Source organism: Chitinimonas arctica, assembly GCF_007431345.1.
GTDB classification, from domain to species: domain Bacteria; phylum Pseudomonadota; class Gammaproteobacteria; order Burkholderiales; family Chitinimonadaceae; genus Chitinimonas; species Chitinimonas arctica.
On the sequence record NZ_CP041730.1, the window covers coordinates 1715173 to 1772843 of the forward strand.

At 59.4% G+C, this 57671-nt stretch carries 47 protein-coding genes and 3 pseudogenes (1 of these 50 running past the window's edge); 16 read left to right on the forward strand and 34 right to left on the reverse strand.

Annotated features, from left to right (window positions below; genetic code table 11):
* Together ftsE and ftsX are read left to right on the forward strand one after the other, a co-directional pair.
* Positions 1 to 218, forward strand: partial view of a cell division ATP-binding protein FtsE gene (ftsE, locus tag FNU76_RS07675; protein ID WP_144277647.1) — the 3' end only. 433 nt of this gene lie to the left of the window's left edge; only the last 218 of its 651 coding nucleotides appear in the window; the start codon falls outside the window, past its left edge; the stop codon is at positions 216 to 218.
* A gap of 15 nt (positions 219 to 233) precedes the next feature.
* A complete protein-coding gene (gene ftsX / locus FNU76_RS07680; RefSeq protein ID WP_144277648.1) occupies positions 234 to 1139 on the forward strand; it encodes a permease-like cell division protein FtsX in 906 nt (301 codons plus the stop codon).
* Between the two features lie 5 nt (positions 1140 to 1144).
* On the opposite strand, the gene FNU76_RS07685 is transcribed toward ftsX, so the two are convergent.
* The 3 genes from FNU76_RS07685 to FNU76_RS07695 all read right to left on the reverse strand — a co-directional run bounded on the left by FNU76_RS07685 (position 1145) and on the right by FNU76_RS07695 (position 2659).
* Positions 1145 to 1627, reverse strand: a complete 483-nt coding sequence (locus tag FNU76_RS07685) for a nuclear transport factor 2 family protein (protein ID WP_144277649.1) — start codon at positions 1625 to 1627, stop codon at positions 1145 to 1147.
* 121 nt (positions 1628 to 1748) lie between these two features.
* Entirely contained in the window at positions 1749 to 2198 is a 450-nt protein-coding gene (locus FNU76_RS07690) for a GNAT family N-acetyltransferase (RefSeq protein ID WP_144277650.1), read from the reverse strand.
* Between the two features lie 2 nt (positions 2199 to 2200).
* Positions 2201 to 2659, reverse strand: coding sequence for a rhodanese-like domain-containing protein (locus FNU76_RS07695; protein ID WP_144277651.1), 459 nt, complete (start codon positions 2657 to 2659; stop codon positions 2201 to 2203).
* A gap of 92 nt (positions 2660 to 2751) precedes the next feature.
* Here FNU76_RS07695 and pdxR point away from each other — a divergent pair, with 92 nt between their 5' ends.
* Both pdxR and FNU76_RS07705 read left to right on the forward strand, forming a co-directional pair.
* Entirely contained in the window at positions 2752 to 4200 is a 1449-nt protein-coding gene (gene pdxR / locus FNU76_RS07700; protein ID WP_144277652.1) for a MocR-like pyridoxine biosynthesis transcription factor PdxR, read from the forward strand.
* 74 nt (positions 4201 to 4274) lie between these two features.
* Positions 4275 to 5174 (forward strand): LysR family transcriptional regulator, encoded by a 900-nt coding sequence (locus tag FNU76_RS07705; protein WP_144277653.1) that lies wholly within the window; start codon positions 4275 to 4277, stop codon positions 5172 to 5174.
* A 16-nt stretch (positions 5175 to 5190) separates the two neighbouring features.
* On the opposite strand, the gene FNU76_RS07710 is transcribed toward FNU76_RS07705, so the two are convergent.
* From FNU76_RS07710 to FNU76_RS07720, 3 genes are all read right to left on the reverse strand, one after another.
* Positions 5191 to 7194 (reverse strand): 2Fe-2S iron-sulfur cluster-binding protein, encoded by a 2004-nt coding sequence (locus tag FNU76_RS07710; protein ID WP_223879263.1) that lies wholly within the window; start codon positions 7192 to 7194, stop codon positions 5191 to 5193.
* Between the two features lie 94 nt (positions 7195 to 7288).
* Positions 7289 to 7915, reverse strand: coding sequence for a glutathione S-transferase family protein (locus FNU76_RS07715; RefSeq protein WP_144277654.1), 627 nt, complete (start codon positions 7913 to 7915; stop codon positions 7289 to 7291).
* A gap of 65 nt (positions 7916 to 7980) precedes the next feature.
* Positions 7981 to 8529, reverse strand: a complete 549-nt coding sequence (locus FNU76_RS07720; RefSeq protein WP_144277655.1) for a carboxymuconolactone decarboxylase family protein — start codon at positions 8527 to 8529, stop codon at positions 7981 to 7983.
* A gap of 246 nt (positions 8530 to 8775) precedes the next feature.
* On the opposite strand from FNU76_RS07720, the gene FNU76_RS07725 reads away from it, so the two are divergent.
* The 7 genes and pseudogenes from FNU76_RS07725 to FNU76_RS07755 all read left to right on the forward strand — a co-directional run bounded on the left by FNU76_RS07725 (position 8776) and on the right by FNU76_RS07755 (position 20255).
* Entirely contained in the window at positions 8776 to 9285 is a 510-nt protein-coding gene (locus FNU76_RS07725; RefSeq protein ID WP_144277656.1) for a DinB family protein, read from the forward strand.
* A 218-nt stretch (positions 9286 to 9503) separates the two neighbouring features.
* On the forward strand, positions 9504 to 9881 hold the full coding sequence (locus FNU76_RS07730; RefSeq protein WP_144277657.1) for a hypothetical protein: 378 nt from the start codon (positions 9504 to 9506) through the stop codon (positions 9879 to 9881).
* 1 nt (position 9882) lies between these two features.
* Positions 9883 to 10277: pseudogene (locus FNU76_RS07735) on the forward strand (IS66 family transposase); the annotation flags it as partial.
* A gap of 831 nt (positions 10278 to 11108) precedes the next feature.
* Entirely contained in the window at positions 11109 to 17255 is a 6147-nt protein-coding gene (locus tag FNU76_RS24860; RefSeq protein ID WP_144277659.1) for a calcium-binding protein, read from the forward strand.
* A gap of 199 nt (positions 17256 to 17454) precedes the next feature.
* The gene (gene rpoH, locus FNU76_RS07745; protein WP_144277660.1) at positions 17455 to 18303 is read left to right on the forward strand and encodes an RNA polymerase sigma factor RpoH; all 849 of its coding nucleotides are present in this window, start codon (positions 17455 to 17457) and stop codon (positions 18301 to 18303) included.
* Positions 18304 to 18725: 422 nt separating this feature from the next.
* Positions 18726 to 19805, forward strand: a complete 1080-nt coding sequence (locus FNU76_RS07750) for an IS630 family transposase (RefSeq protein ID WP_144280546.1) — start codon at positions 18726 to 18728, stop codon at positions 19803 to 19805.
* Positions 19806 to 19847: 42 nt separating this feature from the next.
* Positions 19848 to 20255 carry a sugar 3,4-ketoisomerase gene (locus FNU76_RS07755; RefSeq protein WP_144277661.1) on the forward strand — a complete coding sequence of 136 codons (408 nt, stop codon included), beginning with the start codon at positions 19848 to 19850 and terminating at the stop codon, positions 20253 to 20255.
* Between the two features lie 50 nt (positions 20256 to 20305).
* Here FNU76_RS07755 and FNU76_RS07760 read toward each other — a convergent pair whose 3' ends face one another.
* The 23 genes and pseudogenes from FNU76_RS07760 to FNU76_RS07870 form a co-directional block, all read right to left on the reverse strand.
* Positions 20306 to 21559 (reverse strand): hypothetical protein, encoded by a 1254-nt coding sequence (locus FNU76_RS07760; protein WP_144277662.1) that lies wholly within the window; start codon positions 21557 to 21559, stop codon positions 20306 to 20308.
* 37 nt (positions 21560 to 21596) lie between these two features.
* On the reverse strand, positions 21597 to 22721 hold the full coding sequence (locus FNU76_RS07765; RefSeq protein WP_144277663.1) for a DegT/DnrJ/EryC1/StrS family aminotransferase: 1125 nt from the start codon (positions 22719 to 22721) through the stop codon (positions 21597 to 21599).
* An 83-nt stretch (positions 22722 to 22804) separates the two neighbouring features.
* Positions 22805 to 23533, reverse strand: a complete 729-nt coding sequence (locus FNU76_RS07770) for a class I SAM-dependent methyltransferase (RefSeq protein WP_144277664.1) — start codon at positions 23531 to 23533, stop codon at positions 22805 to 22807.
* A complete protein-coding gene (locus tag FNU76_RS07775; protein WP_144277665.1) occupies positions 23530 to 24909 on the reverse strand; it encodes a hypothetical protein in 1380 nt (459 codons plus the stop codon). Before FNU76_RS07775 ends, FNU76_RS07770 begins: the two co-directional genes overlap by 4 nt.
* Entirely contained in the window at positions 24902 to 25636 is a 735-nt protein-coding gene (locus tag FNU76_RS07780) for a class I SAM-dependent methyltransferase (protein ID WP_144277666.1), read from the reverse strand. The genes FNU76_RS07775 and FNU76_RS07780 overlap by 8 nt, the downstream gene beginning before the upstream one ends.
* Positions 25633 to 26559, reverse strand: a complete 927-nt coding sequence (locus tag FNU76_RS07785; protein ID WP_144277667.1) for a GNAT family N-acetyltransferase — start codon at positions 26557 to 26559, stop codon at positions 25633 to 25635. Before FNU76_RS07785 ends, FNU76_RS07780 begins: the two co-directional genes overlap by 4 nt.
* 39 nt (positions 26560 to 26598) lie before the next feature.
* A complete protein-coding gene (locus tag FNU76_RS07790) occupies positions 26599 to 27507 on the reverse strand; it encodes an ABC transporter ATP-binding protein (protein ID WP_144277668.1) in 909 nt (302 codons plus the stop codon).
* A 29-nt stretch (positions 27508 to 27536) separates the two neighbouring features.
* Positions 27537 to 28373 (reverse strand): hypothetical protein, encoded by an 837-nt coding sequence (locus tag FNU76_RS07795; protein ID WP_144277669.1) that lies wholly within the window; start codon positions 28371 to 28373, stop codon positions 27537 to 27539.
* On the reverse strand, positions 28370 to 31906 hold the full coding sequence (locus FNU76_RS07800; protein ID WP_144277670.1) for a tetratricopeptide repeat protein: 3537 nt from the start codon (positions 31904 to 31906) through the stop codon (positions 28370 to 28372). Before FNU76_RS07800 ends, FNU76_RS07795 begins: the two co-directional genes overlap by 4 nt.
* A complete protein-coding gene (locus FNU76_RS07805; RefSeq protein ID WP_179958392.1) occupies positions 31903 to 32700 on the reverse strand; it encodes an ABC transporter permease subunit in 798 nt (265 codons plus the stop codon). The genes FNU76_RS07800 and FNU76_RS07805 overlap by 4 nt, the downstream gene beginning before the upstream one ends.
* 101 nt (positions 32701 to 32801) lie before the next feature.
* Positions 32802 to 33173, reverse strand: coding sequence for a hypothetical protein (locus FNU76_RS07810; RefSeq protein WP_144277672.1), 372 nt, complete (start codon positions 33171 to 33173; stop codon positions 32802 to 32804).
* A gap of 156 nt (positions 33174 to 33329) precedes the next feature.
* Positions 33330 to 33417 (reverse strand): annotated as a pseudogene (locus tag FNU76_RS24475) (prepilin-type N-terminal cleavage/methylation domain-containing protein); the annotation flags it as partial.
* Positions 33418 to 33573: 156 nt separating this feature from the next.
* Positions 33574 to 33690 (reverse strand): annotated as a pseudogene (locus FNU76_RS25390) (prepilin-type N-terminal cleavage/methylation domain-containing protein); the annotation flags it as partial.
* Between the two features lie 99 nt (positions 33691 to 33789).
* On the reverse strand, positions 33790 to 35445 hold the full coding sequence (locus FNU76_RS07825) for an HD domain-containing phosphohydrolase (protein ID WP_308418622.1): 1656 nt from the start codon (positions 35443 to 35445) through the stop codon (positions 33790 to 33792).
* Positions 35433 to 37796 (reverse strand): GspE/PulE family protein, encoded by a 2364-nt coding sequence (locus FNU76_RS07830; protein ID WP_144277675.1) that lies wholly within the window; start codon positions 37794 to 37796, stop codon positions 35433 to 35435. The genes FNU76_RS07825 and FNU76_RS07830 overlap by 13 nt, the downstream gene beginning before the upstream one ends.
* Before the next feature lie 11 nt (positions 37797 to 37807).
* Positions 37808 to 38575, reverse strand: coding sequence for a 3',5'-cyclic-nucleotide phosphodiesterase (locus FNU76_RS07835; protein WP_144277676.1), 768 nt, complete (start codon positions 38573 to 38575; stop codon positions 37808 to 37810).
* Between the two features lie 23 nt (positions 38576 to 38598).
* On the reverse strand, positions 38599 to 40824 hold the full coding sequence (locus FNU76_RS07840; protein ID WP_144277677.1) for a CHASE2 domain-containing protein: 2226 nt from the start codon (positions 40822 to 40824) through the stop codon (positions 38599 to 38601).
* Positions 40825 to 40881: 57 nt separating this feature from the next.
* Positions 40882 to 41649, reverse strand: a complete 768-nt coding sequence (locus FNU76_RS07845; RefSeq protein ID WP_144277678.1) for an FHA domain-containing protein — start codon at positions 41647 to 41649, stop codon at positions 40882 to 40884.
* An 18-nt stretch (positions 41650 to 41667) separates the two neighbouring features.
* The gene (locus FNU76_RS07850) at positions 41668 to 42498 is read right to left on the reverse strand and encodes a Stp1/IreP family PP2C-type Ser/Thr phosphatase (protein ID WP_179958393.1); all 831 of its coding nucleotides are present in this window, start codon (positions 42496 to 42498) and stop codon (positions 41668 to 41670) included.
* Between the two features lie 10 nt (positions 42499 to 42508).
* Positions 42509 to 45031, reverse strand: a complete 2523-nt coding sequence (locus tag FNU76_RS07855; RefSeq protein ID WP_144277679.1) for a CHASE2 domain-containing serine/threonine-protein kinase — start codon at positions 45029 to 45031, stop codon at positions 42509 to 42511.
* Positions 45032 to 45209: 178 nt separating this feature from the next.
* Positions 45210 to 46061 carry a J domain-containing protein gene (locus tag FNU76_RS07860; RefSeq protein WP_144277680.1) on the reverse strand — a complete coding sequence of 284 codons (852 nt, stop codon included), beginning with the start codon at positions 46059 to 46061 and terminating at the stop codon, positions 45210 to 45212.
* Between the two features lie 33 nt (positions 46062 to 46094).
* Positions 46095 to 47804, reverse strand: a complete 1710-nt coding sequence (locus FNU76_RS07865; protein ID WP_144277681.1) for an Hsp70 family protein — start codon at positions 47802 to 47804, stop codon at positions 46095 to 46097.
* 49 nt (positions 47805 to 47853) lie between these two features.
* A complete protein-coding gene (locus FNU76_RS07870; RefSeq protein WP_144277682.1) occupies positions 47854 to 48048 on the reverse strand; it encodes a hypothetical protein in 195 nt (64 codons plus the stop codon).
* On the opposite strand from FNU76_RS07870, the gene FNU76_RS07875 reads away from it, so the two are divergent.
* The 3 genes from FNU76_RS07875 to FNU76_RS07885 are packed head-to-tail and all read left to right on the forward strand — an operon-like array spanning position 48047 to position 49758.
* Positions 48047 to 48568 (forward strand): cytochrome b, encoded by a 522-nt coding sequence (locus FNU76_RS07875; RefSeq protein WP_144277683.1) that lies wholly within the window; start codon positions 48047 to 48049, stop codon positions 48566 to 48568. The two genes, FNU76_RS07870 and FNU76_RS07875, sit on opposite strands and share 2 nt — an antisense overlap.
* A gap of 40 nt (positions 48569 to 48608) precedes the next feature.
* Positions 48609 to 49151, forward strand: coding sequence for a YceI family protein (locus FNU76_RS07880; protein WP_144277684.1), 543 nt, complete (start codon positions 48609 to 48611; stop codon positions 49149 to 49151).
* A 37-nt stretch (positions 49152 to 49188) separates the two neighbouring features.
* Positions 49189 to 49758 carry a YceI family protein gene (locus FNU76_RS07885; RefSeq protein WP_144277685.1) on the forward strand — a complete coding sequence of 190 codons (570 nt, stop codon included), beginning with the start codon at positions 49189 to 49191 and terminating at the stop codon, positions 49756 to 49758.
* Positions 49759 to 50052: 294 nt separating this feature from the next.
* On the opposite strand, the gene FNU76_RS07890 is transcribed toward FNU76_RS07885, so the two are convergent.
* Positions 50053 to 51150 carry an IS5 family transposase gene (locus FNU76_RS07890; protein ID WP_144277686.1) on the reverse strand — a complete coding sequence of 366 codons (1098 nt, stop codon included), beginning with the start codon at positions 51148 to 51150 and terminating at the stop codon, positions 50053 to 50055.
* 464 nt (positions 51151 to 51614) lie between these two features.
* On the opposite strand from FNU76_RS07890, the gene FNU76_RS07895 reads away from it, so the two are divergent.
* Together FNU76_RS07895 and FNU76_RS07900 are read left to right on the forward strand one after the other, a co-directional pair.
* Positions 51615 to 52448: a papain-like cysteine protease family protein gene (locus tag FNU76_RS07895; RefSeq protein WP_144277687.1), complete on the forward strand. Its 834-nt coding sequence runs from the start codon at positions 51615 to 51617 to the stop codon at positions 52446 to 52448.
* A gap of 267 nt (positions 52449 to 52715) precedes the next feature.
* Positions 52716 to 53711: a M48 family metallopeptidase gene (locus FNU76_RS07900; protein ID WP_144277688.1), complete on the forward strand. Its 996-nt coding sequence runs from the start codon at positions 52716 to 52718 to the stop codon at positions 53709 to 53711.
* Positions 53712 to 53763: 52 nt separating this feature from the next.
* On the opposite strand, the gene FNU76_RS07905 is transcribed toward FNU76_RS07900, so the two are convergent.
* The 4 genes from FNU76_RS07905 to FNU76_RS07920 all read right to left on the reverse strand — a co-directional run bounded on the left by FNU76_RS07905 (position 53764) and on the right by FNU76_RS07920 (position 57657).
* Positions 53764 to 54804, reverse strand: a complete 1041-nt coding sequence (locus tag FNU76_RS07905) for a sulfate/molybdate ABC transporter ATP-binding protein (protein ID WP_144277689.1) — start codon at positions 54802 to 54804, stop codon at positions 53764 to 53766.
* A 12-nt stretch (positions 54805 to 54816) separates the two neighbouring features.
* A complete protein-coding gene (gene cysW, locus FNU76_RS07910) occupies positions 54817 to 55692 on the reverse strand; it encodes a sulfate ABC transporter permease subunit CysW (RefSeq protein ID WP_144277690.1) in 876 nt (291 codons plus the stop codon).
* Between the two features lie 50 nt (positions 55693 to 55742).
* On the reverse strand, positions 55743 to 56576 hold the full coding sequence (gene cysT / locus FNU76_RS07915; RefSeq protein ID WP_144277691.1) for a sulfate ABC transporter permease subunit CysT: 834 nt from the start codon (positions 56574 to 56576) through the stop codon (positions 55743 to 55745).
* A 79-nt stretch (positions 56577 to 56655) separates the two neighbouring features.
* Positions 56656 to 57657 carry a sulfate ABC transporter substrate-binding protein gene (locus FNU76_RS07920; RefSeq protein WP_144277692.1) on the reverse strand — a complete coding sequence of 334 codons (1002 nt, stop codon included), beginning with the start codon at positions 57655 to 57657 and terminating at the stop codon, positions 56656 to 56658.
* Between the last annotated feature and the right edge of the window lie 14 nt (positions 57658 to 57671).

Sequence of the window (57671 nt, forward strand, 5' to 3'; positions counted from 1 at the left end):
GCCTCTGCATTGCCCGGGCCGTGGTGCACCGTCCCAGCATCCTGCTGGCCGACGAACCCACCGGCAACCTGGACCGGGCCTACGCGCTCGATATCATGGAATTGTTCAAGAGCTTCCACCAGGTGGGCGTCACCATCGTGATTTCGGCCCATGACGAGTCGCTGATGGCCGATTACGGCCGCCGCATCCTGCGTCTGGCCAAGGGTCAGTTCACTTAGGGATAAGGAAACAAATTGAAACATTGGTTCCGCCTGCATCGGCTCGCGCTGAGCGCGACGTTGCGTTTATTTGTCGCCAGTCCACTGGCATCCCTCCTCAATCTGCTGGTGGTGGGCATTGCCGTGGCACTGCCCTTGGGCCTGCTCACCCTGGTCGGCAATCTGGGACAATTGTCCGGTCGGCTGCATGCCGATCCACAGGCCAGCATCTTCCTGCACCCCCATGCCGGCAGCGCCGACATCAGCCGCCTGCAAGCCTTGCTGGCCAAACGCCCCGAGGTCAGCACGGTCCGCTATATCGCCAAGCATGAAGCGCTGCGCGAGCTGGAGCAGTCCAGCGGCATGGCCGACATGCTGGCCGGACTGGGTGACAACCCCCTGCCGGACGCTTTCAGCCTGACGCTCAAGAACAGCGAAGCCGCCTCGCTCGGCGCGCTGGAAAGCGTGCTCAAGGCCGACCCGGCGGTCGAACATGTGCAGCTCGATTCGGAATGGGCCCACCGCCTGGGCAGCATCATCGCCCTGGGCCGGGAAGCCACCCTGACGGTAGCCGTGCTGTTCGGCGCCGGCCTGCTGCTGGTCACCGCCAATCTGATCCGCATGCAGATCCTGACCCGCCGCGAAGAAATCGAAGTGTGCAAGCTGATCGGTGCCACCAACAGCTTTATCCACCGCCCCTTTCTCTACTTCGCCGCCCTGCAGGGGGGGTTGGGTGGCCTGGTCGGCATCGCCGTGGTGGCCTTCAGCCTCGACAGGTTGAGCGGGCCGGTCAGTCAATTGGCCAAGCTATATGGCGAGCAGTTCTCCCTGACCCTACCGCCGTTCGATGTGTTGTTACTGACGCTTGCGACCGTGATCGGCCTCAGTCTGGCCGGTGCCATGTTGTCGGTGCGCAAGCATCTGCGGGCGTTGGACGCCTGATTCGCTCAGAGTCCCAATTCATCGAGGCCCGGATGTTCATCCGGGCGGCGCCCCAACGGCCAGTGGAATAGTCGGTCTGCTTCTGCGATGGCCAGGTCGTTGATGCTGGCCAAACGCACCTGCATCAACCCTTCTGCATCGAATTCCCAATTCTCATTGCCGTAAGAGCGGAACCATTGTCCGCGATCGTCGTGCCATTCATAGGCAAAGCGCACTGCAATGCGATTACCCGCGTGCGCCCATAAAGCCTTGATCAGACGGTACTCGTGCTCGCGGCGCCACTTGGCTGCCAGGAAGGCAACGATCTCGTGCCGCCCTTTGGGAAATTCGCTGCGGTTGCGCCAGCGACTGTCGGCGGTATAGGCGAGCGCAATTTTGGCGGGGTCGCGGCTATTCCAGCCATCTTCAGCCAGGCGCACCTTTTGTTTGGCACTGTCTTCGGTGAATGGCGGCAATGGTGGACGGGCGGAGGTGCTATCGGTTTGCATGGGAGGGTTCCTGGGTGGCGTACCGGCGCTACTTTGCCAAATGCCGCCAACCCGCGGAACAGTCGCCAGACGCAAGACTTCATTCCGCAAAACGGAATGCTTATGCCCGTGATACCGCTGCTCAGATCGCCAAACGGAAGCGCGCCTTGACCAATTGGCTGGCACCCAATCGCCGATAGAATCGTATGGCATCATGATTCCAATCCGGCGTTTGCCACTGCAGGGCCGCATACCGCAACTGTCGGCCAAAGGTTTGCAGCTCCGCCATCAAACGCTCGCCGATCCGGCGGTTCCGCCATGCCGCGCGCACGTATAGGCAATCCATATGCAGATACGCGCTGCCAGCAAGCGTGGAAAACTCCCTGGTCAGCGCGGCATACCCCACCAGCTGCTCGCCCGCGCAAGCCACCCAGATCTTGACCTCGCCGCGCGCCATCGCGGCAGCCAAGCGCGCGGCATGCCCGTCGGCCACGTAGCCTAGCCTTTCAAAAGCCGCATGCTCCGCACACAGGCTGGCCAGGCCGACGGTGTCGCTTTGTACCGCCGGCCGAATGGACGTGCCATCTTCCACGCTCAGGCACAACCGCAGGATGATTCGGGCAGATCCGGCGACAGTTGTCCGGCTTCCGCGCCGCTGACCAGCGGGTGGCCGTCCCGCAGCCAGAAATCGACCCCGCCCAGCATTTCCTTCACCTTGAAGCCCAGCCGCGCCAATTTGTAGGCACCCTGCGTCGAGCCGTTGCAGCCGATACCGTCGCAGTAAGTGATATAGGTCTTGTCCCTATCCAGCCCGGCCGTGCTTTCCGCATCCATCGTGCGATGGGGAAAGCTGATGGCGCCGGGAATATGGCCCGCCAGGTAGTGGGCGTTCGCCCGCGTATCGACCACGACGATCTCGCTAACGCCAGCCTTGAGATCCTCCGCCACATCCCAGGCATCGGTGTGAAAGGCCAGTTTGGCTTGCATATAGGCGGCGCTGTCGGCCGGGAGGGGAGCGGGTATCTGCAGTACGACGGAAGCTTGTTGGGTCATTGCCAGGTCCTCGTTCGATTGGTGCAGGCAGTTTGGCTCGGATTGGCTGTATAAATAAGGCCAATTTGTCCACATAGACAAGACCAATACCCATGAGCAGTACGCAACCAGGCATGTGGCTGAACCTCTTCCAGGCCGCACAAAGCACCTCCCTACCCTTACGCGCGCAGCTGTGCACCGCCTTGCGCGAGGCGATACGCTCCGGTGCGGTCCCCTACCCGGCACGGCTGCCGGCCTCTCGTACCTTGGCTGCCGACTTGGGCATCTCGCGTGTCACCGTGGAAGCGGCCTACGGCCAACTGGAAGCGGAGGGTTATCTCACCCGGCGGGTCGGCCAGGGCAGCTTCGTGGCGGCGCGTTTCGCCCGGCCCGTCGAGGCGGAGCAGCCCTTGCGCGGTAGCCAGCTCGCCGCGCTGTCGCAGCGCGGTCACCAACTGGTGCGCGGCGGTGGCTGCCGCGATCCACGCACACCGCTGGCCTTCGCCGCAGGCAGTCCCGATCTGCGCGCCTTTCCGCATGACACTTGGCGCCAACTGTGTAACCAGCGCTTGCGCCGCGATGCCGCAACCTTGGCGGCTTATGGCGACCCACAGGGTTACGCTCCGCTGCGGGCCGCCATCGCGGCTTATCTGCAGCAGGCCCGCGATGTTCGGGCTGGTGCCGAGCAGGTGTTGGTACTGACCAGCTCCCAGCAAGCGCTGCATCTGCTCGGCTCACTGCTGCTGGATGAAGGTGATGTGGTCTGGCTGGAAGAGCCCGGCTATCGCGGCGCACGCACCGCCCTGGCCGCAGCCGGCGCCAGGCTGGTGGCGGTGCCGGTTGACGGCGAGGGCATGTGCCCCGGCGACGATCTGCCGCCACCGCGCCTGATCTACCTCACCCCTTCGCACCAGTACCCCAGCGGCTGCGCACTGAGCCTGACACGCCGCCTGGCCTTGCTGGAAATCGCCCGTAAACATGGCAGCTGGATCATCGAGGACGACTACGACAGCGAATTTCACTACGACGGCCGTCCGCTGCCAGCCATGCAGGGGCTGGACCGGCACGAGCGGGTCATCTATCTCGGCACCTTCTCCAAAGCCTTGTTCCCCTCGCTGCGCCTAGCCTATGCGGTGCTGCCGCCAGCCTTGGTGGAACCCGCCTGCACGGTGCGAACCATCTATGACGGCCATGGCAGCCAATTGATGCAGGCCGTAACGGCAGACTTTATCGCGCGCGGCCATTTTGCCGCGCACCTGCGCTATATGCGCCAGCTATACCGCAGCCGCCGCGCACTGCTGATCGAGGAACTCGATGCCAAGCTCCCTCATCTATTGCGCGTACAGCCCAGCCCTGGCGGCTTGCAGTTGCTGGTTGAATTGCCGCCAGGCAGCGAGGCGCACCTGACCCGGCAAGCGCAAGCCCTAGGCGTGGCGACACCGAGTCTGCGCTCGCTTTACCTGGCGGAACCGGGACGCGATGGTTGGTTGCTGGGGTTTGCTGCATTATCCGCCGAGGAAATCCGGCTAGGGGTGCGCCAATTGCAGGTGCTGCGTATATAAGCCCCGGGGAGCCAGGCCATGCCGTAATGACGGTGCGTTAGCTACAATCGGCCCCACGAGGTGAAGGGAAGCAAATGGATCGCATGCAACTGATGACGGTATTCGTGGCGGTTGCCGATGAAGAGAGCTTTGCCGGTGGCGGTAGGCGGCTCGGCATGTCGCCACCGGCCGTGACCCGGGCGATTTCGGCGCTGGAAGCGCGCCTGGGCGTCAAACTATTGGAACGGACCACGCGCAGCGTGCGGGTCACCGAGGTGGGACAGCGCTACCTGGATGACGCCCGCCGCATCATCGCCGCAGCCGACGAGGCCGATGCGGCGGCCGCCGGCATCAACGCCACACCGCGCGGCCACCTGGCCGTGACCGCACCCGTCCTGTTCGGCAAACTCTTCGTCATGCCCGGCATAGTCGATTATCTGCAGCAGCATACGGACGTCACCGTTGCAGCCCTATTCCTCGACCGCGTCGTGAATTTGATGGACGAAGGCATCGACGTCGCGGTACGGATCGGACCACTGCCGGACTCCGGCATGCGGGCGGTACGGGTCGGCCAGGTAAGGCGCGTGCTATGCGCCGCGCCGGCTTACCTGGACCGGCATGGCACGCCGCAAAGCCCGGAAGAACTGCGGCGGCATACCATCATCGCCGCCAATAGCACCGCGCCCAGCGTGGAATGGCGCTTTGGCCCCGACCACGCCCCGAGTGCCATCAAACTGCAACCGCGCCTCACCGTCACCAGCAACGATGGCGCCATCGAAGCGGCCCGGGCCGGCCTGGGCATCACCCGCTTGATGTCCTACCAGGCAGCCGCCCCCTGCGAATCCGGCGCCCTGCAAACCGTGCTGACGGCATTTGAAAAAGCCCCGCTGCCCATCCATGTGCTGCACCGTGAGAGCAAACACGGCTCCGCCAAGGTACGTGCCTTTATCGACCTGATGGTGGCCCGCCTGCGCGCCGATCCGCATCTGCAATAGCACCGCCTCGCGGCCCTCAGCATTTGAGCACCAACTCCTCCCCCACCCGCTGCTCGGCTGGCACCGCACAACACAGCAGCGCCTCGTCCGGCGCGGGGGCATAGGCCGGTCGGCTGGCATAGCTGACCGCACCTTGCAGCAACGGTGTGCGGCAACTGCCACAGTGTCCCCCACGGCAGCCGGATGCGGGGCCAAGACCATGCTGCTCGGCCAGATCCAATAAACTACCGCCGCCCGGCAGCCATTGGACCACGCGGTCCGATCCGGTAAAGCGCACCTGCACCGGACCGGCCGCCGGCGCGGCCAAGGGTGCAACGGCGGCCGAAACCTCATCGCCACGCCGCAAGGCAGCCGGACCAAACGACTCGGCATGGATGCGCGCATCGCCAATTCCCAGACCGCGTAGGCCGTCATACAAAGACTGCATGAATCCGGCCGGCCCACACAGGTAGAAATCGTAGTCGTCGAGAGGCAATAGCGTGCGCAACAAGGCCATATCAATATGACCGGGGTACTCGAAGTGATGCCCCGGCACACTTCCCGCCTCCGGCCGGCTGACCACCCGGACCAAGCGGACGGCATCGCCCGCTTGCCTGGCCAGCTCGGCCAATTCGCTATCGAAAGGCCGTTCCGCCACGGTGCGGCTGGCATGGATAAACCAGATCGGCCGAATATGGCGCTTACGCACGCCCTCGAACACCAGGTGCCGTAGCATCGCCAGCAGCGACGTGACACCAATGCCGCCAGCCAACATCACCAGGGGGCGCTGCTCGGTGGCATCCACCGTAAAACGGCCTTGCGGGGCGAGTGCTTCCATCAAATCGCCTTCCCGCAGCCGCCGATGCAGCCATTGCGAAACCACGCCGTCCTGCTTCACGCTGATACGGTAGACCCCATCGGACGGTGCGGCCGACAAGGTATAGCTACGAGTCAGTGGCGCGCCCTCGACACCGGCGGGCACGCGTATGGTCAGGTGCTGGCCGGCCAGATGCGGCAGGGCCGCGTGGCCATCCGCCGGTTCCAGCAGGAACGAGCTTACCGTGCTGCTTTCCGGTACGACGCGGCTGACACGAAACGGCCGCCAGCTCGCCGGCAAGGCACTGGCGGCGAGCCGTTCCTCCGTTTGCCGCCAATTGCCGGTCAGCAGGGAATTCGGTGAATAGCTATCCAGCCGCCAGCGCAAGGCCAACACCGCGCGGCGCCGCACCACCCGTTCCACACGCAAGCGCCAGATGCGTTCGGCACCTTGGAAGGCCGCCACTTCCGGCCCATCGAAAACAATCTCGGTCGTCCCGCTCAACTGCAGCAGATCGCCGCTGGCGAAATCCACGAACACCATGCCCGCTCGCGGTGTGAGCAGGAGATTACCCAGGGTATTGAAGTGCATATTGCCGGCGAAGTCGGGAATGCTCAGTACCTGGCCCTCGACACGGACAAAGCCAGGCCTGCCGCCGCGATGCGACACATCGACGCTCGGTAGCGGCTGGTCTTCGTCACCGGGAAAATAGCTGGCGACGAAGAAGGTATCCGCCGCCGCGATCAAGGCACTCGCTTCGGTATCGAGCGCATCGAGCGTTTCCACTTCGCCGGCGTAATGACTGCCCGGTTCGCGGATAAAGTCGAACGCGCGCAATTGGATATATTGCGGGCAATTACCGAACGCCTGCCCGACCGTCACGGTAAAACCCTCCGCATCGCTAGCGGCCACCAGGCCATTCATACGGTTGCGCCGGCGCGTATGCAGCTCGATGCCCAACAAGCCGAGCGGCGCACCGGCCTGGATGCTGGCGTGCACCGGATCACCTCGGCCCGGCAGGCCGCCCAAGCGCAGCGTAGTGGCATCGGGCGAGCTGATAAAGCCAGGCCGCCCCTCGATCAAGGTCGCCCAGGGCCGGCCGGCGCTATCGACACTGCCAGCCACGATAAACGGCAGCTGCGGGTAGAACTGGCGATGCTGGTCCGGCATGAAGCGCCGTATCACGCGCCGCCCCATCTCCTCCATCCGCGCGCTATTGCCCATGCGTGCATGGATAGCCCGCTCGCCTGGATGCCAAGGAGAATCCGCCGAATCAGCCACTCGCTCGTTCATCATCCGCTCCGATCCGGGTATAGGTTCAGGCCAACAGGCCGGCAGCGGTCTGTTGCATGGGGATGAAACCAGGCAAGGCTTCGATCCGCCCCAGCCAGGCGCGCACCTGCGGATAGGCGTCCAGTGCCACATTGCCCTCGGGGGCATGCGCGATATAGCTGTAGTTGGCGATATCGGCGATGCTGGGCTTGGCACCGCACAGGAAGGAGCGCTGGCCCAGTTCGGTCTCCAGCACCGTCAGCAACCTGTGCGCACGGCTTATTACTTCAGCGCTATCGAAGCTCGCCCCGAAAACCGTCACCAGCCGCGCGGCGGCCGGACCAAAAGCCAACAGGCCGGCCGCTACCGACAACCACCGTTGCACGGCAGCCTCCCCGACTGCATCGGTCGGCAGCCAATCGGCATTGCCATAGCGGCGCGCCAGGTAGACCAGGATGGCATTGGAGTCGGCCACGACCGTGCCGTTGTCGTCGATGACCGGCACTTGGCCAAAGCTGTTCAGTACCAGGAAATTCGGCTGCTTTTGCTCGCCACGGCGTAGATCGATCTCGATGATCTCAGTCGGTACCTTCAGCAACGACAGGGCGAGCCGCACGCGGTGCGCATGGCCGGATAGGGGAAAGGAATACAGTTTGATAGGCGCGGTGGACATGGATGTTACCCGGAATGGAAGGTGGAGGACGAAGGGCCCAGCCCTGCGGGACAGGCCGCTATGGATCAAGCCGGCGACCGGGCTGCAAGCCGGGGGAAATCCACCGTCGTTTGCGCCACGTTGTTGACGTAGTTGGTGAGGATATTCAGGGCGACCACCAGCACGATCTCGATCGTGTCCGCTTCGTCGAAGCCGGCAGCGCGCAGCGCGGCAAGGTCCGTATCGCTTACCCGACCGTGGTCAGCCGCGACGCGATAGGCAAAGCGCAGCGCGGCAGCCTGCCTGGCATCGCTGCTGCCATGCTCACGGGCGGCATCGATTTCCGCCTGGCTTAGCTTGGCGACATGCAGGCCCAGGTAGGTATGGGCGGATAGGCAGTATTCGCAGCCATTGAATTCGGCCACCGTCAGCGCGATGCGCTCGCGCAGTGCCGCATCGAGTTTGCCCTTGGCAAGTGCGGCGTTCAGCGACAGATAGCCCTCCAGGGCGGCGGGACTATGCCCCACCAACTTCATCAGATTGGGCACCATGCCTAGCTGTTGTTGCACGGCGGCCAGGAGGGGTTTGCTGGCGTCCAAGGATTGTTCGACGGTGGGGATGCTGATGCGGCTCATGGCGTATTCCTTCAAAGAGACTGCTCGCTTTGCACAATGCGTTGCGAGTGACGCCACTTTGCCGCACGCATGAAATAATAAGAATATCCATATTTTTCAATTTATAATTCCTTTAATAGGAATAATAAAAGTAGGGAGCATCTTCCTTCGCGTCCAAATGATGCCAAGCGCTATTTTCGAGCGCCGGAGAGCCAGCAGTCATGAGTGACTGGCAGATACAAACATTCCGTGTTACGTATCTACTTTATGAACGCCATCACACTAGACTCCCTCGCCGCCTTCCCTCATCAACTGGAAGCCCACTATGCCGCCAGTCCGGCCGCCTTCAAACATTGGGCCCCGCCCAGCTGGGATGGCGTGCCTAGCGAAGCTTTGACCGCCATCGAGCAGGTCTGCCACGTGCGCGATATCGAAATCGACGGCTACCATGTTCGCTTGCGTCGCACGCTCGCGGAAGACCATCCCACGCTTGCATCCATCGATACCGATGCCTTGGTGAAGGAACGTGACTATGGTGCTTCGGATGCCGATGCCGCATTTGAAGCCTTTCGCCAGGCTCGCGTGCAGACACTCGCGCTACTACGGGGCCTGAACGAGGAGCAATTCGACCGCACCGCCTACTTTGAAGGCTACGGCGCGTTGACCCTGCGTAGCCTGGTGCACTATTTGTGCAGCCATGATCAGCAGCACTTGGCGGGATTGCAGTGGTTGTTGGGCAAGATCGAGGCGTTGCCGATGGAAGAGCGGAAACAATAAAGGACGCGGTAGCGTCTGGACCCGGAAGGTACAGGCCTCTGGACAAACTGAAACCAATCTTGGTCCGCACTGAAACTCGGAGAGCAATTCCAAAGTCCTATCCAGGCTTACCTGCACACAATGTTGAGGCCAGTTGCTGGTACCGACGCTCGCATCAAAACTGGCTCCGTAGGTGAACATCGGATATTTCGGCTCGAAATTTTTCAGGAGAGGTCACTATGAAAGCCGGAGCAAAGGATGCCAAAGCCCCCATGGAAGGGGGCAAATGGGTCGAGACAAATGGGACGCCGACGAGTGTCTCGTTCGGCTCCGTCACCGTCCAGGTCGTTAAGCCGCCGGAGAATGTCCGGCTTGCTAACATCGAAGCGGGGCAAGCTGCCATGCAGCGAGGCAAGATCTCCTTAGTTCGCGCTGGTGTAAAAATTAGCCGAGAAAAAGATACACCGCTGTATTTCGGATGTGAGGACAAGCCTGGTTTTATGATCCGTGAACTAAATGGCAAAAAGACTCTCGGGAAATTCGTTGGCGGTCGCTTCCGGGAGGTAGAGGAAGGCACGAAGCCTACGGCCCGGAAACAAGCGGTAGCGAGAAAATGATCAGTTCGAACGAGAAGGCTTGCTGCCCAAAAATCCCCTGACCCAGTCCTTGGCTATGCGCGAGAGCGACGATGGGCTTGGACGGTTATCTGACCAATCCCGATATGCCGATCGATACCAATCACCTCGAACGTGCGCTACGTGCCATTCCGATGGGTCGTAAATCCTGGCTATTTTGTTGGACGGAAATGGGTACCCGCCACATGGGCATTCTGCGATGCCTGATTACCACCTGCCGCTTGCACCAGATCGATCCCTACGACTACTTGGTCGATGTCCTACAACGGATAGGTGCAGCATGCTGCGGCCGAGGTCGGCCAATTGACACCTAGACAATGGAAGCAGCACTTCGCTGCCGATCCATTGCAGTCTGATCTCAGTAAATTGCGGAAGTAGCAAGGACGTTGGCTGCTTACCGGTTACAGCAATCCCACACCTGTCTATGAGGACAGGTCGGAAGTGTTAAAAGTCTTTGACTTTAAACTAATTTAGCGTATAATATCGCCCTTCGTGATCGCGAAACACTGCGCCAGGCTAAGCCTAGTCCCGCACGTTCCAACGGATGTATTTGAGAAAAAACATCAGTGTGCACGTAAGAACAGCGCGTCTTTCTAGCGGTTTGGCATTAATCAATTTTGCAACGATACGCACGCCCAATGGAAATAAAAAATAACAGTAGTTTCGGATTCAGTCACAGCCCTTATTTTCGTGTAAATCAAGTCGACTCTGCGGACGCAGTGCGGACATCTTCATAATCATGGGGAAATTATTCGCACTCTTCGTCGACGTTTCAATATTAATTGCTTTTAGTATTTTTCCAAAACCCATACTATCCGCCATAGCCGCACTTTCTAACGACCTAGACTGCGCCTCCCCCAGGGCCTGGTTTTTTTATTTCTCAAGTATATATATATTATTCAGCATTAGGAATATTTTACTAGCTTTAATGACCCGTGAATTTCAATTCAAAGCCAGTGACATTTATCAAGACCTAATAACACCGCTAGTTTTTACTGCCGTATTCATTATAGTGCTTTTGCAATGCACTCTCTACCAAGGAGAAAGTGCAAATCTTGCATGCACCCCGATAAACAGCTGGGCCACGTCTCTGGGTGGGGGGAATTTACTTTTACTCAAGTTAAATGCGGCCTGCTATGCATTTTCTTGGGCCTGGTTTTTTACAACTTCAGCTGTCCTCCACTTTTTTACTAGAAACGAGATTTAACAGTGTCAAGTCAAGATCTGCAAACTTTTACGAGCTCAATATCCGAAGAAGTGGGGGCTTTTTATGGTGACGTGTTTGGAGGAAAGCTTCCAACACCTCAAAATATACTTACCACTGCGGATCAAGAGGCCATTACCCAAAATATCGACAACTTAATTGATGCCTTAGATCGCGGCGATGAATTGGCAGCGATACAAGCAGTGTCGCAAGCTACTGCCGTTACTATAGTCTCGGTCTTGGCCGGCGTGTACCTGGCCGCAGAAGCAGTACCTATCCGCGGCGTGAATTTTGTTGTTCATACCTTGAAAAACAAGCCCGGAATAGTTGCCAAAATTATTAATTACTTTGTCAGCTCCCAGCTTGATCCAATACATGTCGCAAGATGGCAAAATATCGGCACTAGAGCATCCTTTGGATTATCAGCTGGCTACTTGCTGAATCAATTCATTAACAAAACAAAAACAATGGGTTATGGCAGTCAAATTAATGACAGCGTTGGATTGCTTTTCAACAAGGCTCTTCTCCCCCGCCGCGACCCGTTCGCTCTCGACCTAGATGGAGACGGCGTAGAAACCACCGCGGCCAACGGCACCGTGCTATTTGACCACACCGGCAATGGAGTTAAATTCGGCACTGGCTGGCTCGCTTCCGATGACGGCTGGCTGGTACGCGACGTCAATAAAAACGGCAGCATCGACAATGGGCGTGAGTTATTTGGCGACGCGACCCGCTTGGCCAATGATGAAGCCGCGCGAGACAGCTTCGAAGCAGTACGTGCACTCGACAGCAACCAAAATGGCCAACTTGATGCCGGCGATACCGCTTGGCGCGAGCTGCAAATTTGGCGTGACCTGGACCAAAATGGCGTTTCAAGCAACAAAGAGCTATTTAGCCTTGAACAATTGGGTGTTACCGAAATAGCCACGACTGGTACTTACGTGAACGCCAGTGGGCGCAATGGCAATACCGTGCTGTATGCAGGCGAATATACCAAGTCCGATGGCAGCAAGGGCATTACTCAGGCACTAAATCTGGGTGCGGACTACTTTCACCAGTCCCGACCCAACAAGCTGACCGTCAGTCCAGAAACGGCAACGCTACCAGACTTGCAGGGATCCGGTGGATTACGCAGCTTGCGCGAGGCGATGACTCAATCCGCAACGCTACTGAATCTGGTCCAGCAATTCACTTCAGCCAACACCCGTTCGTCCCAGCAGGCATTATTGCCGGCCATACTGGAAGCGTGGGCCCAAACCGATGGTTCAAATGTCCATCCTGGTGAGTACGGCGAAGTTGCCAGCAGGGTAAACCCCGGCGCACCCAACGCTGCCGTCCTCAGCTATGGCACGCACAATGGTTATGACGTGTGGGCTACCACAACCGTTTCGGACTATAGCTGGATCATGCGAAAGCTCGGCGTGCTCGAGCATTTCAATGGCGTCGATGTCGCTACCGTGGCTACCAGCCAGGTTGAAACCGGAGCGCGCAGGGTCACCTCGACTGGCGGTGGTGGTAGTGGTGGTGGCGGCGCTGTGGCGGCTCGCCCCGCCATTGAGGTCCAGTTTAGGGAAGAAGACCTAAAGTCCTTGATCGAGTCATATCGGGAATTGTCCAATTCCGTCTTCGAGGCACTAACCACGCAAACACGTTTGGCCACCTGGCAAGACACCATTGTACTGACGATAAGCGAGCAAGGCATTGCATATGACTTCAGTGGACTGGAAGCTCAGCTTATGCAGCAAGCAACCCAGGCACCTAAAGAAACCTTGCTAGACCTGCTTTCGTTCACGGGAACGGCATCTTCAATACCATTGCAAACCACGGGCTGGGATTACCGGTCCGTAGTCATGCAATTAGCAGACAAATTCAATCTGTATGATTTGGTCACCAAGCAGGGACAGCCGGTGGTCGACGCCATGCCGAGCCAGTTCGATTTCGTCTTTGCCCATGAAAAAGAAAATAGGGGTGCTTGGCTACTCGCGCCCAACCTAAGGCCCAATAGCTTTTTGGTCAGCAATGGCGACTTTTTTGGCGATTCACTCATTGGCAGCACCGGCAACGACTTTCTCTTTGGCGGAGTCGCCGCAGATGAGCTGAACGGTCGCGACGGTGACGACGGGCTGTCTGGCGGCCTGAACAACGACAAGCTTGCTGGTGGTCGCGGCAATGATGTCTTGCATGGAGGCGTTGGCAATGACGAGCTCTACGGGGAGGAAGGGAACGACAAGCTTCTCGGCGAAGTGGGCGATGACACGCTTTTTGGCGGCCATGGCGACGACAACCTGATTGGCGATATCGGCAATGATTCGTTGTCTGGCGACGAAGGCAACGATATCGTGGATGGCGGTCTTGGCAACGACCAACTTTTCGGTAGTTGGGGCAACGATAAGCTATTGGGCGAAACGGGCGATGACTCGCTAGCCGGCGATGCCGGCGACGATGAACTCATTGGTGGCCTGGGCGACGACCAATTCAATGGCGGTGAGGGCAACGACACTTTGATCGGGGGCACGGGTGCCGACTATCTGCATGGCAATCTGGGCGATGATATCTATCTGTACGGACGCGGTGATGGCGCGGACATAGTTGACGACAGGAACGTACAAGTCGGCGCATCGAATATCCTGCAATTACGCGATCTCAATCGCCAGGACCTCATCAGCCTGCGCTTCGCGGCAGACGAGCAACTGGGCTCGCTGGTACTGGAATTCGGCCAAGGCGATCGGATTACCATGATCGACTTCTTCACACGTGAATCCATCTGGCGTGGTGATACCGGCCTATCTGCGATTCGATTTGCAGACGGTAGCGAAACCACCCTGCCTACGTTGTTGAAGGAGATGGGCCTCACGCTGGGCGAGTCCAGTGATCGACTCATCCAGCCGGTTTCCGGCGCGATCAAGGTCGATGGTGGATCCGGCGATGATTCCCTTAGCGGCCATGCAGGTGACGATACCCTGAAGGGCTCCGTAGGAAACGACCAAATCAACGGTGGCGATGGTGACGACACCTTGATCGGTGGTGTCGGCAATGACCATCTGCTTGGTGGCTTGGGTACCAACACCTTCCAGTACGCCCGTGGCGATGGCGCCGACAAAGTAGATAATCTACAGGGAGAATCGGCGGGCGCGAACGTCCTGCAACTGCAGGATATCAATCGTAGCGAGTTAGGTCTCCGGTACATCATGGAAGGCGAAGTGCGCTCGCTCGTGCTCGACTTCGGACAGGGCGACCAAGTTACCATCATCGACTACTTCAATCGCCTGGGTGCTTGGGCGAAAGATCGCTACACCGGCCTCTCGGCTATACGTTTCGCCAATGGCAGCGAAGCCGGTCTGCCTACTTTGCTGGCAGAGTTGGGCCTCACGCTGAGCGAAGGCAATGATCAATATATCCACACCTCTGTGTTCGGTGTCCGGATCAAGGGTGAAGGCGGCGACGATTCGATTACCGGCAACGCTGGCAACGACCAATTGGAAGGCGGTCTAGGCAACGACCAATTCAATGCCGGCGACGGTGACGACACCTTGATAGGCGGGGCCGGTAACGACCATCTGTACGGCGGCCAGGGGAACAATAGCTACATCTTCGCTCGTGGAGATGGCGCGGATCGGATCGATCACATTAGCACCCAGGGCAGCGCAGCCAATGTCCTGCATTTGCAGCAGCTCAACCGAGGTGACCTTAGCCTGCGCCTTGATGATGAAGGTGGACTAAGTTCGCTGAAACTCGACTTTGGCCAAGGCGACCAAGTCACCCTTATCGACTACTTCAATCGCCTCGGTGCCTGGGGGAAAGGCGGCTACACCGGTCTCTCGGGTGTCCGTTTTGCCGATGGCAGCGAAGCCAGTCTGCCTACGTTGCTGGCGGAATTTGGCCTCAAGCTGAGCGAAAACGGTGATCGTTATATCCACGCTCCAGGGTCCGCGGTCCGGATCAAGGGTGAGGGAGGCGACGACTCAATTACCGGCAACGCCGGCAACGACCAGCTGGAAGGCGGTCTTGGCAACGATCAGTTCAATGCCGGCGACGGCGACGACACACTGATAGGCGGGGTAGGTAACGACCAGCTGGAAGGCGGTCTTGGCAACGATCAGTTCAATGCCGGCGACGGCGACGACACACTGATAGGCGGGGTAGGTAACGACTATCTGTATGGCGGCATGGGGAACAATACCTACATCTTCGCTCGCGGAGATGGTGCGGACCGGATCGATCATATTAGTGCACAGGCGGGCGGAGCCAATATCCTGCGATTGCAGCAACTCGATCGCGCCGAGCTGAGCATGCGTATCAGCGAAGAGGGTGGGCTGAGTTCACTGGTACTCGACTTTGGCCATGGCGACCAAGTCACCCTCATCGATTATTTCAATCGACGGATACACTGGGGCAGCTATACCGGCTTTTCCGCAATCCAGTTTGCCGACGGGACCCAAGTCAGCCTGCAGACTCTGTTGCAAGACACTGGTATCCAGCTGGGTAATGCCAACAACCAATTCGCCTTACCCAGCAACCTGGCGGCACGGCTCTACGGCGAAGCAGGCGACGATAGACTCGAAGGTAGTACAGGAAACGACATACTGGTCGGCGGCACGGGCAGCGACTTCCTGAGTGGCGGCTACGGCGACGACACCTATCTGTTTGCCCGTGGCGATGGCGCCGACATCATCAACGATCGCTACGTCCAAACCGGCGCATCGAATGTCCTGCGCCTGACCGATCACAACCGAAGCGATCTACGCCTGGAAGTGGCTGCCGATGGTCAATCCTTGTTGCTGAACCTCGGCGCAGGCGACCAGATCAATGTGATCGACCTCTTTGCCCGTCAACGGATATGGGGCGGCGATACCGGTCTATCCGCCATCCAGTTCGCCGATGGCAGCCAGATCGCTTTGACTGCGCTGCTGGCCGAGGCAGGGCTGCGGCTGGGCCAAGGCAATAACAGCTTTAGCCAAACCGTGGGCGTGGCCATACGGGTCCTTGGCGAAGAAGGCGATGATTCGATTGTCGGTCATATCGGCAACGATACCTTGGAAGGTGGCATCGGCAACGACCAGATAAGCGCCAGCGAAGGCAATGACCGTATTGAAGGCGGCGCCGGCAATGACAATCTGTTCGGCGACGGTGGCAATGACACGCTGGTCGGTGGCATCGGCAGCGATTTCCTGACAGGCGGAATCGGCGACGATACCTATGTTTTCGCTCGCGGAGATGGGTCCGACATCATCAATGACCGTTATACCCAAGATGGCGCGCGAAATGTGCTGCGCCTGACCGATCTCAATCGCAGCGACTTGCGTCTGGATATCAGCGCCGATGGCCGTTCGCTATTGCTGAACTTCGGCCAGGGCGATCAAATCAATGTGATCGATTTCTTCCCGCGCCAAGTGGTGTGGAATGGCGATACCGCATTGTCATTGGTGCAATTCGCCGATGGCTCGCAAGCCAGCTTGACTACCCTGCTAAAGGAAATGGGTCTCAAGCTCGGCGCGGCCAACGATACCTTCTCCCAACCTGTCGCCGCTGGCATTCAAGTCAACGGCGAAGCCGGCAACGACACCATCAACGGCGGCAAGGGCGACGATCTGCTGACTGGCGGCTTGGACCAGGATGTATTGGTCGGCAATGGCGGTAACGACACGCTTGCTGGAGACAATGGCAACGATCAGCTCCAAGGCGGTGCGGGAAGCGATACCTATGTGTTCGCGAAGGGCGCAGGCGTGGATCGTCTGCTGGATAATGCGGGGAACGATACGGTGCAGTTCACGGATGTGAAATCCACCGACGTCACCGCCGTGCAGAAGATCGACAGCCACCTCGTCATCAAGTATGGAAATAACGACCAACTTACCGTGGAAAACTATTTCGATGCCGGCAACCCTGCGGCCTACAGGATCGAGCAGTTCCGCTTCAGCGACAACACCGACTGGAACGACAGCGCGATTCAAGCGAAGTTGGCGGCCACGCCGGCAGCCATGCAGCGTCCACCTAGCGTTTCCACCATTCGATCCGCTTCGGTCGATCAACAGCTATCCGGCCTGGTCAACGCCATGGCAGCTTTCGCGCCGATGGATGCCGTGCAGTTGGAACAGTCCATGCCCGCGCATGAGCTGCACAAGACGATATTTGCCGTAAATCGTTCGATGTAAGCCAAGTCCGCTTGGTCGATAGCAGGGGGCCTAGCTTGCTAGGCCCCCTGCGCACCTACACCCGGCCTCGCGCTTGCGCGTATGAGCCATGTCCCCATGCATTTATACCGGAACTTTCCCTACTGATTGGCACTCCTCTCATGAGAGTGCTAATATCAGCGCGCCGAGTAAGTTAACGGCGCATAGGAGCAATACCACGATGACCACGATGACCCTGCCGGTACTTTCCTCGGGCGACAGCCTGGATCGGTATATCCAGCAAATCAGTGCTATCCCGATGCTGACGCAGGAGGAAGAAACCTCGCTGGCCACGCGCCTGCATGAGCACAACGATCTGGAAGCCGCCGGAAAACTGGTGATGTCGCATCTACGGGTGGTGGCCTCCATCGCCCGAGGCTACGCCGGTTACGGCCTGCCGCAGGCCGACTTGATACAAGAAGGCAATATCGGCCTGATGAAGGCGGTAAAGCGCTTCGAGCCCGCGCGCGGCGTGCGGCTCTACTCGTTCGCGGTCCATTGGGTCCGCGCCGAGATCCACGAATACATCCTGCGCAACTGGCGACTGGTGCGTATCGCCACCACCAAGGCGCAGCGCAAACTGTTCTTCAACCTGCGCAGCATGAAGAGCAGCCTGAACGCGCTTACCCATAAGGAGGCGCAGCAGATCGCCGACGATCTGGGCGTCAAGCGCGAGGAAGTGCTGGAGATGGAAACCCGCATGACCGGCCACGATGTGGCGCTGGTGGCGGACGATGGCGATGACGAGAGCTATGCTCCGATCGACTGGCTGGCCGATAACGACAATGAGCCGGTAGCGGTGCTGGAACGGCGTGCGACCGATCGGCTGCAAGGCGAGGATCTGCATGCGGCGCTAGGGTCGCTGGATGATCGCAGCCGCCGGATTGTCGAAGCGCGCTGGCTGAGCGACGACAGCGGCGCGACCTTGCATGAGCTGGCGGATGAATTCGGCGTTTCCGCCGAGCGAATTCGGCAGATCGAGGTGAAGGCGCTGCAGAAGATGAAGACAGCGTTGGCTGTCGCGGCTTGACGGTAGTCGGTGGCAAAAAAGCGCGTCGAGCCATTCGACGCGCTTTTTTTATGGCTGAGCCTAAACGTACCAGACCAACCACGGCGGCAAGACCGACACGCGAAGGCCATACTACGCGGGCCCGGAAACCCTCCGAGGGTTAAATGCCGTTCGGCATTTTTATCACGCCACTTGTCGAAAAAAATAACTAGGCAACTCAAAGCGCTAGCTGATCACCTAACATGGTGGATGCACATGCTACTCATGAGGGTTTGATAGCTTGCAGCAATTTGAAGTATGCTAACGGGATGAATAGGCGTGCCTTAATACAGCGGCCTCCCCTTTCAATTTTGCATCAGCAGCTAGTGTGGTGTCTCAAAAGTAGAATTAATTAAATATTTGGTATAATTGTCGTAGTTCAATAGCTCATGGAGACTATGACGATGACCAGAACGGGCCGCCCGATCAAGAAGCTGGAACTATCCGAAGAGCAGCGCAGAGAGCTGAATGCACGTTTGGCGCTGCGCAAGGCGCCGGCCGATGAGAAGCTACGAATTCAGATTGTGCTCAGTTGTGCTGACGGCGAAGGAGGCAAAGAGATCGCGAAGCGGCTGGATACCACTGCGCAGACCGTCTCAAGGTGGCGTCGTCGGTACGAGTCGTATGGTCTGGCAGGGCTGACCGATGCACCGAGGTCGGGGCGGCCTCGCACGGTGCTAGACGAACACGTTCAGGCGGTGATTGATCGTGTCCGGAACAGTAAGCCTACTGACGCGACGCACTGGAGCGTGCGCACGATGAGCAAGGCAACAGGCGTGTCGGCGTCCACAGTGCAGCGCATTTGGCACGCGTTCGGGCTCAAGCCCCATCGGCTGGAGACGTTCAAGTTTTCCACCGATCCGAATTTTGTCGATAAGGTCCGCGATGTGGTGGGCTTGTACCTCGCCCCGCCGGATCGTGCCTTGGTGCTCTGCGTGGATGAGAAGAGCCAGATTCAGGCACTGGATAGAACGCAGCCTTCACTTCCGCTTACGTTCGGCAAAGCAGAAACCCGGACACACGATTACAAGCGGCACGGGACGACTTCGCTGTTCGCAGCTCTGGATGTGGCCACTGGCAAGGTCATTGGCCAACTCAAACGTCGCCACCGGAGCGTCGAATTTCTGCAGTTCCTCAATACCATCGACGCAAGCGTACCGGCAGACCTGGATATCCACCTGATCATGGACAATTACGGGACGCACAAGACGGAGAAGGTGCGTGCCTGGTTCGCCAGCAGGCCACGCTACCATCTGCACTTCACGCCAACTTCGGCCTCCTGGCTCAACCTTGTGGAGCGTTTTTTCTCACAAATCAGTGAGAAGTGGATCAAGCGTAGTGCCCACAGCAGCGTCGCCGATCTAGAGCAGTCAATCCGCCACTACTTGGACATCCACAACACCAACCCGAAGCCCTTTGTATGGCGCAAAAGCGCAGATTCAATCCTTGAGGCCATTGCTCGTGCAGGCAAAGTTATTAATTAATGCTGTTTCAGGTACACCACACTAGCAAGGTAAGGAATTAACATGTCGATAGATCTTTGCCAAATCATTGAGCTGCCAAAAATCCATGACCCACGAGGGAATCTCACGTTTATTGAGTCGAACAATCAAATCCCGTTCGATATTAAGCGTGTCTTTTATTTATATGACGTACCCACGGCCTCGGACCGTGGTGCGCACGCCCATAAAACCCTACATCAGTTCCTGGTTTGCTTGTCCGGCAGTTTCGACGTAGCGGTCGATGACGGCTCCAATAAGAAAATCATCCATATGAATCGCCCATGGCAAGGCTTGCACATCCCGCCGATGATCTGGGCATCCGAGATTAATTTCGATGCCGGTTCGGTGTGCTTGGTATTAGCATCCGCACTTTATGATGAATCGGACTACTATCGTAAATACGAGGAATACCTTGCCGCACTGGTAAAATAGAATCCGCCCGACCAGCACCCATTCGGGTACTTGGTAGGGCGGATTAGGCTTTACCAAGCGTAGAACGATTGCAGTTCCGGTTTTTCCTTGGCATGAATCAGCCTGGCATATTCGGACAGACGGACCAAGTGATTGAAAAACTCGGCCGGCTGATAACGCTGTCGATAGGCATCGCCAAACCGGCGGCCCAAATCGATACAGGCTTCGGGATCGGCCAGCGCTTGGCTGACCGATGCCTGGATACTCTCCTCGCTGAAGTCGAATGCTCGCTCATTCAGCGCAGGCATCACCCCTTCCAGCCAGTTGGATTTATTGGTCAGGCCAAATGTATAAAGGCCGGCGGCCCGCATCATGCGCTCGTGGCAGGAGTTATTCACATTCGGCGACATGTCGATAATGCCCAGCGCGTCCTGGATCACGGTGTTACAGGCGTGGAAATCCACCGTCTCCACAATGCGCGCCTGGGCATTGCTCATATCAAGATGGTCCCAGTTGGCGCCTTGGATCAACACAGGGAAGGGTAGCAGTGCCTTGGCTATCATGGTCGACTTGATCCGCCGCATATAATCGTCGAGCTGTGCGACGTACAATCGTACAATATCCTTCATGCCACGGATATCGATTTTCTGGTCGGCCAGGTAGTTGGCAACGATTTCATGCGACGGGAAGGTTTGCGCACTTAGGGCAGCAGGCTTACAAAACTCCGCGAGTTCCAGTAGCTGTTCAGCCATCCTGGGCGCCAGCTTTTCCCGCCACATCCTGGTCAGCTCATCGACGGAGCCGCCGTTCTTGATATAGATCAGTTTACCTTGCTTCTTGCGCTGGAAATCTACTTGCTCGCGCGCTACATCGGCCACCAGCCAGGGATCGCAGCATGCTGAAATAGCCTTGCTATTGGGTAGCATCCAACGGTGGAATGCCGTGAATTCCTCACTGACATATAGATTGACCGAATTTGCCGGAAAATCGGCGTGTCTATCCAGGAAGTAAGCGGGCGAATCGCCATGCAACTTGATCAACGGGATATTGAAGTGTTCCCAAATATTGATCGGTTGATTATCAGGCCCTGCCGCACTGAAATCCTGGCCCACGCCAAGATAGGTCAGTGCGAATAAAATCGTTCCGCTTTCAATGGCGCGCGAGAACCGCTCGATATCCTCTACTTGCCATTTGCTGACATCGAAATATTCGGTACGCACGCCTTGTTCGCCAATCAACACCGCTAGCGAAGTCATCATGCCATTGATGGCATCGCCACTGCCTGCGCCGGACAGTATGATTACCGTGGGTTGTAGTTTATCCATATATTTCTCTACGTTTGGTAGGTTACACGGACGGCCCTTAGGCCTGCCCATCAAAAAAGCTGCGAATACTGGCGCAGACCCGATCCACGTCGGTCAGCGACAATTGCGGATAGAGAGGTAGACTGAGTGTCTCGCGGTGGATTGCCTCGGCTATGGGATAGTCGCCGCTGCGTTTGCCCAGATCGGCGTATGCAGGCTGCAAATGAGGTGGAATGGGATAGTGCACCAGGGTCGAAATACCATCCTGGGCCAAGTGTGCCTGGAGTGCGTCGCGCTGCGGGCTACGCACGGTATACAGATGCCAGACCGATTCCCCTTCGGCACCGAGGGGCGGACGGCTCAAGTCCGCTATTCCAGCCAGACCTTGGTTGTAACGCTGGGCGATGGCGCTTCGCGCCGCATTCCATCCATCCAGAAGCGGCAGTTTGCAGAGCAGGAAAGCCGCTTGCAATTCATCAAGCCGGCTATTGAAGCCGGTCACCAGATTTTCGTATTTCTTGGCGGAACCGTAATTGCGCAGCAGTCGCAGCCGTTCAGCCAGCGCATCGTCATTGGTCGTTACCGCACCGCCATCGCCCAGCGCACCCAAGTTCTTGCCGGGATAGAAACTGAATCCGGCGGCATCGCCCAGATTGCCGGCCCGACGCCCGTCAAGGGAAGCACCATGGGCTTGAGCTGCGTCTTCCAGCAGCGTCAGGCCGTGCTTCCGGCAGACAGCGACAATGGCATCCATTTCCGCCGCGCGACCGTACAAATGTACCGCGATCACTGCGCGGGTGCGCGGTGTAATGGCGGCTTCCAGCAGGCTGGGATCCAAGTTGCAGCTGTCCTGCCTCGGTTCCACCGGCACTGGCGTGGCACCGCAATAGGTGACGGCCAGCCAAGTCGCGATATAGGTATTGGAAGGGACGATCACCTCGTCCCCCTCTCCTACCCCCCAGCCTCGCAGTACCAGATGCAAGGCTTCCAGGCCGTTACCTACCCCTATGCAATGCTTGGCGCCACAGTATTCGGCGAATGCCTTCTCGAATTCGCCGACGCGAGGGCCGAGAATAAGCTGTGAATTCTGCACGACCGATTCAAGCTGCCGCTGAAATTCGGGCAAGAGCGCTTGATGCATGTCCTGCAGATTGAGAAAAGGAATGGGGTCAGGCTTTTGCATGGATTACCGCCGGAATATTCGTTGTCGTTCGACAATCCGTCCAGGTCCGGACGGATTACCTTAGGCCAGTGCGCTGAACTTCCTTAAACCTTGCGCGCCACGACGGCCAAATTCGCCAATAGATGAGCAGGCAGCTTATCGCTCAGCTGATTCATAGCCTGAATCAAAGCCGGTGAATAATCCAACATCATCCCATTCGGCAAAGACTTCACGAAAAAGCCCCGTTCGCTGATCGGTTCGAAGCCACTTTCGCGCAAATGGGTAGCCAAGGTGGGCAAGTCATAGACACGCTGATGACCAACCACATGGTCGCGCGGGCTTAAGGTATCCAGGGTGGGTTGCAACCCCATCAGCACAGCCAGCTGGCGATGCAAGGACTCGCTGTTGGGTACCACGATCACCAGTTCGCCGCCGGGCTTCAACCAACCGTGCATGCGGCGGGCCAGTGCCACCGGGTCGTCGACATGTTCAAGCACGTGCAGGGCGAGCACTTTATCGTAGGGCTCGGTCGGCTGGTAATCCTCGAACAAGGTATGGATAGCTTCCACGCCGGGATGCTTTTCCCGAATCAGCTGCACCAGTTTGGCCGCACCTTCCACCACGGTATATTGCTTTGGCTTGTCGGCCAGCCGTTGCAGGGTGATGCCGTCCCCATAGCCTAATTCCAGTACTGAGTCATTGGGGCCGATCAGCGTTTCCAGCCAGTCGCAGCAATACTCCTGACAGAGATTCTCGATAAACTTATCGGGCACATCATGGTTGAGGTGGTAATCGACCGCGATCCGGTCCAGTTCCTGTAAACGCTCACTCATACAAACTCCTCTACGATTCCTAGACCCTGCACGATCTGATCGTTAATCGATGCGACCCCATAGCCCAGCAGATTACCGCTCAAGCGGGTATGCGGCGTGGCTGAGTGCAGTAGGCCGCTACTCTCGGCGGCGTGGGTCAGATTGCCTGGGGTGGGCAGCACCAAGGCGTTGCGGGCATTGATGTATTTAACGGACTGGACTGCGTCTCGATCATCGATACCCAGCAAGTCGCACACTTCCCGCAGCATGACCGCCTCGGCAGCCTCTTCAGGATAGCGCATGGCTATGTGCTCGCTATTGGCCTCGATCACCACCCGGTGCCAGTCCGGCGACAATCCCGCCAGGGCGTCCTGGTCGCATAGCCGGTAACTGGCGAATACCTCGTCCACCACCATCAGGCAGCCGGTCGCGTGAGCGATGGCATCGGCTCGTACCAAGCAGAACAGTAGGCCGATCGAAGCCGAATCCGGCGGTGTGATCGGCGGCAGCCCCAGCAATTGGTGGACTCTTTCGTTAGGTAGGCCCAAGGCCAGCCGCGCGGCCTGCCATTGCCCATCGGCCGTGGCGATGTGCCAGCCATCCGCCTCGTGGCGCAGCGATTCGATCGGCGCTTTGACCAAGGTGACATGTGGGCTTTGCGCCAGCTCGGCCAGTAGATCGCCGACCAGTTGACCAACGAAGCCAGCCGAGGTGGTCCAAAGGCGGTATTCCGGCAATCCGGTGTGCCGTCCTTCGCAGGCGGCCAACAGCGTTTCCGGGTAGTAGAGCGGCGCCCAACCCACCCGGTGGAAGCGGGCTAGGATTGCTTCCGAGCCTACCCCCAGGAGCTTGCGGATAAACGGTTCGAAATAATGCCGGTGCAACGCTTCACCATGGTTGATGGCAGCGGCTTCGGCGTAGCTGGCGTGATCGAAAGCACTCCCGCCCACCTTGTTGGCGGCGTGCAGCGGCTCGTCCCGCCCCATATGGGCAGCCGGCGTGCCATTGGCTTGGCCGGCCACCGCGAAGGCTTCCAAACGGTTGGCGATCAGGTAATCGGGCCAGCGGCGCCCGTCCAGCAAGGCTTCCGGCGTCGGAGTCTCCACCAAGGACAGGTGGCTTTCCATATAGCGGCTGACCAAAGAGCCGAAGCGTGCGCAATCGTTGCGGACCGTGGCGCGATAGTCGCGTGGATCCTGGCTAGGTTGGGCAGGGGTATGCTTTTCCAGCAACACCATGCCCATATCGAAGCTGTGTTCAGCCAAGCGTAGTCCGGCGAAGATCCCGCCCATTCCCTTGCCATCGGTCAACAGCGTCACCGCGCGACCGCGCCGGGCCAACTCCCCGGCGGCAACCAGCATGGCAAGGTTATTGCCCAGCAGTACCGCATCAGCCATGGCGCAACCTCGCGTTGATATAGATTTCCGAACCTTGCTCGGGCAATTGCTCGACCAGTTTGTCCAGGCCTTCCAGCATGGCATCGGTCATAAAGCCGCTATCGACCAGTTGCTGCATCTGCCCGTGGGTAAAGGGCTTGATAAACAGACTGCCACGCGCCACCACCTCGAAGCCGGCGCTTTCCAGTTCGGCCGCGAGGCTGGTCGTATCATAGGTGGCGCGCTGCTGCATCGTACGCTGGGTGGCGGAAATGGCGCCCGGCGCATCCATCAAACCCATTGCCACCGCCAAGAGGCGATGCAAGGACAAGGCATTGGGCACATTAACGTGCACCAGCGTATCGCCGTCGCAATGGCGCCGCACGGCGGCCAGCAGCGCCTGCGGATCTTCCACCTCGTGCAGCAGGCTGCTGAGGATGATCATGTCCACCTTGTCGCCAGGCGGAGCCACGCTTTCCAGATAACCTTCCATTACGCGCACATCCGTCCGCCCGCCGGCCAGTTGCCTGGCATGCTCGGCGAAGGCAGGCGCCGGTTCGATCACGGTCACCGCCGTATCCGGCAAGTCGGTGAACAACGGCGCCAGCCCGCAGCCCACTTCCAGGAGATGGCGCGGCTGAACGCGGGCGATTTCCGCCAGTACGCGGCGACGCCGAAACCCGGCCTGGATGGCTTCGAACGGGAGGGATTGATATTGAACGGTGTAGTCGTGGATATCACGGCTCATGGCAGAACCTTTGTCATGCGCAGTTTCAGCGACTCGGTGAAGCCCAGCGCGCGTTTGAATTCAATCAGCCCATGGTTGATATCGCGATCGACCGTCGAGGTGCCGGCGTCGAGCAGCGCAATACCTTGTTCCTGGGCGAAACGGTAAATGGCATCGGCAACGGCCACGACCGGGCTGAATTGCTCATAGCCGGGCCGGTCACCCCAATAGAACACATAGAGCACCTGGGGATTCAGCCGCAGACATAGCCCGGCGGCAGCCAGTTGCTCGCCGTCGCGGCAGCCGAACAACTGGATGGCGTCCGGTAGCTGCGCGGCCATGGTTTCCAACTGCGACAGCGTCATGGACACCGTGTGGCCCTTGCTGGCACGGTTGGCCGCGATGGTCTCGTAGACGGCGGGCAGCTCGCTGATAGGCAAAGGCTCAGCCAGCAGCCCTTCGCGCGTGCATTTGCGCAATCGTTTCAGATTGCCGTAGCTCATGCGTTCGCCCAGCGGCGTGGCATCCACCGCCAAGGTGTAATTCAGGTCGCTGGTACTGATCTCGAAACCACTGCTGCGCAGGATCTGGAACTGGTTGGAGAAAGCGACCGGATCGTGTGCCATCGGCGCCGGCAAGACTTCCAGCCGGCGTGCACCCCGTTCGGCCAGGCGCGCTTGCACCGCCGTATGGAATTCGGCGAACTGGCGCAGCCGCAGGCCGGGTTCCACCGCATAGCCGGCATAGGTTCCCCGCGCAGGGCTCCGCCACAAGCCTTCGCCATGCGAAGTGAAGTGGATATTGGCTACCACGGCGCGGTCGGGCGCCCACTCGAAATAGGCCGACTCGGCGGTCGCGTGCAGATTGAAGAATGCCGGGGTATGGAATAGGGAGTTGAAACTGGCGCCAACAAAGGCATTTTCCAGCAATGGGGGAGGATTCATGCCAGCCGTTCCCAGCCAGGCCGGTGATTTGCCGTGAACTCAGGCAGCGCCATGGGCGGCCTCGTCCTGGGTGTAGGACAAGAAGGCCTTTTCCAAGCTCATTGTCGGCTTCACTTCCTTCAACACCACCTGGGCCGTTTTCAGCTGCTCCAGCAGGGGCCATAGTTCGGCCTGATTGGTTTCCACGCTCCACAGATCGCGATCCAGCCGCACGGCGCCGGGGATTTGCGCTTCGCCTTGGAACAATACCGAGATCGTACCGTGGGCATTCAACAGCTCGCCCGGCGTTTGCACCGTCTTGAGCAAACCCTTGTGGATCAAGCCGAAACGGTCGGCCAGGCGCTCCACGTCGTGCAGTACATGGGACGAGAAAAATAGCGTGCCCCCGCCGCGATGGTATTCGTATAGCACATCGACCGTTTCCCGGCGGCCGATCGGGTCCAGTCCGGATAGCGGCTCATCCAGGATCAACAGCTTGGGCCGGCAGGCCAGCGCATGCGCCAGCGCGGTACGCTGCACCATGCCCTTGGAGAATTGGCGGATACGCTTGTCGGCGACATGGGCGATACGGAACCGGTCCAGCCATTCCAGGCAATGGCGGCGCATATCGGGCACCTGCACCTTATGCAGCTTGACCCCCATGGCCACCACTTCATAGGGGGTCAGGTAGTCGTACAGATAAGGGTTTTCCGGGACATAGGCCAGGCCCAGGCGGGCTTGGAATCGATCGACGGGCTGGCCCAACAGGCGGGCGGTGCCGCTGCTGGCCTGGGTCACGCCGGCCAATATCTTGATCGTGGTGCTCTTGCCGGCACCGTTGGGGCCGACAAAGCCAAAGGCTTCGCCCTCCTCCACCCGCAGGGAAATACCCCGCAGCGCCTCGTACCGGCGTAGGCGGCTATCGCGATAGGTTTTGCGCAGATCATCGAGGTAAATTACATCGGGCATGGCGGATATCTATCGATTGAAGGGTTTGTTCAGGGCTTTTTGGGACGGACGATATCGGGCTCGCCATCCGCCCTCAAGGTATAGCCTGCTCCGAGCGGATCTTGCGGCAAGGCGCTCAACACCCCTGAGGTCAGCAATTCTTCCAGTTTGGCCGGTTTGCGGCCGGTTTTTTGCTCGAAGCGTTCGGTGGCTTCGCGCAAGGCCAGCAAACCCTTCAAGCGCTGCGAACGCGCTTGCAGGATACGGGTCAGCTGCGGGTTGGCGCTTTGCTTGGCCATGCCATCGATCATGGCCAGCGCTTCCTTGGGCTGATAGCCGCGCTCGAACCAGCGGGCCGCGATGCTGGACAAGGCACTCCGATTGACGGGTTCGGAACGGTTGGCGGCAACGATCATGTCCTTGCCGGCGCCGATATAGTCGCGTTCGAAGTAATAGCGGTTGAAGCCATGGAAAAACGGTGGCATCGCATCGTTGAGCCGCGCATCGGTCGCCCGCTGCAAAACTTGCTGGGCTGGCTGATACTGGCCGTTCCAGGGCAAGATGGCTGAGGCGGTATAGTAGTTGTCTTCCTGGCGGGGGTTAAGCATCGCCGCCCGCAGTTGCACTTGGGCCAGGACATGGTAGGTCTCCGGCTTGAGTTCGTGGACGCCGACGGTCAAGGCGCGGAAGGTGGCGATATTCGCCGCCAGATAACGATCACCGGCGGCGAACAGCAACTGCAGCGGCGCAGGCGTGACAACCGTCATTTCCTCGCTGCTCCGTACCGACGGTCGCTCGAAAATATGCCGCGACAGGTTCGCATACATCAGCCCGCCAGCCAGCAGGATCACCAGCGGGAGCCGATTCGCGCGAAACCATTCGCTCATTTTACTGCCTCTGGCGGACACAGCTCAGCCAAGGCCGCGCCGACCCTGTTCGCCAATTCCGGCCAATCGCCCAACTGGGATTGCCGGAAAATTCGCACCGAGGGATACCAGTCGCACTGTTCACCCTCCTCGCCCCACCGCCAGTCGGGCAGGGTAGATACCAGCAACCACACCGGCTTGTTCATGGCGGCCGCCAGATGGGCCACGGCGGTATCGACCGTCAACACCAGGTCCAGCTGGGACACGATGCAGGCTGTATCCAGCCAATCATTGATTTCGGGTGCAACATTGAGCAGCTGCTCGGCGACTTCCGGCAAGTACATGGCTTGATTGGATGCGGCATCCTTTTGCAGGCTGATCCAATGGACGCTTGGGTTTTGCCGGATCAAGTCGGCCAACGCGGCCAAGGGGCAATGACGACGCAATGCATCGGTGAATTTGGCATTGCCCGCCCACACCAATCCCACCTTCAGGCCCGAGTATTCGGCCAGTAGGTCGCGCAGCGGATGGTCTTGCAGCGGTGGCGCGATGTAGTCGGCGCGAACGGGCGCGACTTGCCCCTGTAAATTCAGCAGGTGCGGCAAGCTCATCAGTTCCACATAGCAATCGGCTGCGGGCATGAGCTCGACCATGGGCGAGAGAGGGGCAACCTCGAACGGCAATCCCAGCGATTGTAATAGCGGGCAAAGCGAATCCTGGACGGCCAAGGTGACATGCCCCTCTATCCGCTGGGCAAAACGCAAAAACTGCAGGGTATCGCCCATGCCCTGTTCTGCCAGCAGCAGCAGGTGGCGGCCTGCCAGCGGACTGCCATCCCAACGCGGCAAGGGGTTACCGGGGAAGCGCTCGGCAAAGTTGTCGACATTGCCCTGCAGTTGCAATCGACTTTCCCAGCGTGCCCAGCCTTCCGACCAATTGCCGGTTCGCAACTGGCGCACAGCCAAGCCGATGTTCGCTAGCGCATTACCTGCTTGCTGTGACAGGATTTCGCGCAACAGCACCTCCGCACGCGGCCAATCACCCATTTCACCGGCCGCCATCGCCAAGTGATACTTGATGTCGGCCAAAGCGGGGTCGGCTTCGAAAGCTTGCTGGAAGTCGGCAAATGCCTCCTCCAACTTGCCCAGCCGCTGCCGGCAGCACCCTAGCCAGAAACGGGTTCGGGCCTGGGCAGGCAGCGCGGTCACGGCATAGTCCAGTACCTGTTCCGCTACTTGGAAACACTGCAGCTCATACAAGTACCAACCCACGTAGAACCAGGCGAGAGGGTGGCGGCGATTGCACATCGCCCCATATTCGAACTGTGCCAAGGCTTCATCGCGTTGCTCCATCCGCCATAGGCATAAACCCAGATTGATGCGCGCTTCGGCCCAGCGTGGCGCGATGGCCAAGACCTGCCGATAGCACGCTTCCGCCTCCGCCCAGGCCCCACTTGCCCGCAGCCCTTGGCCCAACCAATAGTGGAATTCGTGGCAGTCCGGATAGCGTTGCAGAGACTGTTGTGCCAGGCTGGGCAATTCACTCGCTTGACCTAAAGTCCATAGCGCCTCGCAAAGCGCACGGCGCACCAAAAGTTCGTCGGCTTGCGGCTGGGCCAACAAGTCACGCCACAGGGCGATGGCCTGGCCGGCTTCACCGCGCGACTTGCCAAGCCAACCTCGCCAAAATGACTGGTCAGGCAGGCGTGCTTCCAATTGCGCGGTCAGTTGATGGCGAATGGCGAGCGGCACAAGGAAGTGCAGGCTCTTCGGTGCCTGCAACAGTTCGTCCGGCACCGCCTCCAGCAGTTCACCCAGTTCGCCGCCATCCTGCTCCGCTACCATCAAGCGACGAAATGGTTCGGCCAAGCCCTTGGGTCGCGCCAGTAACTGCTCCGCAAGGGCATCGGTAACCCGCTCGACGACATCGCCCCAGCCTTCGCCGCGCTGCTGTCGAAACACGCGCATGGACGGATACCAAGGCGAGTTTTCGATATGTTCCAACCAGCGCCAATCGTTGAAAGCGGGCAACAATAGCCAGACGGGCTTACCCATGGCGCCAGCCAGGTGGGCCACCGAGGTATCGACACAGATCACTAGGTCGAGTTGCTCGATAATGGCGGCCGTATCGCTGAAATCCTGGATCTCGGAAGAGAGATCGACTACGGTCATGCCGATTGGAGCAAAGCGGCTTTGCCCTTCTGTCACACCCTTCTGCAATGCATATAGACTGAGGCCGGGCAAGCCCCCCAAAGGCGCCAGTTCCTTAAGCGCCATCGAGCGGTTGTGGTCATTGGCGTGCGCGGGATTACCTGACCAGACCAGGCCGACGCGTAAGCTGTCATCCGCCGGGAAGCGACCCGCCCATTTCTCCACGAGAGCAGGGCTGGCGTTAACGTAAGGATCGGTCGGCAAACAGTCCAAATCCACTGCGAACAATTTACCCAGGTTCAGCAAAGGTATTTGCCACTTGATATCCAGATTGAAGGTTTCCGGAACATCTCGAACTTCGGCGCCCTTCTGGGTCTTCAATAACTGCAGGACGTCGGGATAGCTGTCGAAAATTACCCGTCCACCACGTTCTTCGATCAAGTGGAAAAAACGCATGAACTGGATAACATCGCCGAATCCCTGCTCGCTATGCACGAGCACGTCGTCGCCGTCCAATTGGCGGCCATCCCACTCAGGCCATCCCTGTTTCACTGCATAGTGCTGCGACGCGCCACGGCGAAAACGCCAGTCGAACTCGCGCCATCCTTCTTCCATTTGTCCCAGAGTCAGCAAAACCATGCCGCGATTCAGGTGTGCAGCGACAAAATCCGGCTCGAGTTCCACCGCCCGACGATAGTTGTCACAAGCCTCCTGCAGTCGACCACTTGCCTGCAGGGCATAGCCCGATACAAATAAAAAGGAACTGGAATCGGGGTCACGTGCTTCAGCCAGCAAACGATCCGACTGAGCCGACATTCCCGCCCTGGCCAAGGCGCGAGCGAACTGGACACGCGCCGTAGCGGAACCACCAACCGCGTAATTCCACTCGCTGGCGTAGCGAGCGGAAGCGGCAAAACGACCGGATTCCGATAAAGCGCTGGTGAGCAGCACCTTGGCGTTTGGGGCCGTCGGGTTCATCTGCACGCAACGGTGCATATATTGGATGATTTCGGGCGCACGGTTCTGCTCATAAGCGCATAGGCCTAGCTTGTGCACGACATCCCACCGTGTGCTATCCAGGCTATCCACTTCCTGGAAGTATTTCCTGGCTTGGTTCCAATCCTGATGCTCGAAGTAGTACAGGCCCAAGTTGTAGCGCGACCCGATATGCCCAGGTACCGACTCGGCCACGGCGGTCAGTAGTTCGCACGCCTCATCACCGCGCTCCGTTTGCAGCATAAGCGAGCCGAGCAAGAATCTCGCTTCCACTACGGTGGAATCGATGGCGATAGCCGCCCTGTATTGGGTTTCCGCCTCGTCAAATTGGCCGGCCAGATGGTGTTGGTGGCCAGCACGCAGGTGCTCAAGCAACTTGGGATTGATTTCCATGGGGGTAAAGCTCAATGAAATTCGCGACGATTAAAGATAAGTAGGGAAGCAGCCAACAGCACGGCCAGATAAGCACCGGACTGGGCGAAGGCGACACCGGCATCGATCGGCACGACTTGATATAGCACCCAGTCGCGCAGATCCAGCCCACCCAGGTCCGGCAGGAGATAACCAATGGCGCGTAGCAAAGGCAAATAATGTTCAGCCATATCCGCAAAACCGCCGGCCGGATCCTTGACCAGTGCCAACACCGAGCCGTAGCTGCGTGCCACCATGGTAAATGCCAAGCCAGCCACCAGGGGCAATAGCGCGGTGACGGAGAACGAGGCAATCAGCATGCAGAAGGCCGCGATCACCATTGCATCCAGCAGCTGTCCGGCCATCACGGAGACGAATTCCAGACCGAAACGAATGGAAAATCCTTGCTGGTAAGAACCCGAACCAAAGGTGGTCAGCAAGTATAGGGCCAGCGCCATCAATAGGGTGCTGGCCAGCAACAAAAGCGAAATGCCGGCAAAACGCCCCAGCCAGTAGGAACTGCGGGGGATCGGATAGGCCAGGCTGAAATAAACGGTACGGCGGTCCAATTCCTTGACCACCAATTCCTGAACCCAGAATACCGCCAAGAGCGCCAGCACCAGCCGAGTGCCGGATATACCTACGTCGAGCGCAACGGTATGGGGATGCCGCGCCGAAAACGAACTGGCCAGATAAGCCACACCAACCAGCATGGCGGCCAGTATCATCACCACCCTCAGACTATGGCTACGCAGGCCAGCCAGCCAGGTCACATACAAATTGGGCAACACGTTCGCTTCACTCCCGGCAAAACAAAGTGGTCTTGGATAATAAATGAAAAAGCCTGAGTCGAAACCCAGGCTTTTCATCAGGCGAAGAACGCTGAGCTGAATTAGCAGCCGGCAGAGACGTTCACGGTGGCGGCGCCGGACAGAACAGCGCTGGAAGCCAGACTGGTGGCTTCACATTGCTTGACCGAACCGCCGTTGCTGCTGCCGCCGAAAGTGTGCATGCCCTTCTTGTTACCGGTCTTCACGGCAACAGCTTGGCCGTCGCCGTCGTAGGCCAACTTGACGTTGGCAGACAGGTTCAAGCGGAATTCCTCAAGCACATAGCCACCAGCAGAAGCAGTAGCAACCGTTGCGGTCTGCGAAGTGGGGGAATCCGAAATGACGACGGCTGCCGCGTCAGCGTAGCTCGAAATCAGCGACAAGGCCAGCATACCGCCGACAACGACCAGCTCAGTAGATTTCTTGACTTGCATGTTTATACCCCTAACAGAATTTGTTTATGCGAAGAATGTCGAGTCTATCGACGAATTATTGCGTCGAAGAGTTCGAAGCGACGAATGCGGTCAGGGCATTCTTGGCATCGGACTGAGCAGCCTTGTCGGCACCCTTCTTCTGGTATTCAGCGAACTGAGGGATGGCGATAGCGGCCAAGATACCGATAATGGCAACAACGATCATCAGTTCGATCAGGGTGAAACCCTTTTGCAGCTTTTTCATGTTCAAAACTCCCAACAGTGCAGTTTAAAAAATGGCGGTCGCCACACTCTACGAATCACATCCAAGCAACTAACGTGCCAATCACTGAGTCAGCTGCCCAACCGTCATGAACGCAACCAAGGCATTCTTCGCATCCGTCTGGGCAGCCTTATCGGCAGCCTTCTTCTGGAACTCAGCGAATTGGGGGATGGCAATGGCCGCCAGGATGCCGATGATGGCTACGACTATCATCAACTCAATCAGGGTAAAACCCTTGTTGTTACGGCAGCGCATGATCTCATCCCCTTGTATCTTGCTGTACCCATGGTCCTAAGCAAGCATCGGGCCAGACCCATGCCAGCGGCAAATCGCAGCAGAATTTGACGAAAAACGTCAGGTTCGCGCTACTACCCCAGCGACACGCAGCAGCTGCGCCTCATCCACGCCATCGATTTGCGCCGGCTCCAGAAATAGCCTGGCGTACTCAAGATAGACCTGGCCGGAGATAAATACCTCGAATAGATCCTGGTCGACATGCTGGTCGTGCGCCATACGGGCGAGGATGCCCAGCGACTCGGACAAGGTCTTGCCTGGCTTGTAGGGCCGATCTCGGGCGGTCAGGGCTTCGAAAATATCGGCGATGCCCATCATGCGCGCCTGCACGCTCATCTGCTCGCGGGTCAGGCCGCGCGGATAACCGCGACCATCCATGCGCTCATGGTGGCCGCCGGCATATTCGGGCACATTCGCCAAATGCTTGGGCCAGGGCAAGGCCTCCAGCAGCCGAATGGTGACTTCGATATGGTGGTTGATGATTTGCCGCTCGTTGCCATTGAGGGTGCCGCGCGCCACGCTCAGATTTTCGGTCTCTTCGGCACTCAAGAAGGGCAATGGCTGACCATTTTCGTCACTCCACGGATAGGCGGCGATACGCCGTACCCTTTCCTGGTCTTCCGGCCGCATGAATTCCCCGCCGATATTACTGTGGCGCAGAAAGGCACGGTCGCTATCGTATTGTTCCAGCTGGGATAAATAGCTTTCCTGGCTGATCTTGCCCCGCAGCATGGCGATCTCGGCATCGCGCTTGAGCACCTCGAAGCGGGTATCGACCAGGGCGATCCGGTCGAAGATGGTCTCCAGCTTGGTGGACTTGTCCACCACGTGGACCGGCGTGGTGATCTTGCCGCAGTCGTGCAACAGGCCAGCGATCTTCAGCTCGTATCTATCCTTCTCGGTCATATGAAAGGCTTTGAGCGGCCCCCAGCCGATCCGGCTGCAGGCTTCCGCCAGCAGCATGGTCAACACCGGCACCCGTTCGCAATGACCACCGGTATAGGGACTCTTGTCGTCGATGGCGGTATTGATCAGCTTGATCAGGGCTTCGAACAGCAACTCCAGCTGATTGATCAATTGCCGGTTGGTCAGTGCGATGGCGGCCTGCGAAGCCAGCGATTCCACCAGCCGCTGATCCTCGGTGCTGAAATCCTCGATCTCGCGCGCGGCATTGAGCGCGTTGATCAGTTGCAGCACGCCGATGATTTCGTTCTCGTGGTTGCGCAGCGGTACCGTCAGGAAGGATTTGGAATGATAGCCATTGGCGGCATCGAAGCGCTTGGTGCCGGAAAAATCGAATCCGACCGCCTGATAGGCATCGGAGATATTGATGGTCTCGCCCAGGAGGGCGGCGCAACCGACCACGGTGCTGGTATTGGGGGTGCCGTCGGGCTGGTGCAGCGCGATCGGCGGCATGGGCGGCCGTTTGCCGGTGCTGCCACCCATGGCGATGCCGAGCGAATCGGTGCGGACGATTTCGAACCGTAGCTGATCACCCTCCACCAGATAAAGCGTACCCGCATCGGCATTGACCAGATTCTTGGCCGCCAGCAGGATCAACTCGACCAGGCGAGTGATATCGCGCTCGCTCGACAAGGCGATGCCGATGGCGTTCAACATCTCCAGCCTTTGCATCAGCTCGTCGGCGCTTTGCATGCTGATCTCGCACTCCGCTTGCGCAAGCCCGGCCGGATTGGCCGGGTTCACTTGATACACACTGCCCGGACCTGGTGCAGATCGGTAATGCCTTGCATGACTTTTTCGATACCGTCCTGCTTAAGCGTTCGCATGCCCTCCTCCAAGGCGGTGGCGAACAACTCGGCTACCCGGGCGTGCTCCTGGATGCGCTTCTTGACCAGGTCGGTGCCCACCAGCAGTTCATGCAGGCCGACCCGGCCCTTATAGCCTGTCTTGCTGCAGACCTCGCAGCCCACCGGTTTATAGAGCGTGAACTTGCCATCCTTATCGGCGAACTCGGTTTGCCAGGCCTTGAACAAGGCCGCCTTGCCGGCGGCGGGATCCTTGGCCCAGCTGGGGGTGCTGGCCAGCTCCTCGGCATACTCGGTCATGATACGCTGAACTTCGGCATCGTCCGGCTGGTAGGCCTGCTTGCATTTACCGCACAGCCGCTTGGCCAGGCGCTGGGCCAGGATGCCCAGCAAGGCATCGGAGAAATTGAACGGGTCCATGCCCATATCCAGCAGGCGGATGATGGATTCCGGCGCCGAATTGGTGTGCAGGGTGGCCAATACCAGGTGGCCGGTCAGCGAGGCTTCGATGCCGGTGCTGGTGGTTTCCTTGTCGCGCATTTCACCCACCATGATCACATCGGGGTCGGCGCGTAGAAAGGCTTTCATGGCGGTGGCGAAATTCAGCCCCGCCTTGGGGTTCATCTGTACCTGGCGCAGACCCTTCTGGGTGATTTCCACCGGGTCTTCGGCGGTCCAGATCTTGGTTTCCGGCGTATTCAGGTATTTCAGCACCGAGTGCAGGGTGGTGGTCTTGCCGGAGCCGGTCGGGCCGCAGACGAAAAACAGGCCGTAGGGCTTGGAGATCACCTCCTTCAGGGTGGTCTCGTTATGGCGTGAAAACCCCATCTTATCCAGCGGGATGGGATCGCCCGAGGCCAGGATACGCATCACGATATCTTCCATGCCGCCGGCGGTGGGCACGGTGGCGACCCGCAATTCGATATCGAGCGGTCCGTATTTCTTGAACTTGATCTTGCCGTCCTGCGGTTTGCGCCGCTCGGAGATATCCAGGTCGCACATGATCTTGATGCGCGTTACCAAGGGGTCGCGGTAGACCGACGGAACCTGGATATAAGGCTGCAAGGAGCCGTCCTTGCGAAAGCGGATTTCGGTCTTGGCCTTGCCGGGAAAGGGTTCGACATGGATATCCGACGCCCCTTGGTGGTAGGCATCGATGATCACCTTGTTGACCAGCTTGACCAGCTCATTGTCCTGGGCCATGGCCAAGGCTTCGCTGCTGACGGACTCCGCTTCGTCGCTGTCGTCGGTCATGGTGGAGAGGAGGTCGCCTATGCTGCCGCCTTCCATCCCCCCTTGCGCGCCAAAGAATAGATCGAGCGACTGGCGGAATTCCATCTGGCTGCAGACGCGGTAGATCAGTTTCTTGCCGGGAAAAACCTGGCCGGCCATGCCGGTGCCGCGCACCTTTTCCGGATCGGGCGTGATGATCAGTACGCCGGCGGCACTCTCCTCCACCGGCAGCCATTGCGCCATTTCGGCGAAGTCTCGCTTGACGCTCTTGATCAGATCCAGCGGCTTGATCCGCTCGGGCTTGAAGGGCTCGTGGTCCACCCCGAAAAAACGCGCCAGCGAAGCGCCGATCTGCGCCGCATTGACCTGGAACGCCGTCAGCAGGATCTCTTCTATCTCCTGGCCGTGCTCGCGCGCACCCTTGATCGCCAGTTCCAGCTCGGCCGCCGTCAGCACGCCATCGAGCACCAGAAAATCGTACTTGGTGCGGGCGATAAAGGGGCCGCCATGCTGGCGCTGTTTCAGGGCGATGGCCAGCGTCTTGCACAATTCCACCGCGCCCTTCTCGGTCAGTGCGGGGAAGGGCCGGCCGGCGCGGTTATTGATCAACTGCACCACGCCGATCAGATCGCCGCTTTTCTCCTCGACGATAGGCGCCACCATCATCTGCTTGGTCCGATAGCCGGTGCGTTTGTCCACTTCCTGCAGAAAGGCCAGCTGGGGATGGACGGACTTCAGTTCGGCGAGGTCGTAGACATCCTTCACATTCACCAGTTTCTTGCTCATGGCGACGTAGCCGGCCACGCTTTGCTCGCTGATGGGCAGCTTCAGATCCTTGAAGGAGTTCAGGCCGGTCTTGACCTTGGAGACGATGGCGTTCTTTTCGTCGTTCAGGACATAGACCGTCAGGCGATCGGCATTGAACAGTTCGCAGATCGGCTGGCTGACTTCCAGCATGATTTCGTCGATATTACTGGTGGCGTGGATCTTGTTGGTCACCGCCTGCAGATCGCGGATGAATTGCAGTTCCAGGGTCAGTTCGGGCGCGGCGGCAGGCTGGTTCATGGTCTTTTCGCTCAGAAATCGAGGATTTGGCCGTTCTTGAGCATCTTTGGACGGAAATTGGCAGCGTCTTCGCCGATCTCCTGCATGGTCAGCTCGATTTCTCCGGGCTTGAGGTGGGTGATATAGATATCCGCCGGGCGGCTAAGCTTGGCCAGCTCGGTCGCCAGCATATCCGGACACAGGTGGCGCGAAGCTTCGGCGAGCGCCCGTTCGCGGTTGCAGAAAGCGGTTTCGATAATCAGCGTCTTGAGATTTTCGATCGCATTCACCACCGGCCAGAATTCATCGTTGACGGTCGTATCGCCGGTAAAGACCAGGCTATGCTTGCCGGAATCGAGCCGGTAGCCCACCGCCGGCACGGTATGCAGGGCGGGCAGCGCGGTGACCGTCAGGCCAGGCTCGGGGCTGCCGGACTCGCCCAGTTCGAACGGCACGAAACGCAGGAAAGGCGCCGCCTTGTTGGGGATCTCGCGAAAATCCGGCCATACCCGCCAATTGAATATATGGGCCGCCAGGATATCCAGCGTCGCCCGGGTGGCATAGACATCCAGCGGCTTGTCCCGCATGGCGCCGACGGTATCGACCAGCAGGGGCAGCATGGCGATATGGTCGAGGTGGGCGTGGGTCAGAAAGAGATGGTCGATCTGGCTTAATTCCGCCACCGATAGATCGCCCACGCCGGTGCCCGCATCGATCAAGGTATGACGGCCGACCAGGAAGGAGGTGGTACGCATCCCACCGCCGATTCCGCCGCTGCATCCCAGCACTTTGAGCCGCATTCCCCTATCCTCGCCCGGACGCACTATTTGGTGTCGAATTCATACACGCCATCCCAGTCCTCGGGCGGCGCGGTCTTGCGAAAGGCGGCGATACGGTCCAGATAAACCTGATATAGCTTGAAATCGGTGCGTTGGTTCTTCAGATTGATCAGCTGCAATTCGGCCATATCCCAATTCTGGGCACGATAGAGTTTGAGGATGCCGTGAAATAGTTCGACTTCGCTTTTCTGCGCCTTGTCCAGCGCCCGGATCTCGCCCAGCGGCTCATAGATGGTGACCGGTTCGTCCTTGCCCTTCACGCGCACGCGGTCCAGTTCGCGGAAGGCGATGGTGTCCTTGACCGCTTCGCGGGTCTGCTCGCCCACGATCATGCCCACCCCATACTGCTTGGTGATGCTCTCCAGCCGTGACGCCAGGTTGACCGCATCGCCCATCACCGTATAGGCCTTGCGGATCTGCGAGCCCATATCGCCCACGGTCATCCGGCCGGTATTCACCCCCACCCCGATATGGATTTCCGGCCAGCCCCGCTCCCGCATCCTGGGCCCCAGGTCGTGCATGGCGCGCTGCATGGCCAGGCCCGCCAATACCGCGTTGCGGGCGTGGTCGGGATCGTGGATGGGCGCGCCCCAGAACGCCATCACGCAATCGCCCATGTACTTGTCGATGGTGCCGAGGTACTGGGTGCGGATCACTTCCGACAGGGTCGTGAGGAACTCGTTCATAAAACGGGTGAGTTCCTTCGGCTCCATGCTTTCCGAGATGGTGGTAAAGCTGCGCACATCGGAGAACAGCACGGTCAATTCGCGGCTTTGGCCGTCCATGGAATACTTTTCCGGCTGCTCGCTCATCTTGGCGACCAGTTCGGGCGGCACATACTGGCCGAACAGGCTGGCCATCTGCTTCTTATTACGTGTTTCGAAGAAATAGCCATAGGCCATGGAGATGGCATAGAGCAACCCGATGCTGAGCAAGGTCGAGGCCAGCGGCAGCGCCAGCCCGCTGTATTTCCACAAGGCGAAGTCGCCGGCGGTCACCAATAGCGCGAGCACCACGGTGACCAGCGTGCCGGGCAGCGGATTGAAGCGCAGCAGGGCGAAGATCAATATCCCGCTGGTAAGCAGCAGCATCACGATCTCACCCGCCCGTAGGTAGTCGGGCTGGGCTGGCAGGGCATTGTCCATCATGCCGGCGATCAGATTGGCGTGGATTTCCACACCGGGATAAACCGGGTCCACCGGCGCGACCCGCAAATCCTTCAGTCCCGGCGCCGTGGTACCGATCAGTACCATGCGGCCGGCCAGGTCGCTCATCTTGATCCGGTCGTTCAATACATCGCTGGCGGAGACATACTTGAAGCTGCGCTGCTTGCCGCGAAACGGCACCAGGGCGCGCAGGCTTTCATCCACCGGCACGCGCAAGGGCCCGACCTTCAGCCATTCCAGCGGCTGGTAGGATTTCAGCGGCGATTCGCCATAGATCGGTTCCAGCTTGGGGAAGCTCAGATAGGTGCGCACCATGGCCAGCGACAGCGATTCGTAGTACTTGCCCTCATGCTCCACCAGCAGCGCGACCCGCCGGGTCACCCCGTCGGTGTCGGTGATGGGATTGAAATGGCCGGCCGAACTGGCCTGGCCGATCAGCACGGGCAGATTGCCGCCATAGCCTTCGGCCACCAGCGGCGCCACGCTGCGTCCCTTGAAGACGCCGGCCGGCAAGACCGGCTTGGGCAATTCGCCGGCACGCGGGGTCTTGGGTTCGAAGCTGAAGTAATAACCGAGTACCACCGGTTTGTCCTTGAGGCTGGCGGCAAACACGCGGTCGTAGTCCAGCCCGGCCTCCATCGCGGCCAGCTTGGCCTGGAAGCCGGCATCGTCCTTCAGCTCGCCGGCAGCCAACTTCCGCAAGACCGGCAGGCCGGAGCTATCGTCCCGCTCGGCGAACACGATGTCGAATCCCACCGCCGCCACCCGATACTGGCCTGTCAGTTTGTCCACCAGCCGGGCCACCACGTTGCGCGGCCAAGGCCAGCGCCCGATTTCGGCCAGGCTCTTTTCATCCAGGTCGACCACCACCACCCGGGGATCCTCGCCTTCGGGCATGGTCGAAACAACCCTGGCATCGTAGAGCCAAAGGTCGATCTGCTGAATCACCCTGGGTCGCCAGATCTCGGCCGCGTAGCCGAAAAAGAACACCAGGACGCCCAGGCTCAACAGCAACTGCAACCAGTATTTGCGTAGCGTTTTCATGCCAGCTTTGACTAAAAAAACGATTAAACAACCCTTATCGGTCGTGCCGGGCCAGGGCTATTTGTAATAGAACTCCATCTTCACGCCGGCCAGTTCGATCACATCATGGTCCTTCAGCAGCTCGGCCTGCACGCCGATCTGGTTGCCGTTGACCAGCGGACGGCTGGGGCCTTCCACATGGGTAATAAAGAAACCGGTGGGCCGGCGGGTGAGAATGGCAACCTGCACGCCCGGCTTGCCCAGCGAGGTCAGATTCTTGACCAGCTCCAGCGATTTGCCGGCATTGCCGCCGGTCAATACCTTGATCGCGGCGGGGCGGTCATCGGTGCTGGGCGCCGGCTTGGGGGCCGATTGCGGCAGTTCCATCACGGTGTCGCCGGAGCGATAGACCGGCGTCGCCGTGGCCGGCTTGGGCGGAGGCGGCGCGCTTGCCGCAGCCGGCGCGGCGGGCGCGGCCGGCTTGACCGCACCGGGCCGTATCACCATGGTCTTTTCGAAGTCTTCCTGGCCGCCGCCCGCGGCAGCCTTGGCGGCGCCGGTCTCTTGCATGAACTTGAGCTTGTATTTGCCCAATTCCACCAGATCGCCATCCTGCAGCAACTGGCGTTGCACCGGCTGACCGTTCACCTGGGTGCCATTGGTGCTTTCCAGGTCTTCCAGGAAGACGTCGTTGCCTATCATGTTCAGGCGTGCGTGTTCGCCGGATACCGCCAGATTGTCTATCTGGATATCGTTATGCGCCTTGCGCCCGATGGTGACGGTATTCTTTTCCAGCTTGTACTCGCGCAGCACCATGCCGTCGAGGCTCAGTATCAATTTGGACATCAATTATTCCTTCTCAAATCAGCCAGCCAACCAGCCAAACAGGCGGGCCCATAGTCCACGTTCTGCAGCGAAACTCCGATTGATGCGGACCAGTATGACGGATACATTGTCCCGTCCACCATTGTCGTTTGCCATTTGCACCAATTGTTCGGCCGCCAGGGGCAGATTGCCCGCCAGGGTGGTCAATACCAGTGCGATGTCGGGGTCGTCCACCATATCGTTCAGTCCATCCGAACAGAGTAGGTAGATATCGCCCACCTTGACATCGAAATCGTTCAGCTCGGGGTCGAGCTGCGGATCGATACCGACGGCACGGGTGACCAGATTCTTGTTTTGCGAACGGCGCGCTTCTTCCGCGGTGATCAGGCCGCTGTCGAGCTGCTCCTGCAGCAGCGAGTGATCGCGGGTCAACGCCAGGAAATTGCCCTCGCGCATCCGATATAAGCGCGAATCGCCGACATGGGCGGTGGTCAGGCGATTGTCGTAGAACAGGGCGCTGACCAGGGTGGTCCCCATGCCGGCGCATTGCGGCTGACTCTGCGCGGTCTGGAATATGGCCAGATTGGCTTTCTCCACTTCCAGGCGCAAGATCCGGTGGGCCGCCGGCTTTCCGCTCATCGACTCGGTCGCATGCGGCGGCACCACCTCGATGGCGGCCTTGATGCCCTGGGCCAGCAAGGTAGTGGCAATCCCGCTCGCTACCTCGCCTGCGTTATAGCCGCCCATGCCGTCGGCCAGGATGGCCAAGCCGGCATCCGGATCATAGGCAATCGCGTCCTCATTATGACCGCGCACCATGCCGGCATCGGACAGGCCATGGATTTCAAGTGCGTGAGCTAACGTCTTCATCGGCGCATCCTCACAGTTCCGCTACGCATTTTTTCAGCGCATCGGCAAATTCCTGGCCGTTCTGGAAGCGCTCATCGGCATTCTTCTTGAGCGCCCGGTCGATCACCGCGACCACACAGTCCGGCAGATTCGGGTTCAGGTCCTTGGGGTTGGTATAGGGTTCGTTGGCGATACGGTACATCAGCTCGGCCATCGACTCGCCCTTGAAGGGCAGCGTGCCCACGCTCATCTGGTAGAGCATCACGCCGAGCGAGAACAGGTCCGAGCGGCCATCGATCTTCTTGCCAGACAGCTGTTCCGGCGACATATAGCTGGGCGTACCCAGCACCATGCCGGTCTTGGTCTTGGACGAATCGGTAATGCGGGCGATGCCGAAGTCGGTCACCTTGACGATCTTGGTCTGCATTTCATACATGATGTTGGCAGGCTTGATATCGCGGTGCGCCACATGCTGCTTGTGCGCATAGTCCAGCGCTTCGGCCGTCTGCACGGCGATATGGATGACATCGAATATGGGCAGCAACTGGCCCGCCTTGGTGTGCGGCGCCAGATCCTTGCCCTTGAGGAATTCCATGGCGATGTAGCAAAGATCGTGTTCCTCGCCGGCATCGTAGATGGTGACGATATTGGGATGGTTCAGGCGCCCGGCGGTTTCGGCCTCGCGGAAGAAGCGGGTACGGGCCTCTTCCAGCTCGTCCGGTTCGAACTCCTGGCTCAGCGCCATGGTCTTGATGGCCACCACGCGGCCAATCTTGGGATCGCGCCCAAGGTAAACCACGCCCATGGCGCCCTTGCCCAGCTCCTTCTCCACCTGGTAGCGGCCCAGCATGGGCTTTTCGATGGCGCCGCCTTCCAGGATCAGCGTACTGGCATTGCTGCGGCCACTGGCGCCGCCGAGGATAACGGTTTCGGCCATCTGCTTGGCACGGTTGAGCTTGCTGTCCAGATCCTTGAACTTGGGATTGAAGCTGGCCATATGCTTGTAGACCGACTCCGCCTTGTTGAACTGGCGCTTGCGCTCGAAATCCAGCGCCAGGTTGTAGAGCAGCTCCATTACCGAATCGTCCATCGGCACCTTGCGGAACTTGTCGAAAGCCATATCCAGCTGGCCCTGGCCCTGGAAGGCCAGACCCAGCATGCGGTTGGACTCGGCCGCGCTCAGTTCGGATGCTTCCATGCCCCGCTCGGTGACCAGGAAACGCTTGGTGGTCAGGATCAGGTGGCCGACCAGCAACAGGGCGGCCGGCGTCATCAACTCCAGCCACAGCAGCTTGGTGGTCATCAAGACGAAATGGGTCGCCAGCAGGGCCGTGAACAAGGCCGTGGTCACCAGGGCGCCCTGGCCGGCGCTCAACCGCGGCAGCAAGGCGATCAGGTAGGCGGCCACCAGGAGCGACAGGCCCAGCTTGAGGAAGTAGGACCAGGTCGGATTGGTGAAATAGTCCTGCTGCAGGATACTGGACACGCTATGCGCCATCACTTCCACCGGCGTCATGGTCGGCGAGATCGGCGTGACGAAGCTGGAGCCCACGCCTGCGGCGGTAGCGCCGATCAGCACGATCTTGTCGCGGTATTTATCCACCGGGATCTTGCCGCTCGCCACGTCATAGAAGGAATCGACCGGAATGGCGGACTTGCCGTCCTGGTTCTTGTAGAAATAGGTGAACAGCGAGGAATACGGCTGGGTTTGCAGGGTAAGCCCGCCCAACTGCACCGATTCGCCAAAGCGGGTGATGATCTGCTGCGGCTTCAGGTTCAAGCTCTTGGCGGCGGTCAGCAGGGCCAGCGAGGGATAGAGCTGATCGTAATAGCGCAGGACCAGCAACTCCTCCCGCACCACGCCGTCCACATCCGGCACGGCGGTCAGGTGGCCGATGCCGGCGGCCTTCTCACCCAGCTTCGGGATAGGCGCCACCATGGCGCGGGTGGGAACCGGCAGGCCCTTTTCGGGATCGCCACCGCCAGCCACCTCGTTCTTTTGTACAAAAGCGGGCGTATCGCTATCGGGATTGCCTTGCGGTTGGCCTTTTTCCAGCAGCATGGGCAGCAGCACATTGCCGGCTCGCCCCAGGCTGGCCGCCAGCTGCGCATCGAAATCCAGTTTGACCGCGGCTTCCGCCAACAGGGCGCCGAAACGATCCGGCGGTGCGTCCATGCCGGCCATGGCCTCGGCCTGCTGTTTCTTGTAGAGATCCAGCAACTGCTTGATATAGGCCGCCCCCTTGTCCTGCTGCGGCTCGGTGAACAGCACGGTGCTGACGATCACCTTGGGCTTGGCGGCGGCCAGCTTGTCCAGGAACTGCGCGTGGATCTCGCGCGACCATGGCCAACGGCCGATATTGTCCAGGCTCTGCTGGTCGATGGCGATAATGGCGATGCGATCGCTGGGCGCCCGGCTGGTCATGCTGACGCCGGTGTCGTAGGCCTTGCGCTCAAGGCTGGCCAGCGTATTGGTACTGAGCGCCACCAGGGTAAATACCACCACCACCACGATGCCGACGAACCAATCCGCTTTCCAAAAAGCACTTTTCATTGTTTCTTCCCTGCCCCGGGTACTTTTCGAGTTGTTGCAAGAGTAGATGGCTAACGCGCGCAACGCCAGTTCGCAGGCCGTTTCCGGGCGTGAAAAATCGGCTTGCGAAAAGGCCGCGACTCGGAACCAGGCGGGTCGCGGCTTCGCAAGCGGCTCGGATTTCCTTTACCCGACCAGCCTATCTTCCGCCAAAAGGTAACAGGCCCAGCTGTTTACCGAAGTCCGCCCAGGCTTCCGGATGGTATTCGGCAAGATGCCGATGGTCCTTCTGCCAGGAGAACAATTCCACCACCCGGCGATTGAATTGGGCAGGCGCCGGTTGCAGTGCCGACAGACCGACCATCAGCTCCGCTTCGAATAGATGCCGCACGTCCACATTGACCAGCATCTCGTCGTCGGCCAGGCGTGCCAACTCGCCGATGGCCTCCAACTCATGGCCCATCTCCAGCAGGTCGAGCAAGCCATCGACCGATTCCAGTGCATCCGCTTCCTTCAGCCGCAGGCGCAGCCACTCCACGGTCTTGGGGTCCTTCTCGCCCAGCCAATTGCCCGGCTCGGCCCAACCGAACAGATTCATCGCGGCGCGCAGGAAGTCATCGTGATTGGCCTCGATATCACAGCACACCCACAGGATGCCGTCTTCCAGCAGGCGCCAAAGCACCGGGTCGCGGCCAGCGGGCTCGCGCAAGGCAAGCCGGTCCAGCAGGGCGTCCAGCGCCGCCATGGTCTCCTCGCTACCGCCCCGCTCGTTCAGTTCGGCCAGTTGTTCGATATAGGGCCGCAGCAATTGCTCGGCCGCGACTTCGTCGGTACTACGCGCCATCTCGTCCGGCGCGCCGGCAGGCGGCTGCCTGGCCAGCTCGTCGGATTGGAACAAGGCCTCTTCGAATGCACTGCGCAGAGCCTGGAAGGCTTGTGGATCGTCCTCGGGCCGGGTGGTCTTCAGCAAACGGGCATAGGCACGCTTGATCTCTCGTTCATCCGGCGTAGGCGCAAGGCCTAGCAACTGCCAGCATGGTGCATGGGTCATGGAATACCTTTTGGGCTATCGTTCAGGAAGGGCCTACAGCCAGCCATCCCCTTCGATTTCGTCGAGGAACTGCTTTAGTTCGGTGCGCGCCGGCAGGATCAATGCCTCATCCTGCGATTCCAGCACAGCCTGGAAGCGCGCGGTTTCCTGCGCCAGCCACTGTCGCTGTTCGCCCAGCAACTGCTGGTAGAGCCGGTCCGCCCGCGCCAGCAAGGTGGCATTCGGCAGCAACTCGCGTGGGTGGATCTTGAGTTTGGCCAGGGCGGCCAGCCTTTCCTCGATTTGCTCCGGGCTCAGCACGCCCGGGTTGTCTTCGATGAGGAGGCGATGCTTCTCGCCGGTCTCGGCTACCGTCATCTCCGCTTCGAGCAGCCCATTGACGTCATAGGTGAAGCGGACCGCCACGCTGATCTGGCCGGCCGGGCGCGGCGGCACCGGCAGGATCAATTCGCCCAGGAAGATATTGTCCTTCACCAGCCGGCTTTCACCCTGGAAGATGCTGACGTGCAGGGCCGGCTGGTTGTCCACGATGGTGCTGACGATCTGCTCGCGCGAGATCGGCACCACCGAGTTGCGTTCGATGATGGGCAGGTAGAAGCCGGGCTGGAAACGCCCCGGGCCCAACTGCTCGCTGACCTCGATACCCAGCGAATAGGGACAGACATCGGTCATCACCACTTCGCTCAGCGCGACGTCGCGGGCCTTCAAGCCCGCCATCACGGCCGCACCGCGCGCCACCACTTCGTCCGGATTCAGATTCATGGCCGGCATGCGGCCGAACAGCTTGGCTACCAGCTTGCGTACCAGCGGCTTACGGGTTGCGCCGCCGGCCAGCACGACCTGGTCCAGGTCGATCGCCTTCAAGCGCGAATCGCGCAGGGCTTTTTCTATCGGCTCGCGCAAGCGTTTCAGCAAGGGTTCGCACAGCTTGAGGAAATCGCCGTCGCTCAAGGTCCAGCTCAGCGGCTCGCCCGCGTGCAGCACGGTCATGGTGGCCGTCGGCGCACCGGTCAGCGCGCGCTTGGCCTGTTCCGCCTGCTTGCGCAGGTTCTGGTAGACCGCTGGATCGGCGGTCTTGTCCGTCAGGCCATGCTGTTTGCCGACCGCAGCGATAAAGCCATCGATCAGGGCTTCGCTGAAATCCTCGCCGCCCAGGAAGTTGTCGCCGGCGCTGGCGCGTACCTCCATCACCCCTTCGAATAATTCGAGGATGGAAATATCGAAAGTGCCGCCACCCAGGTCAAAAACCAGAAAGCGGCTTTCCGGCTCGCTTTGATGCAGGCCGTAAGCCAGCGCCGCGGCGGTGGGTTCGTTCACCAGCCGCTCCACTTTCAGGCCGGCCAGTTGGCCGGCGATTTTGGTCGCCTTGCGCTGGGCATCACTGAAATAGGCCGGCACGGTAATCACCGCCTCCTCCACCGGCTCGCCCAGGTAGCGCTCGGCATCGGCCTTGAGCGACTTGAGTACCAAGGCGGACAGTTCCTCCGGCCGGAAAGCCTGGCTACCGAGCAGGGTCTTCCGATCCGAGCCCATATAGCGCTTGAAGACGGCGGCGGTCAGCTGCGGATGGGTGATCAGGCGCTCGCGCGCCGCCAGGCCGACCAGCACCGCGCCATCGGCATCCAGGCCGACGACGGAGGGGGTAAGCATGTCGCCGAGGGCATTGGGGATCAGCTCCACCTGCCCATCGCGCCATACCGAAACAAGGCTGTTGGTCGTGCCAAGGTCGATGCCAATAATCATGTATTACTGCTTTCCAGGTAGTGAACTGAAAATAAACGGCTATTTTACGTCAGAGCGCCATGGGCGCGGTCTGCATAGGTGATCCGGCGCCCTGCCGGGCGCTGTTAGCGGCCAGGCACTTTGTTCGCCTTTTTTGAACAAAATCTTTAAAAAGCTCCGCTATCGTTTCGGCGAGCCAGGCGGAATAATGCCTTCCCATTGAAGAAGTTTGAAGCAGCGACTGCTCAAAAAAGGGAATCATCATGCCAAACAAATACACGCTACCGGCCCGGCTACTGCATTGGCTGATCGCGCTGGGCATCATTACCGCGTTCACCCTGGCCCTGAACTTCGATGGCATGCCGCTGAGCCTCGCCAAGCTCAAGCTGATCAACTACCACAAATGGGTGGGTATCAGCGTGTTGGGCTTGGTGGCCATCCGGCTGCTGTGGCGCCTGACCCATCGGCCGCCCGCCATGCCAGGCCATATGGCTGCCTGGGAAAAAACCGTCGCCCATGTCACCCATGGCGTGCTCTACCTGCTGATGTTCGGCGTCCCGCTTGGGGGTTGGCTGTATTCCTCGGCCAAGGGTTTCCCGGTAGTCTGGCTGGGTCTGGTGCAATTGCCCCAGCTGCTGGAAAAGGACGAGGCCCTGGCCACGACGCTCAAGGAAATGCACGGGCTGGCCGCCTGGATCCTGATCGGCCTGGCGGTACTGCACGCCGCCGCCGCCTTGAAACACCGTTTTATCGACCGCGACGACGTTTTGCAACGCATGCTGTAAGCGCACGTCGAAGCGCAGCTTAGATCCGGAGAAATTGTTTATGAATCGATTCGCCCTTTCGTCCATCTTGCTGGCCCTGCTGGGCACCGCCCAGGCCGCCCCCATCGACGCGGCCAAGAGTTCGGTGAAGTTCGTGTTTACCCAGATGAATGTGCCGGTGGAAGGTCAATTCAAGAAATTCGCTGCCGATATCGCCTTCGATGCGGCCAAGCCGGAAGCCGGCAAGGTCAGCATCTCGGTGGATCTTGCCGCTACCGATGCCGGCAGCAGCGATGCCAACCAGGCGGTGCAACTGAAGGAATGGTTCAACACACCGGCTTTTCCGCGCGCCACCTTCACCGCCACCCAGTTCAAGACCGTGTCGCCCGGCAAGTTCCAGGCCGTCGGCCAATTCGGCCTCAAGGGCCGCAGCGCCAATTTGACCGTGCCCTTCACGGTGCGCGCTGAAGGTAATGGCCAATGGTTTGAAGGCAGCTTCCCCTTGTCGCGCCTTGCCTGGAAGGTCGGCGAAGGCGAATGGGCCGATGTGGGCGCCGTAGCCGATGCCGTTCAGGTTAAATTCAAGCTTTTTGTTCCAAAGTAAGCCCTACCGTCTGTTCATCTCAATGGAGTCAAGTCCGATGCAATCCAAACTGATCGCCCTGCTCGTCGCAGCCGGCCTCTCTGCCACTTCCTTCGCCGCCACCGAAAAATTCGTCCTCGACGCCACGCACACCTACCCCAGCTTTGAAGTCGACCACCTGGGGTTCTCGATGGCACGCGGCTTTTTCAAGGACACCACCGGCACGCTGGAACTGGACCGTAGCGCCAAGTCGGGCAAGCTCGCCGCCGTGATCAAGACCGCATCGCTGGAAACCGGCCTGGCCAAGCGCGACGAGCATCTGCGCAGCAAGGATTTCTTCAACACGGCCGAATTCCCCACCGCCACCGTCAAGGCCGACAGCTTCAAGTTCGACGGTGAAAAGCCGGTGGAAGCCACTGGCAACCTGACCATGCTGGGCGTGACCAAGCCGGTCACCCTGAAGATCACCCCGCTGCGTTGCGATGTGCGCATGGGCACCGACTTCGTTTGTGGCGCGGATGTGGTTACCACCATCAAGCGTAGCGACTGGGGCATGAAGACTTACCTGCCCTTTATCGGCGACGATGTGAAGATTGCCGTGCAGGTTGAGGCGGTCAAGCAGAAGTAAGCGGATTGGAGGTAAGAAGGGCGGTGGATTTATCCATCGCCTTTTTTTATGCTTTTCCAGCAAGCGCCGACGCAAGGGAAACACCGATTTAATGCGCCAACGAGCGCAAGCGAGGCTCCCTCGCGGCGGGTGCGTGGTTGTTGCCCCTTTAGCAGGGTGGCGAGAAACACCTCCCTTCCTTCGGATTATGTCCGTCCTGCTGTTTTTTCCAGCGCAGGACGTACGCTGTACCCTCTTTCAAGGTAATTTTTCCCCGCCAGTCCACCCTGGCCCAGACAGCGGACGGACTGATCCCTATACCGTCGCAGGCCGTGTCAGATTCAGCAGACGCGTCAGATTCAGCAGACGCGTCGGGTTGTAAGCCGCAAAGGTGAACAATGCTTGCCCGGAGAGTTTCTCCAATCCTTTATGCCGCGTCTTGCGTAAACCACCCACCGTCTTGATCCAGCCAAAAGCCTCTTCAATCATCTTGCGCCGGCGCAGGCTCAGCGCATAACCCTTGCCCCGTGCCGTTCGACCATCCACCGCGCTGCCCGTGGTTTTGCGGGCCACGTGGGCCTTGATGCCGCGTCGTTTGAGAGCACTCACGAAACTGTCTACGTCATAGCCCTTGTCCGCACCCACCGTGGCATTGGGCTTGCGGACGCTGCGCGCAATCATCTGTTCTGCAGCCTCCCATTCGGCACGACCGTTAGCTTGCGTCGTCTCCACATCAACGCTTAGGCCGTTACGATTCTCAGCCAGTGCGTGAGTCATATAGCGCAGTTTGGCCTCGGTAAACTCCCCCTTTTTGTACAGCCGCGACTGCGGGTCGGTGCTACTTTCGTGCGTGGCGTTACTGCGCTTCTCGCCTTTGAAGTCCACCTCGGGGTTGCGGCCAGCGGGCCGATCTGGCCCATCTCCATCCTTACGCACGAAGCTTTTATGGCTGGCCCAGGCTTCGATCAGGGTGCCGTCCACACTGAAATGCTCGTCCGACACAAAGCCCTTCCATTCGGCGAGGTACAACACGCGCTGGAAGAATTCCCGGCCCATATCCGTGCAGAGTAGGCGGTCACGATTGATGCTGAACACCGTGCGATCCCACACGGCTTCATCCATATCCAGGCCTACAAACCAGCGGAACAGCAGGTTGTATTCCAGCTGCTCCATCAGCAACCGCTCGCTGCGGACGGTAAACAGAATTTGCAGCAGCAGAGCGCGCAGCAGGTGTTCGGGTGGAATCGACGGACGACCGGTATGTGAATAGCGCTCGCCCAATATCGTGCTCATATTCGCGAGGATGCCATCGACCAGGATGCGCAGCCGGCGCAGCGGGTGATCGACGGGGACGCGATGTTCGAGGCTCACATAGCTGAACATCGACGGTTGGGGATTCTCTTGGCCGCGCATGGGAAATCTGGAAAAGTAGGGTGCTGTTTGAGTACCGAATTCTGCCTCAAAACCCGCGTCACAGCAGGGGTTCGGAGTTTCTCACCAGCCTGTTAGGGGCTTACAACCACGGCCTACCCTTTACGGGTATTGCCGGGTGATGAGCCGCAGCTTGGGAATCCGCAATATTTCAGTGCGTCCCAAGCGCTTGACACAGCAGGCTTGGCACAATCGATTAATATCACTGTGGAAGCACACTACTTTCGAATTCCACGGGAGTCGTTTTCGATATTTTGCATATTTTTTCAGAAGCCATTAATTGCAAGATTGCTAAACTTATCACTCCATTCTGTCAGCAAAAAGCATTCAGAAGGGTTATTCAACCGGCCGGCAAAGCCGCCCTTACCATCCCCCGTGTATTGCACCAGGAGGCTTTGTCGTCCTTAATTATTTAATATGGCCACACTGATGGCAGGAGATATATTTTGGTAGGAATTATTGCAAATAATACGTCGCGCAATGTTTATATGGACGCACAAGGGCATGGCGCATCCCCTGCCGGGCTCACCCGGTTGAATGGAAGCAGCTATGAAGTCGAGCAATGTCGTGAGCAGGGAGAAAACTCCGCCTACTTAGGCGGTGTTAAAGGCACGGCGCGGGACTTGGCACCGAAGCAGCTTAAAAGCACGGCCGTAGACGCTACGCAATCCAGGAAATACCCTCCCATGTCGCTATGTGACACCATGTGCAAGCGGTCATGGGGGGAGAATGACCTTTTTTCCGACGACGAAATCATCGCGAAATCCGATATAATTAAGCAAGTAGTCATATCCAATGAATATCACGAGGTGCCCGTACTGTACACCGCGCATGGGAAACCGATTATCCAGCAGCAAGCGGCGCGCGGATGTACGGCTGCGGTTACAGCCATGCTTATCATGGAGCATGGAAAGGAACCAGATGTAGGCGCATTGGTAAGCAGGAATTTGGGGAACAGCGATCTTCAAGCTTGCGATATAAAAAAAGCCGGGTTACTTCCCATTAAGAACACGGTGAAAGATTTAAAAGAGCTGAAAACCGCAATCGATGAAAACGGACCTGCAATTGTCGTGCTGCATGATAAATTAGGTGGCCATGTCGTTGTGGCTGATGATGTTTCTGCCGATCTTGCGGAAGTCAGATTGCGCGACCCCCACCACGGATGGGAGATTACGGTCGGCGTTGATGCTTTTATAGCAGAATGGGAAATCACAAACCCAATGACGGGTGATTTCATCCTGGGGACGAGCAAAGAAATCATGCAAGTTCAAGCTGCGTAATACTCCCTATAGTTGATTTTCACGCCTCGCTGCGGGCCCTTTCGGCCCGCACGGGGGTGGCGAATGACTTAAAGCCGCCAGCCTCGCTCGTGGCAGATCGTGATTCGCTACCCATCGAGCGGCAGCTGGATCTGCGTGGAAAAACACGCCGATTTGAGACAAAGCCGACTATTTACCTCGCCGTGCGTAACACACTCCCCTACCATGCGCGACGGTCGCTCGAGCGGCCCTCGATAAAAAAGCACTATCAATCCAGGGAAGTTTGTAATGCAAACACAATTGGTCTATCCGAAGGAAAAGACGCTTTTCGCCATCCTGGCGACGCTGGCGGCGATATTCTGGCTGTTGATCATCCTAGGCACGCTGGGCATGGCCCTGTTCTATGTGCTGATGTTCTTCGTCTTCTATCTGTTCGCCCAGTCCGGCTTTATTTCATACATCAAGGGTACTGCGGTACGTATCACGCCCGAACAACTGCCTGTGCTACATGCCCGCATTGCCGAATGCGCCGGCAAGATCGGCATGCGGACCCTGCCGGAAGCCTACCTGCTGCGCAGCGACGGCCTCTTTAATGCCTTCGCCACCAAGTTCCTCGGCCGCAACTACATTGCCCTGTATGCCGAACTGGTGGACGCCTTGCTGGACCGCCCCGATGCACTGAATTTCTATATCGGCCACGAACTGGGCCATCTGCATCGCAAGCACCTCAGCCACGGTCCGCTACTGGCGCCGGTGGCCTGGCTGCCGCTGATCGGACCAGCCTACTCCCGTGCGCGCGAGTACACCTGCGACCGCTATGGCCTGCGCTGCTGCCCCAATCCAAGCGACGCCGCCCATGCCGTGGCGGTACTGGCCGCCGGCGGCAAGCACGCCAAGGTGATGGACCATGATGCCTATGTGGGACAAACCATTGAGACCAGCGGCTTCTGGATGTCCTTCCACGAATTGGTGGGCGACTATCCCTGGCTGGTGAAACGCCTGCACGCGGTACGTGAGCTGGGAGCCGGCCGCGAGCCCGTCATGCCGGGCCGCAATCCGATTGCCGGCCTGTTTGCCTTGTTCGTACCGCGTAGCGGCATGCCTTCCGGCGGCGGCGGCATCATTGTGATCGTTGCCATGGTGGGCATCCTGGCCGCCATCGCGATCCCGCAGTACCAGATCTATACCCAAAAGGCGAAACAAGCCGCCGAGGCGGCCGCCATGATGGAACAGATGCGTGAGGCGAAACCGGCCGAGGGCGAACCGGAGGCCTCGACGGACTAAGGCTGGCGGGAGGGGTGCAAAGCCCCTCCCCCGCTTTTCCCGACACAGCGTTTCAGATCGAGTAATCCTCGGCGAACACCCTGGCGCTGCGCGGCCGGATATAGACCCGCTCGCCGGCCTGGTAGCGCTGGCCGGCGAAGGCCTCGCGGCTCAGCTCCGCCTCGACCGGATCGCCATTTTCCAGGCTCAGTTCCAAGCGGACGATGGAGCCGATGGCACGGACATGGTCCACCTTGGCGGGCAGCGACTGGCCCACCGCTTCGCGGCTCAGTTCGATATCATGCGGCCGAACGTAGGCAATGGCGCCGTCGCCTTGCGGGCCTTGATGCCCCACATCGGCAAAGCCGGCATGCACGCGGCTGTGGAAGAGATTCACGTCGCCGAGGAACTGATAGACAAACGGGGTGGCCGGCGTGTCGTACACCTCTTCCGGCGTACCGACCTGTTCGATCCTGCCCTTGTTCATCACCACCACCCGATCGGCCACTTCCAGGGCTTCTTCCTGGTCATGGGTCACGAATACCGAAGTGACATGCACTTCCTCGTGCAGCCGTTTCAACCAGCGGCGCAATTCCTTGCGTACCTTGGTATCCAGTGCGCCGAACGGTTCGTCCAGCAACAGCACCTTGGGCTCGACCGCCAAGGCCCGGGCCAGGGCGATGCGCTGGCGCTGGCCGCCCGATAGCTGGGCCGGATAGCGGTCGGCCAGCCAGTCCAACTGCACCAGGTTCAATAGATCGTGCACCCGGCGCTTGATCTCGCTGTCCGACGGCCGGGTCTGCTTGGGCCTGACCCGCAAGCCGAAGGCGACATTCTCGAATACCGTCATATGCCGAAACAAGGCGTAGTGCTGAAAGACGAAGCCGACCTGCCGCTCGCGCACATGCTTGTCGGTGGTATCTTCGCCATGAAACAGGATCTGGCCGGAATCCGGCGTTTCCAAGCCGGCAATGATGCGCAGCAGGGTGGTCTTGCCGCAGCCGGACGGCCCCAGCAAGGCCAGCAGTTCGCCGGTTTCGACCTTGAGATCGACGTTGCCCAGGGCGGTGAAGCTACCGAACTGCTTGGCGATGGATTGGATTTCGATGCTCATGATGGCTCGCTTTCACTCGTCGTAGGCGGCACGGGCATCCGCCGCGCGCTGCCGTTCGGTCTGCCATTCCACCCAGGTCTTGGCCACCAGGGTGACCAGGGCCAGCAAGGCCAGAATGGAGGCACAGGCAAACGCCGCTACAAAGTTGTACTCGTTGTACAGAATCTCTACATGCAGGGGGATGGTATTGGTCATGCCGCGGATATGGCCCGATACCACGCTCACCGCACCGAACTCGCCCATGGCCCGGGCATTGCACAGGATCACCCCGTACAGCAGGCCCCATTTGATATTGGGCAAGGTAATGCGCCGGAAAGTGGTCCAGCCGCTGGCGCCCAGCACCATGGCAGCCTGTTCTTCCTCGGTGCCCTGCGCTTCCATCAAGGGAATCAGTTCGCGGGCGACAAAGGGGAAGGTCACGAAGATGGTGGCCAGGACGATGCCGGGCACGGCGAAGATGATCTTGATGTCATGTTCCTGCAGCCATGGCCCCAGCCACCCCTGTGCGCCAAAGATCAGCACATAGACCAGCCCCGCCACCACCGGCGAAACGGAGAACGGCAGGTCGATCAGGGTGATCAACAGGCTTTTGCCCTTGAAATCGAACTTGGCGATGGCCCAGGCGGCCGCCACGCCGAATACCAGATTGAAGGGGACGGAAATCGCCGTGGCGATCAGTGTCAGCTGGACCGCCGCCAGCGCATCTGGCTCGCGCAGGGCTTCCCAATAAAGATCCCAGCCCTTGCGCAGCGCTTCGGCGAATACCGACACCAGCGGCAGCACCAGGAACAGGCCGAGAAAGGCCAGCGCCGCGCCGACCAGGGTCCAGCGGACCCAGGCTTGTTCGGTGGTGGCGACGGAACGCGTGGCGGTATTGAGTTGATGCATGGCCCTTACCCTGTAATACCGGGCGGCGGCCCGGTCGAGATAGCTGGTTGTTACTTGCGCATGCCGTGGCGCTTGGCATGCCACCACTGCAGCAGGTTGATCAGCAGGATCAACGTGAAGGACAGGCCCAGCATGACGGTGGCGATGGCGGTCGCGCCCACGTAGTCATACTGTTCCAGCTTGCCGATGATCAGTAGCGGGGTAATTTCGGATTCGAACGGGATATTGCCGGCGATAAAGATCACGGAGCCGTACTCGCCGATGGCGCGGGCGAACGCCAGGGTAAAGCCGGTCAACAGGGCCGGCATGGCGGCCGGGAAGATGATCTTGCAGAACGTCTGCCAGCGGTTGGCGCCCAGGCAGGCGGCCGCCTCTTCCAGTTCCGGCTCCAGGTCCTGCAACACCGGCTGTACGGTGCGCACGACAAAGGGCAGGCCGATAAAGGTCAGCGCCAGCACGATGCCCAGCGGCTTGAAGGCGACTTCGATGCCGAAGGGCGCGAGTAGCGAGCCTATCCAGCCATTGGGTGCGTACAGATTGGTCAGGGCGATGCCGGCCACCGCGGTAGGCAGGGCAAAGGGCAGATCCACCAGGGCGTCGACCAGGCGCTTGCCGGGAAAGCGGTAGCGCACCAGCACCCAGGCCACCAGCAGGCCGGCGAACAGATTGATCAGCGCGGCCAGCAGGCTGGCGCCAAAGGTAAGTTTATAAGCGGCCAGAACCCGCGGCGTCGTCACCACCGCCCAGAATTCGGCCAGGCTCAGGCTGCTGGTCTTGATGATCAGCGCCGACAGCGGCAGCAGGACGATCAGGCTGAGATAGACGATGGTGTAGCCGAAGGCGAGGCCAAAACCGGGAAGAACGCTGGCTTGTTTTAGACGCATGAGGGCGCTTGGCTTGAACTTGTCGATGAATGCCCGGCGACGGCCGCCTGGGCGCCCGCCGCCTCATGGCGTGGTCTTGTCATTTACGGCTATAGATCTGATCGAAGCTGCCGCCATCGTCGAAGTGGGTCTTTTGCGCCCGGCGCCAACCGCCGAATACCTCGTCCACGGTGAACAGCGCGACGGGTGGGAACTGGCTGGCGTACTTCTTCAAGATGGCAGGATCCTGCGGGCGCAGATAGTTCTGCGCGGCAATCTCTTGCGCGGCCGGCGTCCACAGGAATCGCAGGTAGGCTTCCGCCACCTTGCGGCTACCCTTGCGCTCGACCACCTTGTCCACCACGGTGACCGGCGGTTCCGCCCGTACCGATAGTGAAGGGTAGACCACTTCAAAGCCGCCGCGGCCAAACTCGCGGGCGATCATTTCGGCCTCGTTCTCGAAGGTCAGCAAGACATCGCCGATATTGCGCTGCATGAAGGTGGTGGTGGCCGCACGGCCGCCCGCGTCCAATATTGGAACATTGGCCAGCATCTTGCCGACGAATTCGCGCGCTTTCTGCTCGTTGCCGCCCGGTTGCTTGAGGGCATAGCCCCAGGCTGCCAGATAACTGTAGCGGCCGTTGCCGGTCACCTTGGGATTGGCCATGATCACTTGCACGCCCGGCTTGACCAGGTCGCCCCAGTCGCGGATCGCCTTGGGATTGCCCTTACGTACGATCAGCACTTGCAGGCTGGTGAAGGGCAAGCTGTTGTTAGGGAGGCGGCTGGCCCAGTTTTCGGGAATCAACTTGGCTTTGTCGTGGAGCGCATCGATGTCCGGCGGCATATTCATGGTGATGACATCCGCCTCCAGGCCGTCGATCACCGCCCTGGCCTGCTTGCCCGAGCCGCCGTGCGACTGCTGGATCTGTACCGCTTCACCGGTCTTGGCCTGGTAGTCACGCTGGAAGGCCGGGTTTAGATCCTTATAGAAGTCACGCATCACGTCATAGGAGACATTCAGCAATGTCGGCGCGGCCATCGCGGCAGCGGACAAGCTGCCGGCCAGTGCGGCGGCGATCAGACGGGTAAGCTTCGGCATGGGATGAACCTGGA

Excerpts from the sequence above, each read along its gene's own strand:
- rpoH (WP_144277660.1), top strand. The coding sequence starts at position 17,455 with ATGACCACGATGACCCTGCCGGTACTTTCCTCGGGCGACAGCCTGGAT.
- FNU76_RS07775 (WP_144277665.1), bottom strand. The coding sequence starts at position 24,909 with ATGGCTGATGCGGTACTGCTGGGCAATAACCTTGCCATGCTGGTTGCC.
- FNU76_RS07840 (WP_144277677.1), bottom strand. The coding sequence starts at position 40,824 with ATGAAAACGCTACGCAAATACTGGTTGCAGTTGCTGTTGAGCCTGGGC.
- FNU76_RS07835 (WP_144277676.1), bottom strand. The coding sequence starts at position 38,575 with ATGCGGCTCAAAGTGCTGGGATGCAGCGGCGGAATCGGCGGTGGGATG.
- FNU76_RS07750 (WP_144280546.1), top strand. The coding sequence starts at position 18,726 with ATGACCAGAACGGGCCGCCCGATCAAGAAGCTGGAACTATCCGAAGAG.
- FNU76_RS07810 (WP_144277672.1), bottom strand. The coding sequence starts at position 33,173 with ATGCAAGTCAAGAAATCTACTGAGCTGGTCGTTGTCGGCGGTATGCTG.
- FNU76_RS07900 (WP_144277688.1), top strand. The coding sequence starts at position 52,716 with ATGCAAACACAATTGGTCTATCCGAAGGAAAAGACGCTTTTCGCCATC.
- FNU76_RS07885 (WP_144277685.1), top strand. The coding sequence starts at position 49,189 with ATGCAATCCAAACTGATCGCCCTGCTCGTCGCAGCCGGCCTCTCTGCC.
- FNU76_RS07865 (WP_144277681.1), bottom strand. The coding sequence starts at position 47,804 with ATGATTATTGGCATCGACCTTGGCACGACCAACAGCCTTGTTTCGGTA.
- FNU76_RS07920 (WP_144277692.1), bottom strand. The coding sequence starts at position 57,657 with ATGCCGAAGCTTACCCGTCTGATCGCCGCCGCACTGGCCGGCAGCTTG.
- FNU76_RS07760 (WP_144277662.1), bottom strand. The coding sequence starts at position 21,559 with ATGGATAAACTACAACCCACGGTAATCATACTGTCCGGCGCAGGCAGT.
- FNU76_RS07790 (WP_144277668.1), bottom strand. The coding sequence starts at position 27,507 with ATGCCCGATGTAATTTACCTCGATGATCTGCGCAAAACCTATCGCGAT.
- FNU76_RS07770 (WP_144277664.1), bottom strand. The coding sequence starts at position 23,533 with ATGAGTGAGCGTTTACAGGAACTGGACCGGATCGCGGTCGATTACCAC.
- FNU76_RS07860 (WP_144277680.1), bottom strand. The coding sequence starts at position 46,061 with ATGACCCATGCACCATGCTGGCAGTTGCTAGGCCTTGCGCCTACGCCG.
- FNU76_RS07875 (WP_144277683.1), top strand. The coding sequence starts at position 48,047 with ATGCCAAACAAATACACGCTACCGGCCCGGCTACTGCATTGGCTGATC.
- FNU76_RS07710 (WP_223879263.1), bottom strand. The coding sequence starts at position 7,194 with ATGGGCAATAGCGCGCGGATGGAGGAGATGGGGCGGCGCGTGATACGG.
- FNU76_RS07855 (WP_144277679.1), bottom strand. The coding sequence starts at position 45,031 with ATGAAAAGTGCTTTTTGGAAAGCGGATTGGTTCGTCGGCATCGTGGTG.
- FNU76_RS07870 (WP_144277682.1), bottom strand. The coding sequence starts at position 48,048 with ATGATGATTCCCTTTTTTGAGCAGTCGCTGCTTCAAACTTCTTCAATG.
- FNU76_RS07880 (WP_144277684.1), top strand. The coding sequence starts at position 48,609 with ATGAATCGATTCGCCCTTTCGTCCATCTTGCTGGCCCTGCTGGGCACC.
- FNU76_RS07795 (WP_144277669.1), bottom strand. The coding sequence starts at position 28,373 with ATGAGCGAATGGTTTCGCGCGAATCGGCTCCCGCTGGTGATCCTGCTG.
- pdxR (WP_144277652.1), top strand. The coding sequence starts at position 2,752 with ATGAGCAGTACGCAACCAGGCATGTGGCTGAACCTCTTCCAGGCCGCA.
- cysT (WP_144277691.1), bottom strand. The coding sequence starts at position 56,576 with ATGCGTCTAAAACAAGCCAGCGTTCTTCCCGGTTTTGGCCTCGCCTTC.
- FNU76_RS07785 (WP_144277667.1), bottom strand. The coding sequence starts at position 26,559 with ATGAATCCTCCCCCATTGCTGGAAAATGCCTTTGTTGGCGCCAGTTTC.
- FNU76_RS07725 (WP_144277656.1), top strand. The coding sequence starts at position 8,776 with ATGAACGCCATCACACTAGACTCCCTCGCCGCCTTCCCTCATCAACTG.
- FNU76_RS07695 (WP_144277651.1), bottom strand. The coding sequence starts at position 2,659 with ATGACCCAACAAGCTTCCGTCGTACTGCAGATACCCGCTCCCCTCCCG.
- FNU76_RS07780 (WP_144277666.1), bottom strand. The coding sequence starts at position 25,636 with ATGAGCCGTGATATCCACGACTACACCGTTCAATATCAATCCCTCCCG.
- FNU76_RS07705 (WP_144277653.1), top strand. The coding sequence starts at position 4,275 with ATGGATCGCATGCAACTGATGACGGTATTCGTGGCGGTTGCCGATGAA.
- FNU76_RS07715 (WP_144277654.1), bottom strand. The coding sequence starts at position 7,915 with ATGTCCACCGCGCCTATCAAACTGTATTCCTTTCCCCTATCCGGCCAT.
- FNU76_RS07720 (WP_144277655.1), bottom strand. The coding sequence starts at position 8,529 with ATGAGCCGCATCAGCATCCCCACCGTCGAACAATCCTTGGACGCCAGC.
- cysW (WP_144277690.1), bottom strand. The coding sequence starts at position 55,692 with ATGCATCAACTCAATACCGCCACGCGTTCCGTCGCCACCACCGAACAA.
- FNU76_RS07755 (WP_144277661.1), top strand. The coding sequence starts at position 19,848 with ATGTCGATAGATCTTTGCCAAATCATTGAGCTGCCAAAAATCCATGAC.
- FNU76_RS07905 (WP_144277689.1), bottom strand. The coding sequence starts at position 54,804 with ATGAGCATCGAAATCCAATCCATCGCCAAGCAGTTCGGTAGCTTCACC.
- FNU76_RS07765 (WP_144277663.1), bottom strand. The coding sequence starts at position 22,721 with ATGCAAAAGCCTGACCCCATTCCTTTTCTCAATCTGCAGGACATGCAT.
- FNU76_RS07850 (WP_179958393.1), bottom strand. The coding sequence starts at position 42,498 with ATGAAGACGTTAGCTCACGCACTTGAAATCCATGGCCTGTCCGATGCC.
- FNU76_RS07830 (WP_144277675.1), bottom strand. The coding sequence starts at position 37,796 with ATGAACCAGCCTGCCGCCGCGCCCGAACTGACCCTGGAACTGCAATTC.
- FNU76_RS07845 (WP_144277678.1), bottom strand. The coding sequence starts at position 41,649 with ATGTCCAAATTGATACTGAGCCTCGACGGCATGGTGCTGCGCGAGTAC.
- FNU76_RS07890 (WP_144277686.1), bottom strand. The coding sequence starts at position 51,150 with ATGCGCGGCCAAGAGAATCCCCAACCGTCGATGTTCAGCTATGTGAGC.
- FNU76_RS07685 (WP_144277649.1), bottom strand. The coding sequence starts at position 1,627 with ATGCAAACCGATAGCACCTCCGCCCGTCCACCATTGCCGCCATTCACC.
- FNU76_RS07730 (WP_144277657.1), top strand. The coding sequence starts at position 9,504 with ATGAAAGCCGGAGCAAAGGATGCCAAAGCCCCCATGGAAGGGGGCAAA.